Consider the following 56053-nt stretch of genomic DNA (forward strand, 5'->3'; position numbering starts at 1 on the left):
GGCGGGTCCGTTCGAAACCCCGATCAAGTAACTGCATCCAGCCCGAGTGATTCGATGATGAGCACGAACCCCCAAACCGAAACCACTACGCACGGCTCCTCGCGTGACCGCGAGATCGTCGATGCGCGCGTCATCGTCACCTGCCCGGGGCGCAACTTCGTCACGCTGCGGATCGAGACCCGCTCGGGCGTGGTCGGCCTCGGCGATGCGACGCTCAACGGCCGCGAGCTGGCGGTGGCGTCCTACCTTCAGGACCACCTGGTGCCGAACCTGATCGGCCGCGATGCCGGCCGCATCGAGGACATCTGGCAGTTCTTCTATCGCGGCGCCTACTGGCGCCGGGGCCCGGTGACGATGACCGCCATTGCCGCGGTCGACGTCGCGCTGTGGGACATCCTCGGCAAGATGGCCGGCCTGCCGCTGTACCAGCTGCTCGGCGGACGCTCGCGCGAAGGCGCGCTGGTCTACGCCCACGCCAATGGCCGCGACATCAGCGAGGCCAGCGAGGAAGTCGGCAAGTACCGCGAGAAAGGCTTCCTCGCCGTGCGCGCGCAGTGCGGCGTGCCCGGCGTGAAGAAGGCCTACGGCATCTCCAGCGGTGGCAAGCCCTATGAGCCGGCCGAAAGCGAACTGCCTGCCGAGACGGTGTGGTCGACGCCGAAGTACCTGGAAGTGGTGCCAAAGCTCTTCGAGCGCCTGCGCGCCGACCACGGCAACGACGTCGAGCTGCTGCACGACGTCCACCACCGGCTGAGCCCGATCGAAGCCGCGCGCCTGGCCCGCGACGTCGAGCCGTACCGCCTGTTCTGGCTGGAGGACGCCACGCCGGCGGAGAACCAGAAGTCGTTCGAGCTGATCCGCCAGCACTCGGTCACGCCGCTGGCGGTGGGCGAGGTATTCAATTCGATCTGGGACTGCAAGCACCTGATCGAGAACCAGCTGATCGATTACATCCGCACGACCATCGTGCACGGCGGCGGCATCACGCATCTGCGCCGCCTGGCCGACTTCGCCGGACTGCACCAGGTGCGCACCGGCTTCCACGGCGCCACCGACCTTTCGCCGGTGTGCATGGGCGCGGCCCTGCACTTCGATACCTGGGTGCCGAACTTCGGCATCCAGGAGTACATGTTCCATTCCGAAGAGGCCAACGAAGTGTTCCCGCACGACTACGTGTTCCGCGACGGACGCCTGCACGTCGGCGACACCCCGGGCCACGGCGTCACCATCGACGAGAAGCTCGCCGCGCGCTACCCGTACTCGCCCAAGCAGTTGCCGATCGCGCGCCTGGAAGACGGCGCGATGTGGGACTGGTGATGGCCATGTGGCGGCTACTCAGGCGGATCTGCCCATGGCTGCTGGCCGTGTCGGCGGCAACGGCACACGCGGGCGAACCGGTGCTGTTCGACTGGTTCGAATACGAAGGTCACGACGCGACGTTCGAGCAGCCGTTGCCGAAGGGCAGCTACCGCAACCCGGTGCTCGCCGGATTCCATCCGGACCCGGCGGTGGTGCGCGCCGGTGACCGCTACTACCTGGTCAACTCCAGCTTCAGCTACTTCCCGGGCATCCCGGTATTCGAGAGCCGGGACCTGGTGCACTGGACCCAGATCGGCAATGCGATCGAGCGGCCGTCACAGCTGGACTTCGACGGCCTGGGCATGTCGCGCGGCGTGTTCGCACCGACGATCGCCTACCACGACGGCATCTTCTACGTCGTCAACACCGCGGTCGACAACGGCGGCAACTTCCTGGTGACGGCGAAGGATCCGGCTGGCCCGTGGTCGGATCCGGTCTGGCTGCCGACCATCGACGGCATCGACCCGTCCTTGTTCTTCGACCGCGACGGCAAGACCTACCTGCTCAACAACGGCGAACCGGAAGGCAAGCCGCGCTACGACGGTCATCGTGCGATCTGGATGCAGGAGTTCGACCTGGCGCAGCGCAAGCCGGTCGGTCCGCGCAAGGTGCTGATCGACGGCGGTGTCGATCCGTCGAAGAACCCGATCTGGATCGAAGGCCCACACATCTACCAGCGCGAGGGCTGGTACTACCTGGTCTGCGCCGAGGGCGGCACCGGCCCGGATCACTCGCAAGTCGTGCTGCGCAGCCGCACGGTGTGGGGGCCGTACGCGCCTTACCCGGGCAATCCCATCCTGACCCAGCGCGATCTCGACCCGGCGCGCGCGAATCCGATCACCAACGCCGGCCATGCCGACCTGGTCGAAGGGCTCGACGGCAGCTGGTGGGCGATCTTCCTCGCCAGCCGCAACTATGGCGGCGTGCACTACAACACCGGCCGCGAGACCTACCTGCTGCCGGTGACGTGGAAGGATGGATGGCCGGTCATCCTCGATCACGGGCGCGCGATCCCGCAGGTCCTGCCGGGTCCGGCCTTCATGGAACGCGGCAAGTCGCAGGCGCCGATGACCGGCAACTTCACCTGGCGCGACGAGTTCGACAAGCCCGCGCTCGATCGCGCGTGGATGCATGTGCGCGTACCGAAGCAGCCCTGGGCCGACCTGGCCGCCAGGCGTGGCCAGCTGACGATCCATCCGCTGGCCGAAGGGCTGGACACGTTGCGCAATCCGTCGTTCCTGGCACGGCGGCAGCAGCACCTTGCCTTCGAGGCGAGTACCGCGCTGACGGTGCCGGTGGAGCAGGGCACGGACGCCGGCATCGCCGCGTTCCAGAACGAGCGCTACTGGTACTTCCTGGGTGTGCGCCGCGTCGCCGCCGGCCTCGAGCTGTTCCTTCAGCGCAGCAGCGACGGCAAGGCCAGCACCGTCGCTACCAGGACGATCGCTGCCGACGCGAAGACATTGAAACTGAAGATCGCCGGTGACAGCGGTGCCTACTCGTTCGCCTTCGATGCCGACGGCAAGGGCTGGCAGTGGCTGCGGCGAAATGACGACGGCACCATCCTCAGCACCGATGTCGCCGGCGGATTCGTTGGCGCGGTGGTGGGCCCCTATGCGAGTGTGGAGACGGACAAATGAATGAGATTCGCCGCGAAGATTTCTGTTCGTCATTGCCGCGCAGGCGGCAATCCATGGACGTTGTCACTTCACGAGCAGCGTCCCTGGATCCCCGCCTTCGCGGGTATGACGGCTGCAGAAGAGAAGTGGGTGCATCCTTGCACGCGGTCATCGCGGCCGTGCTGTTTGCCGCCAGCGCGCAGGGGTTCTGCGCGCCTGCCATGGCCGACGTGAAGGCGCCGGGCTACCTCGACCTCAACCGCAGCTTCGAGGAGCGCGCCGCCGACCTCGTCTCGCGCATGACCCTCGAAGAGAAGGCCGCGCAGATGCAGAACGGCGCGCCCGCCATCGAGCGCCTCGGCGTGCCGGCCTACGACTGGTGGAACGAAGCGCTGCATGGCGTCGCGCGCGCCGGTGCGGCCACCGTGTTCCCGCAGGCGATCGGCATGGCGGCGACCTTCGATGTCCCGCTGATGAGCCAGACCGCCACCGTGATCAGCGACGAAGCACGCGCCAAGCACCACGAGTTCGCGCGGCAGGGGCAGCACGGCCGCTATCAGGGCCTGACGTTCTGGTCGCCCAACATCAACATCTTCCGCGACCCGCGCTGGGGCCGCGGCCAGGAAACCTACGGCGAGGATCCGTACCTCACCGCGCGCATGGGCGTGACGTTCGTCAAGGGCCTGCAGGGCGATGACCCGAAGTACCGCAAGCTCGACGCCACCGCCAAGCACTTCGCCGTGCACAGCGGTCCCGAAGCCGATCGCCATACCTTCGACGCGCGCCCCAGCGAACGGGACCTGTACGAGACCTACCTGCCCGCGTTCGAGGTGCTGGTGAAGGAAGGCCAGGTCGACGCGGTGATGGGTGCCTACAACCGCGTCTACGGCGAGTCCGCCAGCGCCAGCAAGTTCCTGCTGCAGGACACCCTGCGCCGCGACTGGGGCTTCAAGGGCTACGTCGTCTCCGACTGCTGGGCCATCGTCGACATCTGGAAGCACCACAAGATCGTCGCCACGCCGGAGGAGGCCGCGGCGCTGGCGGTGAAGAACGGCACCAACCTCGACTGCGGCGACACCTACACGCCATCCCTACCGGTTGCGGTGAAGAAGGGACTGATCAGCGAAGCCGAGATCGACCATGCGCTGACGCAGCTGTTCACCGCGCGGATGCGCCTGGGCATGTTCGACCCGCCGGAGAAAGTCCGCTGGGCCGGCATCCCGTACCCGGTCAACCAGGCGCCGGCGCATGACGCGCTGTCGCGCAAGGTCGCGCAGGAATCGATCGTGCTGCTGAAGAACGACGGCGTGCTGCCGTTGTCGCGCGATACCAGGCGCATCGCCGTGGTCGGCCCGACCGCCGACGACACCATGGCGCTGCTGGGCAACTACTACGGCACGCCAGCCGCGCCGGTGACCATCCTGCAGGGCATCCGCGAAGCCGCGCCGAACGCGCAGGTGGTGCATGCGCGCGGCGTCGACCTGGTGGAAGGCCGCGACGATCCGGCGGCCACGCCGCTGATCGAACCGCAGTACCTTCGCCCGGAGAAGGACTCCAGCGAACGCGGCCTGCGCGGCGAGTACTTCCGCAGCCGCGACCTGTCGGGCAAGCCGGCCCTGGTCCGCGTCGATTCGCAGATCGGCTTCCGCTGGGACCGCGGCTCGCCGACCGACAACCTGATGGCGCGCGGTGAGGCGCACGGCGGGCAATCGGTGCCGTCGGACAACTTCAGCATCCGCTGGAGCGGCCAGCTGCTGCCGCCGGTGTCGGGCACCTACCAGCTGGAAGCATCGGCGAACGATGGTTTCCGCCTCTACCTGGATGGCAAGCCGGTGCTGGACCAGTGGAAGGACAGCGACCGCCTGCGCGCCGACAGCGCCACGGTGACGCTGCAAGCCGGTCGCAGCTACGACCTCAAGCTTGAGTACTACGACGGCGAGCGCGATGCCGGCGTGCGCCTGGCCTGGCGCATGCCCGGGGCCAAGCCGCCGTTCGAGGAAGCACTGCAGGTGGCGCGCGAGTCCGACGTGGTGATCTTCGTCGGCGGCCTCACCGGCGACGTCGAAGGCGAGGAGATGACGGTCAGTTACCCGGGTTTCGCCGGTGGCGACCGCACCGACATGCGCCTGCCGGCGACGCAGCGCAAGCTGCTCGAAGCACTGCACGCGACCGGCAAGCCGGTGGTGATGGTGCTGACTGCCGGCTCCGCGCTGGCGGTGGACTGGGCCAAGCAGAACGTGCCGGCGATCGTGATGGCCTGGTACCCGGGCCAGCGCGGCGGCAACGCGGTCGCCGACGTGCTGTTCGGCGATGCCAATCCGGCCGGTCGCCTCCCGGTCACGTTCTACAAGGCCGACGAGAAGTTGCCGGCATTCGACGACTACTCGATGCAGGGACGCACCTACCGCTACTTCGAGGGCGAGCCGCTGTATCCGTTCGGACACGGCCTGTCGTACACGACGTTCGCGTACTTGGACCTGCGCCTGGACCGGACCATGGCCGGTCCGAAGCAGCCGGTGACAGCGACGGTGAAGGTGCGCAACAGCGGCAAGCGCGCCGGTGACGAGGTCGTGCAGCTGTACGTGCGCGCGCTCGACCCGAAGCAGCCGCGTGCACGCAAGGACCTGCGTGGCTTCCAGCGCGTGACGCTGCAGCCGGGCGAGGAGCGCACGCTGACGTTCTCGCTCGATCCGTCGGTCGACCTGCGTTACTACGATGTCGGAAAGAAGGCGTACGCGGTCGATCCGGGCAGCTATGAGGTGCAGGTAGGCGCGTCGAGCGAGGACATCAGGGCAAGGGTCAAGCTGAGCGTAACCAGGTAAATGTCACCGTCGTTCCCGCGAAGGCGGGAACCCATGGACGTCAACTACGCAACAGCAACGTCCCTGGATCCCTGCCTTCGCGGGGATGACGGAAAAGGCAACTCGAAGGAACTCCATGAATCACCGATTGAACCAGTCCGCCCTCGCCACGTTGCCGCCCGGCGTCGTGCGCCCCGCCTACGACCGCGCCGGCACCCGCATCGGCATCGTCCATATTGGTGCAGGCGCGTTCCATCGTGCCCACCAGGCGGTCTATCTCGATGACGTGCTCGCCAGGGAGCCGGACTGGGCGATCTGCGGCGTCAGCCTCAACAGCCCTGACGTGCGCGACGCGCTGCAGTCGCAGGACGGCCTCTACACACTGGCGCTGCTCGGGCAGAACCCGTCCCTGCGCGTGATCGGTTCGATCCGCGAACTGCTGTTCGCGCGCGAGCAACGCGAGCAGGTGCTGCGGCGCCTGGCCGACCCGCTGGTGCGCATCGTCACCCTGACCATCACCGAGAAGGGCTATTGCCTGGCAGGCCCGGACCTCGACCTGACCCATCCGGAGATCGTCCACGACCTCGCCTCGCCGGGCGCGCCCAACGGCGCCATCGGTTACCTCGTGGCGGGACTGGCGGCGCGGCGCAGGCTGCGGCTGCCGCCGTTCACCGTGCTCAGCTGCGACAACCTCCCCGAGAACGGTCGCAAGCTGGGGCGTGCGGTGGTGCAGTACGCGTGGAAGATCGATCCCGAGCTCGCGCGCTGGATCGAGTCGGAGGTGGCCTTCCCGTGCTCGATGGTCGACAGCATCACTCCGGCAACCGACGACGCATTGCGCGATAAGGTTGCCGCGCAGCTGGGCTGCACCGACGCCTGGCCGGTTCAGCGCGAGGCCTACACGCAGTGGGTCGTCGAGGACAGCTTCTGCAACGGCCGGCCGGCGTTGGAGCGGGTCGGCGTGACCCTGAGCAGCGACATCGCCGGCTACGACCGCGCCAAGCTGCGCCTGCTCAACGCACCGCATTCGGCGCTGGCCTACCTGGGCGCGCTGATGGACATCGAGACCGTCGCGCAGGCGATGGCCGCGCCGGTGCTGGCCGGCTTTGTCGAGCGGCTGATGCACGACGGCATCGTGCCGAACGTCAAGGCGCCAGCCGGCTTCAACGCCGGCGCTTACGTCGAGGCGATCCTGGCGCGCTTCCGCAACCCCGCCATCCAGCATCGACTGCTGCAGATCGCCTGGGACGGCTCGCAGAAGCTGCCGGTGCGGCTGCTGGGCACGATCGCCGATGCGCTCGCCGCAGGCCATCCGATCGACCTGCTGTGCCTGCCGGTGGCGGCGTGGATGCAGTTCGTGCGTCGACAGGCGCGCAACGGCGTGGCGCTGGTGGATCCGATGGCGGACGTCCTGGCCGAAGTGGGGCGCCAGGCGACGGGCGATGCGACGGCGGATGTCGACGCTTTCCTCGCGCTGGACGCCGTGTTCGCGCCGCTGTCGGGCGACGCGCGTTTCGTTTCCGCCGTGAGTACAGCCTACGCCAGGCTCGGCGACGGCTCGCCCTCGACGGTGTGGCGGGCACTGGCGGACTGACCAGGCCTCGGCGACCTACATCAACGTCAACCGCCATCCCTGCGCACCGGCATCCAGCCGCGCATCCAGCGCCAGTCGTTGCAGGAATGCCTCGTCGTGCGACACCACCACCATCGCACCGGGATAGCGCAACAGCATCGCCTCCAACGCTTCGACCGACGCCAGGTCGAGATGGTTGGTGGGCTCGTCGAGCAGCAGCAGTTCGGCCGGCTGCACGCGATACACGGCGCACGCCAGCGCAGCCTTGAGGCGCTGCCCGCCGCTGAGGTGATCGTTCGGCATCAGTGCGGCCTCGCCGGGCAAGCCCAGCAAGGCCAGCCGCGTCCGCAGCTCGGCCTGGGTGGCGGTCGGATTCGCATCTGCCAGCGACTGCAGTGGGGAGGCCTGGGCGGCCAGCGTTTCCAGTTGCTGCCCCAGGTAGGCAGCGGGCACGTTGACCTCGCAGCGGCCGCCAGCAGGCGCCAGCGATCCGGCCAGCACTTTCAGCAATGTCGATTTGCCGCTGCCGTTCGCTCCGACCAGACCGATGCGCTGGCAGCCGCCGATATCGAGGTCGAGCGGATGGGCGGCAGCAGTGCCAAACGGCAATAGCAGCTGCTCCAGGCGCACCGCGCGACGTTGCGCCGCTGCCGGCGGCAACGGTGCGAACAACGCCACGGCCGGCTCGGATTCCACACGCTGGGACGCTTCGCGCACGTCTTCCTCGCGCTTCGCGGCGAGGTCCGCGTGGCGGTGCTGCAGCTTGCCGGCGCTGGCCTGGCTCCACTGCTTCAGGTTGCCCAGCAGGATCTTGGCCTGGTTGGCGTCGCGCGCCTGCCGGGCATCGCGCGACTGGCGGCGTTGCTGGCGCTCGCGCTGCTCGCGCATCTCGGCCTCGCCGCGGCGGCGCTCCAGTTTCACTCTTGCCAGGTCGCGCTCGGCTTGCGCCTGATGACGCGCACGCGCCTGCGCGTAGAACGAATAGCCGCCCGCGTAGTCGTGCGCGCCGCCCGGCGTCAGTTCGACAATCCGTTCCATCGATTCGAGCAGTTCGCGGTCGTGGCTGACCACGAGCAATCCGCGCTGCCATCGGCGCAGCTGGTCGAGCAGGGCGCTGCGCTGATCCCGATCGAGATGGTTGCTGGGTTCATCGAGGACGAGGTAGTCGGCTTGGCCCAGCCACGCCCCGAGCAGCGCAACGCGGGTCAGTTCGCCGCCGCTCAGCGTGGCGGCAGGCCAGTGCGCGCGCAACTGGCCGAGACCGCACTCGATGAGTCCGGCCTGGAAGCGCTCGCGCATGTCCCAGCGGTCGACGACCAGATCGAAATCGGCCACGTCCACGCTGCCGTTTTCGATACGCGCCAGTGCGTCCAGAACCGGTCGCACGCCGGCCACCGACGCGACACTGGCGCCCTGCGCAGGGACGATCTGTTGTGGCAGGTAATGCACCGATCCGGCACGCAGGCACTGCCCGCCGGTTGGCGCCAGGTCGCCAGCCACGATGCGCGCGAGGACGCTCTTGCCCACGCCGTTGCGACCGACCAGGCCGGTACGGCGCTGGTCGAGCTGGACGTCGAGATCGGTGAAAAGCGGCCTGCCGTCAGGCAGGACAAATGCGACGCGCTCAAGCGCGAGCAAGGGTGTGGTCATGCGTACTCCAGGAGATGCCAGGGTCCGGGCCACCCGGATGGGGTGGAGGCGGTCAGGCCGTCAAGACGACGGCGGCATCACTGGCGCATGGCGCAACACCTCGGAGCAGTATGGAGAACGGGGGCGATTATAGCGGCCAGAAGCGCGGCCGCTCGCCGCGCCCGGCCGCGCCGGTCAGTCGCGGTTACCGGTCGGGCGTTGGAACCCCAGGCCGGTGACCGCCACGCGCACGCGCGCCACGAAGCTGTGCGAGGTCAGGTACAGCGTGTGGCCGTCGTCGCCGAAAGCGCAGTTCGACACGCGCGAGCCGGTCTCGATCAGGCCCAGTCGCTTGCAGTTGGCATCCATCACCAGCAGGCCGCCCGGCGCGGAGGCGAACAGGTGTCCGTCGCTGGACAGGCATAGCCCGTCCGGCGCGCCGCTGGCACCGGCGGCAACCAGGTCCGACGCGTCGGCAAGCACGCGCCGGTCGAGCACGTCGCCGCGATCGTCCAGCCGGTACGCCATCCACACCGGATGCTTCTCGTCCGAGTTGGCCACGTAGAGCGTGTGTTCGTCGGGCGAGAGTGCGACCCCGTTGGGGAAGCGCAGGCCGCCTTCAATCAGGTGCACCGAGCCGTCGCGGTCCAGACGGTAGACGCCGTTGACCGGCTGCTCCTTCAGCGGTGATTCGTCGATGCCCTTGAGGCCGTACGGCGGATCGGTGAAGTACACCGATCCATTGCGGTGGCGGATGACATCGTTGGGACTGTTGAGGCGCTTGCCCTGGTAGGTCGCGGCAAGCGTGGTCTTCTGCTTCGTCGCCGGGTCCAGACGCGCGATCAGGCGCGAACCGGAATCGGCGAGCAGCACCGTACCGGCCGGTTCGACATCCAGCCCATTCGCCCCGGCCTCGCGCAGCCCGTCCAGTTCCGCGCCGCCGTAACCCGATGGCTTGAGGAACACCGCCAGGCCGTCGCGCGATGACCAGCGGTACATCGTGTTGCCGGGCACGTCGTTGAACAGCAGGTAGTGGCCGTCCTGCATCCACAGCGGCCCTTCGGACCAGGTGAAGCCTTCGGCGATCCGCTCGATGCGCGCGTCAGGCGCGACGATCGCGCGCAGGGCGTCGTCGTACACGGTGATCCGCCCAACGGTCGGGTATGCGTGCGTGGCGGCCGGGTCGACCGCGGGTGCGCACGCGGTTGCCGCCGCCAGCAGTGTGGCGACAAGCGCGCTTTGGAGCACGTGGTGACGCATCAGCGCACCTGCACCGTGGTTTGCGCGTCCTGCAAATGTGCAGACATCGCCCGCACGGTCACCGCGCCGGCCTGGCCCGGCCTGCTGCGCACGATCACCAGTGCAAGGCCGTTGAACGCGTTGCGCTCGTGCGACGGGAACGCTGTCATGTCGGTGGGATCTCCGTTGTCGGTGGCGACGATTTCGGCCGGGCCATCCACGCTGAACGCGATGCGCGAGGCCGCATTGGGCACCGGGCGCCCGTCGCGGTCAAGCACGCGCACGGTCACGAACGACAGATCGCTGCCGTCGGCGCGGATGTCGCCGCGATCCGCCTGCAGTTCAAGCTTTGCCGCCGCGCCCGCAGTGCGAACGCTCGCGTCCGCCCATGGCTTGCCGTTGCGGTAGGCCTGCACGCGCAGCTCGCCGGGCTGGTACACCACGTCGTCCCAGCGCAGCCGGTAGTCGTACGGGCCCTTCTTCCTGCGGCCCTGCGACTTGCCGTTGACGAACAGCTCCGCCTCGTCGCCGGAGGTGAACACATGCACCGGAGTGACCTGGCCCTCGCGCCCCGGCCAGGTCCAGTGCGGCAGCACGTGCACCATCGGCAGGTCCGGCCGCCAGCGCGCCTGGTACAGGTAGTAGCGGTCCTTCGGGAAGCCGGCCAGGTCGACGATGCCGGAGTAGGAGCTGCGCGAGTCGTAGTAGGGCGTGGGCTCGCCCAGGTAGTCGAACCCGGTCCAGACGAACTCGCCGGCGACATACGGATGGCGGTCGAGCGAGGCGAACACCTTGTCGGCGCTGGAGCCGAAATCGACGGCATGCAGTTCGTACGCGCTGACCTGGCGGATCTTCGAATCACCGCCGCGGCCGTCGCGGACTGGCGCGCTGGTCTCCTTCGTCACCGGAAACAGGTACACGCCGCGGCTGCTCAGCGCCGATGCCGTCTCGGTGCTGACGATGGCCTTGTCCGGAAACTTCGCATGGAACGCGGGGTACTGCGGCACGGTGCGGATGCGCTCGGTCCCTTCGAACTCGGGCGTGTCGCGGATGCCTTCGCCCTGGTAGTTCAGGCCGATCACGTCGAGCGCGGCCGGCAGCGGCATGTCCGGCTTGGCCCAGTTCATGGCGTTGGTGGTCGGCCGGGTCGGATCTTCCTCGCGGACGATGTCGTGCAGGCGCCTGGCAATCGCCGCGCCTTCGTCGCCGGTGTACTGCTCGCCGACTTCGTTGCCCACGCTCCAGGCGATGATCGACGGGTGGTTGCGGTCGCGTCGCAACATCGAACGCAGGTCGGGCTCAGACCAGTCCTTGAAGATCAGGTGGAAGTCGAGCGGGGTCTTCCTGCGTTCCCAGGAATCGAAGACCTCGTCGATCACCAGCAACCCCATGCGATCGGTCAGCTCGAGCAACTCCGGTGCCGGCGGGTTGTGGCTCATGCGCACGGCGTTGGCGCCCATGTCGCGCATGATCCCGAGCTGGCGCTGCGCCGCGCGGACGTTGAAGGCGGCGCCCAGCGCACCGAGGTCGTGGTGGTTGTTGACGCCGCGGATGACGATGCGCTCGCCGTTGACGATCAGGCCCTGGTTGGCGTCGAAGCGGACGGAACGGATGCCGAACGGTGTCTCGTGGCGATCGACGATGCGGCCGCCGCGCGAAACCGTGGTGATGGCGACATAGCGGTTCGGGCGCTGTGTCGGCGGTGGGCCCCACAGCCGCGGGTGGGCGAGGGTGGTCGAGCCGGTGACGCTCCCGCTGGAACGCGCCGGCAGCTGCGTGCGCATCGGCGCGATGCGGGCAACCACGTCGCCGGACCGCTGGCCGGAATCGTCGAGCGCAACGATCTCGGTGGCGACCTCGATCTCGGTGGCACGCGCGGAATCGTTGTCGACCACCACGTCCAGCCGGATCGTCGCCGCCTCGCCAGACACCTGCGGCGTGGTCACCCGCGTGCCCCAGTGCGCCACGTGCAGCGGAGCGACTTTCGTCAGCCAGACATTGCGATACAGGCCACCACCGGGATACCAGCGCGCCGAGTCGGGCGGGTTGTCGAGGCGGATCGCCAGCTGGTTGTCGCCACCGGGCCGCAGGTACGGCGTCAGGTTCACGCGCCATGAGTTGTATCCGTACGGCCAGCCACCGACGAGATGGCCGTTGAGCCACACCGTCGCGTACGACATCGCGCCGTCTACATCGAGGAAGACAGAGCGGCCGCGGTCGCTCGCCGGGATGTCGAGCTTGCGCCGGTACCAGCCGATTCCCCAGCTGGGCAGCCGGCCCATGCCGCCATACGGGCCTTCGCGCAGGAACGGCCCGGCGATCGCCCAGTCGTGCGGCAGGGTGACCGGCTGCCAGTCGCGATCGTCGAAGTTCGTCTGCACGAACGCGACGTCGCTGCCCGGATCACCTGCGGGCCGGGCATGGCGACGTGCCGGGTCGCCGATGAAGGCATTGCCACTGGGCAGGATCCACGGCTTGAGCACGCCGTCTGCCTGCGCAGCAAGCTTCTCGGCTTCCTCTGGACGGGCATCGGCGGCCTTGCCGTCCTGGTTGCCCGTCACCTTCGGCCGCACGTCGTAGTCCAGGCGCGTCGTCAGGCCTGCAGGGTCGCCCTGGTGGAACCGCCAGCCGCTGTTGATCGAAACGCGCTCGCGCGGCGACGGGTCGTCAGCGGCCGCATGCGCAGACGCGAACAGCAGCGCGAGCAACGGCGCAGCCGCCACGCGAAGGCAGCACCGCAACGTCACAGCTTGTAGGCCTGCTTGGGCAAGCGATAGGCGAGATCGACGGCAAGCTCGGCTGCCTCGTCCTCGTCCATGCGGTGCTCGCTGACCAGCTTGGCAAGGAAGGCGCAGTCGACGCGACGGGCGACATCGTGGCGCGCCGGGATCGAGAGGAACGCACGCGTGTCGTCGTTGAAGCCGACGGTGTTGTAGAAGCCGCCACTGCTGAGGGTCTGCTCGCGGAAGCGCCACATGCCTTCGGGCGCGTCATGGAACCACCACGCCGGACCGAGGAACAGCGCCGGATAGTGCCCGGCCAGCGGCGCCAGTTCACGCGCATAGGTGCTTTCGTCGAGGGTGAACACGATCACCCGCAGGCGCGGATCGTTGCCGAAGCGGTCGAGCAGCGGCTTGAGCGCGTTGACGTAGTCGGTGCGCATCGGCATGTCCGCGCCCTTGTCGCGGCCGAAGCGTTCGAACAGGCGCGCATTGTGGTTGCGGAAGCAGCCCGGATGAATCTGCATCACCAGGCCGTCGTCCAGGCTCATCGTGGCCATCTCGGTCAGGACCTGGGCGCGGAACAGTTCGGCTTCGGCCGCGCTCGAACCGCCGCGCGCGACTTTCTCGAACAGGCGGCGCGCTTCGTCGGCAGGCAGGTCGGCGGTGGCGGCGGTCGGGTGGCCGTGGTCGGTCGAAGTGGCGCCCATCGCCGCGAACGCGGCGCGACGCTGACGGTGTGCGCGCAGGTAGCCGTCCCAGGTGTAGACGTTCTCGCCGGTGATCTCGCCCAAGCGCTCCAGCGAAGCGGCGAACTCCTCGTGCTCCGGGTCGACCACCGGGTCCGGACGGTAGGCCGTGACCACGCGGCCCGGCCAGCCGCTGTCGCGGATCGCGGCGTGATGCTGCAGCGGGTCGAGCGGGGATTCGGTGGTCGCCAGCAGCTCGATGCGGAAACGGTCGAACAACGCGCGCGGGCGGAACGCCGGCTGCTGCAGCGCGGCGGTGATGTGGTCGTAGTAGCGGTCGGCGCTACCGGCATCCAGGCCCTCGCGCAGGCCGAACACCTCGTGGAAGACATGGTTGAGCCACATCGACGACGGCGTGCCGCGGAACAGGTGGAAATTGGACGCGAACAGGCGCCAGGCCGCGCGCGGATCGACCGGCGAACGTGAACCGTCGCGGCGCGGGATGCCCAGCGCATCCAGCTCGATGCCCTGGCTGTAGAGCATGCGGAACACGTAGTGGTCCGGGATCAGCAGCAGCTCGGTGGCGTTGGCGAACGCCTCGTTGCCGGCAAACCACGACGGATCGGTGTGGCCGTGCGGGCTGATGATCGGCAGCTGCGCGACCTGGCCATAGAGGCGTCGCGCGATCGCGCGTGCGCCGGCCTCGGCGGGGAACAGTCGATCCGGGTGCAGGTCCAGTGCTTTGGTGGTGCTCATGGTGCGGGTCTCTTCGTTGCTTTGGCCGGCGGCGGGGTTCGCAGTGCTCCGGCGATTGGATGGGTCGGATCAGCCGGCCCCGATCACCTGGTGGTGGCAGCGGTGTCCGCCGCCGGCCCGGTCACGCTGCGCACGTAACCACGCAGCCATGCCAGCGCCGGCCGCTCGCTGCCGTCCTTGCGCACCAGGTAGGCCTTCTCTTTCGTGCGCCACATGCCCGGGCGATAGCCCCACAGGGTGATGCCCTTGACCCCCGGATGCTCCCAGAACACCGGGAAGATCCGCTGGTAATCCTTGAGCTGCTGCGCGTCGGTGGCACCGTCGATGTCGAGCTCGGTCACGTAGATCGGCAGGCCGGTTGCGGCGAGCCGGTCGAGGTTGGCACGGTGCACCGACATCGGTGTGTCGGGCTTGGTGGCGAACGCGTGGCCCTGCACGCCGATGCCATCGACCAGGCTGTCTTTGCGCAGCAGCTCGATGATCTCGAGGTAGCGCCGGGTGTTCTCGTCCTTGTTTGTGATGTTGTAGTCGTTGATCAGCAGTTTGGCGCGCGGGAAATTGCGGCGGGCGAGGCGATACGACTCGATGATCCAGTCCCAGCCGCTGGCGCCGCTGCCGCCGAGCGCATTGATGTAGTTGCCGCCGCCTTCGTCGTCTTTGTTCGGCGGGTCGTTGAGCGGCTCGTTGACGACCTCGACGTAGTCCAGCTCCGGGTAGCGCTGGGCCACCGCGGCGAACCATTCCTCGATCTCCTCACGCTGCTCCGCCACCGGCAGCTTCTCCATCCACTCCGGCTGCTGGTTGCCCCAGACCATCACGTGCATCTGGAAGGGGAAGCCGTGGCTCCTGGCGAACTGGTAGGCCGCGTCCAGCCCGGACCAGTCCATCTTGTCGCGCACCGCTTCGACCGAGCCCCACTTGCCCGCGTTCTCCGGCGTGACCTTGTTCCAGTAGCCGGTGAAACCGGGAATCTGGGTCGGGCTGTGGACGCTGCCCAGGAACTTCGTCTGGCCGGCGGCGAGCGGTGCGCCCTGCGCGTTCAGCGCCAGCGGCATGGCGGCGAGCGTGACGAGAGCGGCCAGCATCGGTGCTTTGAACATGGAATCCCCCTTGAAGCCGGTCATGAAGCCGATCATGCGACTGCGCCGTCCAGCTGCGCCGGTTCCAGGCGCGGCGCCAGCAGGTGCACGACCAGCAGTGCGATGAGATAGGCCGAGCCGGCCATCAGGAATACCGGCACGTAGCTGCCGGTGGTCTGCAGCAGGAAGCCGGTGAAGGTGGCGATCATCATCCCGCCGACCGCGCCGGCGAAGCCGCCGATGCCGACCACCGAAGCGACCGCGCGGCGCGGGAACATGTCGGAGGTCAGCGTGAACACGTTCGCCGACCAGCCCTGGTGGCCAGCCGTCGCAAGGCCGATCAGGCCGACCGCAAGCCACAGGTTGTTGGCCTGCGCGGCGAACACGATCGGCACCACCGCCAGGCCGCACAGGCCCATGGCGGTCTTGCGCGCGCGGTTGACGCTCCAGCCCATCCGGATGAAGCGTCCGGCGAGCCAGCCGCCGAAGATGCTGCCGACGTCGGCCATCACGAAGATCACGATCAGCGGCAGGCCCAGGCCGAGCAGGGTCAGGCCGTACTCGGCGTGCAGGAACTTCGGCAGCCAGAACAGGAAGAACCACCAGATCGGGTCGGTGATGAACTTGGCGGCGACGAACGCCCACGCCTGGCGATGACGCAGGATGCGCGACCACGGCACGCGCACCGCCGGTTCCGCCGGATCGCTGCGGATGTAGGCCAGTTCGCCGGCACTGAGCCGGGGCTGATCTTCGGGCGTGCGGTAGATCAGCAGCCAGGCGACCAGCCAGGCCGCGCTGAGCGCACCGGTGACCAGGAACGCCGCCTGCCAGCCCCAGGTCGCGGCCACCACCGGGACCATCATCGGCGCGACGATCGCACCGATGTTGGAGCCGGAATTGAAGATGCCGGTGGCCAGGGCCCGCTCCTTGCGCGGGAACCATTCGGCCACGGTCTTGATCGCGGCCGGGAAGTTTCCGGCCTCGCCGAATCCGAGCACGAAGCGGGCGGCGGCGAAGCCAATCACGCTGGCGGCGAGCGAATGGCTCATTGCCGCCAGGCTCCAGATGCTGATCGCGATGGCGTAGCCGATGCGCGTGCCGAGGCGGTCGATGATCGCGCCGGCGCAGAGCAGACCGATGGCGTAGGCAGCCTGGAAGGCGGTGACGATGTAGCCGTACTCGATCTCGTTCCAGCCGATCTCGGTCTGCAGGAACGGCGCCAGCACGCCGAGCACCTGGCGGTCGATGTAGTTGATGGTGGTTGCCAGCAGCAGCATCGCGCAGATGCGCCAGCGGTACATGCCGACCTTCGTTCCCGGCGCCTCGGTGCCGGCCGTCGTGGTTGCTTGGCTCATGCCGCCCCCGCCCGGACCTGCACCAGTGTCGCCGCAGCGTGACCGGTGCAAGGGAAAATGCTGCGGTGCAGCGCGTCATGCGCGGGTCTGGCGAATCGAGTCATCGCGATTTTCCCTGCGTTTTTCGACACAGGTCAGCTGAGTGTTAGCGCTAGCATTAGCACACGAATCAGTGGCCGGGCTACTGCATTTCGACGAAGGTCACAGACTGAAAATCGCTATAGGTTCCGCATCTTGCGAAAACGGGCATGGGGAACCTGCCTGCCGGCAGGGGTGAAACGGCTCATGTTGCTATGCAGCGTGCGAGGCAAAAATGGTAGCGCTACCATCCGCCCGGATCGCCTCAGACGGATTTGTAGCGTCACCAGTGTTGTAGCCAACAAAAATCCAGCCACTCGCCCGCGCAGCGACAGGGTTCGCGCGCAGACGCAGTCACCAGAAACGGGAGGGGAGTACGGTGCAAATCCATATCGCAAGAACGGCCTTGTCGCGCGCCTTGGGCATTGCCCTGCTCGGCTTGGCCAGCAGTTCGGCGCTGGCACAGGCTCAAGAGCAGGCACAGACGCAGCAGGCAACGACCCAGCAGGAAAGCACGCAGGCGCAGCCGACCCAGGTCGCGCAGGCCGACACCGCGGCAGCACCGGCGCAGACGCCGGCCGGCTCGCAGGATGCGGTCAACCTCGACCGCGTGGTCGCGACCGGTTTCCGCAAGAGCCTTGAGTATTCGACCCAGGCCAAGCGCGACGCCGTCAACGTCACCGACACGGTGTTCGCCGAGGACATGGGCAAGTTCCCCGACCTCAACATCGCCGAATCGCTCAACCGCATTCCTGGCGTGCAGCTGACCCGCGACGTCAACGGCGAAGGCCTCAACGTCGCCATCCGCGGCCTCGGCAGCAGCTTCACCAAGACCACGCTCAACGGTTCCTCGATCGCGACGGCCTCCATCGGCCTCAACGCGCAGAACCAGAACCGCGAAGTCGACCTGAACCTGTTCCCGACCGAGTTCTTCACCCAGTTGTCGGTGAGCAAGACGCCGCTCGCCAGCCAGCTCGAAGGCGGCGTCTCGGGCGTGGTCGACATGCGCAGTGCGCGTCCGTTCGACAACCCCGGCTCGCACCTGACCTACCAGCTGCAGGCCGACTACAACGAGACCAGCGAGAAGTACAGCCCGCGCGGCTCGGTGATCGGCAGCTGGACCAATGACGACAACACCTTTGGTGCACTGGTCGGCCTGTCGTCGGTGCAGGGCAAGATCGGCGTTGAAGGTTTCGAGAGCGTCGGCTGGACCAACCCCGGCCTGACCTACACCCAGTGCGGCCTGACCCCGCCCGCCGGCACTCCTGCGACCAACCAGCCAGCGGCGTGCAACACCGGCGGCGGTGGCAACTGGCGCATCCCCGACACGGTCCCGAACACCGCCGGAGCGGGGCTGACCCCGGGCGCGCTGATCGACCGCAACTTCCTGCTCGCCAACAACCCGGGCCTGTCGATCGACCAGATCAGCGAAGCGCTGATCCCGCGCCTCGGCCGGCCGGTGCACATGTCCGGCGACCGCGACCGCGATGCCTTCGTCGGCTCGCTGGAATGGCGTCCGAGCGAAAGCGCGCAGTTCTACCTCGACACGATGTACACGCAGGCGCACCGCACCAACGAGCGCATCGACATCAACCTGATCGGGCGCAACGGCAACATCATCCCGTTGAACATGCAGGTCGACAGCAACAACGTCGTCACCAGCGCCACCTTCACCAACGCCCAGTTCTTCCTGGAAGCACGCCCGTACATCGAGGACGTGAAGTTCTGGAACGTCAATCCGGGCGGTACGTTCTGGTTCTCCGACGACCTGAAGCTCGACTTCCAGGCCAACATGAGCCGCAGCTGGCTGTTCCGCGAATCGCCGACGGTGCTGGTCAACACGCCGTTCACCACGGTCGAGTACAGCAACAACGGCGGCGACATCCCGACCTGGACCACGCCGCTGGATCTCAACGATCCCAATGCCGGTTGGACCTGGGCCGGTGGCCGCGTCAACATCAACAACGAGAAGCGCGTCGTCGAGACCAAGGGCGGCCGTGCCGACCTGCAGTTCGGCGAGGACAAGAGCAACATCCGCGTCGGCATCGCCTACGACGAGGCCTCGCGCCGCATCCAGGGCTTCGACAACAGCGCCGCCTGGGAAGACGCGGCGTGCCGCGGCCTGAACCCCGATGGCAGCGTGCCCAACCCGCGTCCGGCCTGCGTAGGCGGCCCGCTGGCGGGCGTTCCGCAGCCGGAGCTGGCGTCGTACCTGCGCCCGGGTCCGTTCGGTTTCGTCACCGTCGACTTCGACCGCTTCAAGAACGACACCAACTACTACAGCCTGCGTGACAACGCACCGGAGTCCGGTTCGGCCAACACGGCCGCGACCACGGGCGCGATCGATGAGCAGAACCTGGGTGCCTACATCGAGGCCAACGGCGAGGCCGATGTCTGGAACCGCCCGCTGCGCATCAACGCCGGTGTCCGCTATGTCAGCACCGACCAGACGACCAGCGGCCCCGTCCAGACCGGCACCACGCGCGTATGGCGCACGCTGAAGTCGAACTACGACGACATGCTGCCGTCGATGAACCTGGCCTGGGATGCGGCCGAGAACGTCGTCCTGCGCATGTCCGGTTCGCGCACGCTGACTCGCCCGAATCCGAGCGACATGCTGCCGAACACCAACTTCAGCGATCCGTCGGCGCAGCAGGCCACGCAGGGCAATCCGGACCTGCAGCCGTACCTGTCGACCAACTTCGACATCGGTGGCGAGTGGTACACCGGTGCAGAGGGCTTCGTCGGCCTGACCTACTTCCGCAAGGACATCGAGGGTTTCACCGTCCTGGGCACGCGCACGATTCCGTTCGCCGACCTGGGCATCCCCTACGAGGACCTGAACCCGACCCAGCAGGCCGCACTCAACCAGCGCGGTGGCCCGACGGCCGCCACGGTGCAGGTGCAGCAGCAGGTCAACGCCGACGGCACGCTGAAGATCGCCGGTTACGAAGCGATCTGGGTGCAGCCGCTGGATCGCTGGGTCGAAGGCCTGGGCTTCACCGCCAACTACACCAAGGTCGACCAGAGCTCGGAAGGCTCCGGTGTTCCGGCGGTCGCGGTCGGCGTGGCGCCCAACCTGTGGAATGCCACCGCCTATTGGGAAAATGACGTCGCCCAGATCCGCCTGTCCTACACCTGGACCGACGACATCATCTCTTCCGGCGCCAATCAGAACGGCATCCCGACTGCCCGCCTGCTGACCGACTCGCGCGGCCAGCTCGACCTGTCGGCCAGCTACACCCTGGCCAACATCCGCTCGGAGCCGCAGATCACGCTGAATGTCATCAACATCACCAGCGAACCGTTGCGCACCACGTTCGCCTACGACAACGCCGCCTACGAGTACTACGAGCCGGGTTACACCGTGCTGCTGGGTGTTCGCGGCACGTTCTGAGGATGCAGGTTTAGTTTGACCGGTGGGCAACCACCGCGTGGCCCGCTCCGGTGCACCTGCACCGGGCGGGCCGCGCCATACTGGGGCCTGCATCGGGACGCGATGCAGGACGCTCTCCCACCCTCATCAAGCAGTGGTCAATGAACGGCACATCAGAAATTCTTTCCGTCAGGGAAAAGGTCGGCTACAGCCTCGGCGACCTCGCCGCGAACCTGATCTTCCAGACCCTGGTCGCCTTCCTGGCCTTCTTCTACACCGACGTCTACCGGATTCCGGCCGGCACGGCCGCGACGATCATCTTCATCGGCGGCATGCTCGGCGCGTTCGTGTTCACCCCGTTCATCGGCTTCGCCGCCGACCGCACCATCACGCGCTGGGGCAAGTTCCGCCCGTGGATCCTGTGGACCGCGATCCCGTTCGGCGTGTTCTCGCTGCTGGCTTTCAGCACGCCCGACCTGGGCGAGCAGGGCAAGGTCATCTACGCGCTGGCAACCTACATCCTGCTGGTGATGATCTACGCCGCCAACAACCTGCCGTACTCCGCGCTCAGTGGCGTGCTGACCGGCTCGATGTCCCAGCGCAACAGCCTGTCGTCGTACCGCTTCGTGGCGGTGATGATCGCGCAGTTCGTGATCCAGGTGCTGCTGCTGCCGCTGGTGCTGATCCTGGGCAGCGGCGACAAGGTGCGCGGCTTCCATAACACCATGCTGCTGTTCGCCGTGGTCGGCACGGTCTTCTTCCTGATCACATTCTTCACCACGCGCGAGCGCATCGTCGCCGCGCCGGAGCACAAGTCGAGCGTCAAGCAGGACCTGGCCGACCTGGCCCGCAATCGCCCGTGGATGGTGATGCTGGCGCTGACCATCCTGGTGTTCGTGACCCTGGCACTGAAGGGCGGCTCGTACATCTACTACTTCCAGTACTACCTGGACGCAGGTGCGCTGGGCCGGTTCCTCGAGGACGTCGGCTTCAATCGCCTGATCGGCGGCCTCAACGCCGTGCTCACCCGCGTCGGCCTGACCGAGTTCCAGTGGCCGAAGGACGCGCCGACTTCGGCCTACAGCATGTTCAATGCCGCCGGCATCATCTCGATGATCATCGGCATCGGTTTCTCCAAGCGCCTGGCAGATCGATTCGGCAAGCGCGACGTGTTCGGCGGCGCGCTGTTCGTCTCCACCCTGTTCCTGCTGGCGTTCTTCTTCTACCCGCCCACCGCGGTCGCGCTGGTGTTCGTGTCGCTGGTGCTGCACGGCTTCTTCTACGGCATCACCATCCCGCTGCTGTGGGCCATGATCGCCGACGTCGCCGACTACTCGGAGTGGCGCAACTACCGCCGCGCCACCGCGATCATCTTCTCGGCGATGCTGTGCGGCCTGAAGATCGGCCTGAGCGTCGGCGGCGCGCTGGTCGCCGGGCTGCTCGCCTACTACGGCTACCAGGCCGGCGAACCGGTGCAGTCGCCGCAGACCATCGACGGCATCCGCATGGCGGTCAGCATCTACTGCTCGATCCCGCTGCTGCTGTGCGTGGTGCTGCTGTTCCTGTACCAGATCAACAAGTCGATGGAGTCGCGCATCGAGCAGGAGCTGGGTGCGCGCAGGCTGCAGACCGGCAACGCCACCTGATCTCCACCGCAACGCCCCCACCACGAAGGCAACCGTCATGGCCGACGACACCGCAATCGACGAGCTGAAGGCACTGGCCGCGAAGGCCATCTCGCAGCCGCTGGTCACCCACATCTACACTGCCGACCCGTCGGCGCACGTGTTCGACGGCAAGCTCTACATCTATCCGTCGCACGATATCGATGCCGGCCTGCCGTTCGATGACGACGGCGGGCACTTCGGCATGGAGGACTACCACGTCCTGCGCATGGACTCGCCGACCGGCGAGGCCGTCGACTGCGGCCTGGCCCTGCACGTCAAGGACGTGCCGTGGGCGCAGCGGCAGATGTGGGCGCCGGATGCGGCCAGCAAGGACGGCAAGTACTACCTGTACTTCCCGGCCAAGCGTGCCGACGGCATCTTCCAGATCGGCGTGGCGGTGGGAGCCAGGCCGGAAGGCCCGTTCGTGCCCGAGCCGCAGGCGATCGCGGGCAGTTACTCGATCGATCCGGCGGTGTTCGCCGACGACGACGGCGAGCACTACATGTACTTCGGCGGCATCTGGGGCGGGCAGTTGCAGAAGTACCGCGACAACGCCTACGCCGCGTCGCACGAGGAACCGGCCGATGGCGAGCCGGCGCTGGGCGCACGCATCGCGCGCCTGAGCGGCGACATGAAGCAGTTCGCAGAAGTGCCGCGCGAGGTACTGATCCTCGACGAGGCAGGCCAGCCGCTGCGTGCAGACGATCACGACCGGCGCTTCTTCGAGGCGTCGTGGCTGCACAAGCACCAGGGCCGCTACTACTTCTCCTATTCGACCGGCAATACCCACTACCTGTGCTACGCGGTGGGCGACAGTCCCTACGGTCCCTTCACCTACCAGGGCACGATCCTGACGCCGGTGGTGGGCTGGACGACGCACCACTCGATCTGCGCGTTCCAGGGCCGAACGTACCTGTTCTATCACGACTCCATTCTCTCGGGCGGCGTGACGCACCTGCGTTCGATCAAGGTCACCGAGCTGCACTACGACGACCACGGCAAGATCAGGACCATCCACCCGTATGGGGAGTGATCCTCGCGCCGACGCGATGGCATCGCTGGCATCGGGCCCGCTGACCACGCTCGGCACTGGCGCGCTCGCTGTCGATATCGCGCCGGAGGCGGGCGGGCGCATCGCGCAGATCCGCCTCGACGGCGTCGAGCAACTGGTCGGCCATGGCGACGACAGCGCCGCCATCGCGTGGGGCTGCTATCCGATGGTGCCCTGGGCGGGGCGGGTACGAAACGGTCGCTTCACCAGCGGCGGCCATCGCCATCAGCTGCCGCGGAACCTGGGCGCGCACGCGATCCACGGCGTCGGTTTCACGATGCCGTGGCGCCTGCAATCGACCGGCGCCGACCAGGCCGAACTGTCGCTGGCATTGCCGCAGGACGATCACTGGCCGTTTGGTGGAAGTTCGCGCCAGCGCATCGAGGTCGGCGATCGCCACGTCCGACTGACCTTGTCCGCGACCGCGGGCGATCGCGCGATGCCGGCGACGATCGGCTGGCATCCGTGGTTTCGCAAGCCCGATCGCGTGGCGTTCGAACCGCGCATGATCTATCCGCGCGATGCCGACGGAATCGCCGTCCGGCCGCTGGTCGAGCCGACGCCGGGTCCGTGGGACGACTGCTTCATCAACGATCTGCCAGTGCTGATCGAGCGTGGCGGCCAACGCGTGCGGCTGACGTCCGACTGCATCCACTGGGTGGTCTACGACGGGGCCGCCCACGCCACCTGCGTCGAACCGCAGAGCGGGCCGCCCGATGCCTTCAACCTCGAGCCGATGCTGCTCGCGTCGCACACCTCGGTCGAGTCCTGGTTCCTGTTCGAGTGGCTGTGACCGTCGCGTCGCCTTGGCAAAGCTGAACACCGCGCGCGCGCTCCACCCGGATCTCACGCCCCGGCAACGCAACGATCGGGAACCTGCACCTCCCTGACGACAAGGAGAGGCCATGCATCGCCTGGTCTTCGCAGCGAGTCTTTCGGTTGCTTCTCTTTCGGTTGCTTCGTTGATCGCACCCGGCGTGCATGCGCAGGCGCGAACCGGCGCGACCGCCAACGCCCCGGTGCCCGCGCTGGACCTGCAGCGCTATAGCGGCCAGTGGCACGAGATCGCGCACCTGCCGATGTTCTTCCAGCGCCAGTGCGTCCGCGACATCACCGCGACCTATACGCCCAGGCCCGACGGCACCATCGGCGTGCGCAATGCCTGCCGCACCAGCGACGGCACGCGCGATGTCTCCGAAGGCGTGGCGCGACCGGTCAGCGGCAAGCCGGGGCAGCTGGAGGTGCGTTTCGCGCCGGAATGGCTGGACTGGGTGCCGATGGTGTGGGCGGACTACTGGGTGATCGACCTGGACCCGCAGTACCGCTGGGCGGTGGTCGGCGGCCCGGACCGCGAGAACCTGTGGGTCCTGTCGCGAACGCCGGCGATGGATCGCGCGTTGCTGGAGCAGATCAAGGCCCGTGCCACGGCGAAGGGTTACCGGCTGGACGAACTCAAGGTGATGGCGCCGCTGCTGTGAAGGCGCATCACCGGGGGCAGGGGTGGGCGGCGCTATGATCGGCCACACCTGCGCCGTGGGTTCCACCGGCGCGGGGTTGGTGTTGTCCTTCCCCTACGGAGACCCAGGCCATGAGTGAGCACGTCTACAAGTCCCTCGAGCTGACCGGCTCGTCGAAGACCAGCTGCGACGACGCCATCCGCAAGGCGATCGAGCGTGCCTCGGGCACGGTGCGGAACATCGGCTGGTTCCAGGTGCTGGAAACCCGCGGCCATGTCGAGGACGGCAAGGTCGCGCACTGGCAGGTCACCATCAAGATCGGTTTCACGCTCGAGTAACGACCGGCGCGCGCGGCCGCCCGCCGCGCCGACGAAATCCAGGAGCATCAGGCTTCCCCGCACGCCGGGGCGGGCTTTGCGTGCCTGTCAGGCGGAAAGTTGCCCTGGGTCAAGACTTGAGCCGTTTTCAAGTCAGACTTGCCAAACTATCGCTTTTTCGTCGAATCGCCCGGGTCTAACGTTGCCTTCCACTCAAGGCAACAAGGACTTGGCCATGAACATCTACACCGGTTTGCTGTTCCAGCACGGCTATATCCAGAACCCGGAACTTGCGCTGTCGCTGGCGCAGGGCGACGACGATGCACAGGCTTCGCCGGACGGTCTGGCAACGCCGCGCGACGGCGGCCAGCGCCGGCAGGGACGCGGTGCGTTCCGCCTCGGCGCGCTGGCTGTGCTGCTCAATGAACTGATGGCGCCGCGCTGAGATGATCGCGCGCCTGTGGCACGGCGTCACGCTGCGCGAGGACGCCGAGGAGTACCTGGCGTTCCTGCGCCAGCGCGCCGTGCCCGATTACCGCGGCACGCCGGGCAATGTCTCGGTCAGCCTGATGCACCGTGTCGAGGGCAGGCTCGCGCACTTCCTGATCCTGACCCACTGGGAATCGCTGTCGGCGATCGAAGCATTCGCCGGCAGCGACGTGACGCGGGCGAAGTACTACCCCGAAGACCACCGCTTCCTGCTCGAGTTCGAGCCGGCGGTGGTCCATTACGACGTCGACGGGCCCGGCTAGAGCTGCGACTGCAACGGCAGCAGCTTCATCAGCCAGGCCTGGAAGCGGCGGAAGCCGCTGGCTTCCGGGTCGCGGGTGAAGGTCGTGGTGCCATCGCTCCACTGCAACTTGCCGTCGACGCGCTGCACCCGCCATGCGCGGCTGCCCTGGAGTTGTTCCTCGAAGATGCGTTCCAGTTCCTGGGCCAGCGCCGGATGTGCCACCAGAACGCCCTGCTCGGTGTTGATCGAAGTCGAACGCGGGTCGAGGTTGTAGGAGCCGACGAACACCTGGCGATCGTCGATGATCGCCGCCTTGGTGTGCAGGCTGGACCCTGACGAACCGCGCAGGCTGAAGTTCGAAGCGGCGTCGCTGGTCGGCTTGAGTTCCCACACCTTCACGCCGCCGTCGATCAGATCCTCGCGGTAGCGCGAGTAGCCGCCATGTACGGCGGCGACGTCGGTGGCGGCCAGCGAGTTGGTCAGCACCCGCACGTCGGTGCCGGCGATGGCCGAGGTGACCAGCGATTTCGTGGCGACCGGGCCGGGGACGAAGTACGGCGAGATCAGGTGCAGTTCGCGCGTCGCCGCCCGTGTCGCCGGGGTCAGCGTCGACAGCACCGCCGAGCGATCCATGGCGGTCTCGTTGCCCTTCAGATTGAGCTTGAGCGGGTCGTCGCTGGCAAACGTCCACTCGGCCGTCCAGTGCAGGGTGGTGCCACCGGTGAGCAGGCGCTGCACGTCGGGATCTTCGCGCAGCACTGTTGCATACGGACTGGCGGCCAGTTCGGCCGGCGTGCCCTGCAGGATGCCGCGCAGCCGGGTCAGCGCCTCGGGCGTCACCGCGCCGGGGCTGATCGTGGCGATCGGGTAGTTGCTGGGTGCGTTCCAGTAGCGGTCGAAGCTGCCACTGACCTGGCGCACGACCGGGCCGACCATGGCCAGGTCGAGGTCGACGAAGTTGCTCTCGGCGCTGGCGCCGAAGTACTCGTCGCCCAGGTTGCGTCCGCCGACCACCGCGATGCGGTTGTCGGCGATCCAGCTCTTGTTGTGCATGCGGTGGTTGAGCCGGTTGAAGCTGGTGCCAAGCTCGCCGATCCGGTTGGCCTTGCCGCTGCGGCTGGCGAACGGATTGAAGATGCGGACCTCGATGTTGTCGTGCGCGTCGAGACCGGCGAATCCGGCGTTCTTGGCCCGCGCATCCATGTCGTCGACGAGGATTCGCACGTGCACGCCGCGGTCGGCCGCGGCCAGGGCGCGCTGGGCGAGCATCTTCCCGGTCAGGTCGGCGTGCCAGATGTAGGTCTGGATATCGAGGCTGCGGGTGGCGACCTGGGCGCTGTACATGCGCAGGGCATACGCCTCGGTGCCGTTGCTGAGCAGGCGGAAGCCGGACTGGCCGGGGTGGCGGTTTTCGGCCGGGCCGGTGCGCAGGGCCAGCTCGCCCTGGCTGGCGGGGGGCGGGGCGAAGGCGTCGGGCAGGACCGGCCGTTCCGGCAGGCTGGTGCAGGCTGCCAGCGCCATCAGGCACATCATCAGGACAGCCCGGGTCATGCGCGCCATGGTGGATTCGCCGGTTGGTTTGCAGTCGGATACCACACGGCCTGTGGAGGCACAATGGGCCAACGCCCCGGAAGGGTCACGTTGCCCGGCCCGCGTCGCGGCCCGCACCGTGCTGGGCCTAGAATGCCGGTACAGGCAACAAGCAAGGAACCCCATGTCCCGCAACTCCAAGGTCAAGCGCGCGGTCCGCAGGAAGAACGAACCCAAGCGCCCGATCCGCCGCCTTGGCGCGTCGCTGCAACCGCACGCCCAACTGCTCGACAACAACGGCAATGCGGTCGGCGGAGTCGGCTGGCGCGACGGCCAGTGGCTCCTGGTGCTGGCCGGGCAGGTGGTCGCCAGCAGCGACAGCGCGGCGATGGCGCTGGCGATGCTGCGCCATGTCGTTGCCGTGCAGGCCGACGCCGGCACCGAACTGGAGCTGCATGCCTCGCCGCCGCTGCTGACCGCGGCGGCGCGTGAAGCCGCCGTGCACGAGCAGACCCTGGAGGAGTACCTGGGCGCGCTCGAGAACGAGCGCAGGAGTCGCGACGAGGAGGATGCACCGCCGCGTCCGTCAGCCGGCCTGGAAGCGCCGACGCGCCTGCAGTAATCCACCGCTTTTTTCTGGCCTGCACGCGGGGCGGGGCGCGTTGTTCCGGACACAGGGAACCGGAGCAGAACCCATGCGCACCCAAGGAATGTGGCTCACCGCGGCCCTCGTGGGCATGGCGGCGGCGAGCATGCCAGTGACGGCGACCGCGCAGGACCTGCGTCCGGAGTCGCTGAAGCTCTACGGCGGCATCTACTCCCCCGATTGCGGCAACGCCGCCGCACCGCAGGTGCGCATCGCCGCCGATGGCCTGCAGATCAGCGCCAGCGGCAAGAACGTGCGCACGCCGGCGCGCATGGACTCGTACACCAGCTTTGGCGGCGCACCGACCTCGGCCGTGCCGGAGGGCTACAAGGTCGAATTCATCGGCGACGACTTTTCGCTGTACGTGTTCGAGGACGCCAAGGGCACGTACGTGCCGCTGGAAGGCTATGTCCCCAGCGCCGCGGCGATCGTCGGTGGGGCGATGCAGGCCCGTTTCGGCCGTTGCGGCGGCAGCTGATCGCGGGCGTTCGCCCGTCCTCCATCGCAGAACGCGTACGCTTCCCTTCCACGGCGGGCGGCGCGTGGCTGGTGCTTCGCCCGCGCGATCCCACAGGCGAGGAGGCAGCATGGAACTGGGCATGGTTGGTTTGGGCCGGATGGGCGCGAACATGGCCGAACGGCTGGTGCGCAATGGTCATCGCGTCGTCGGTTTCGACCCTGGCGCACCGGCGCGCGAACAGGCGGCCACACGGGGCGTGGAAGCGGTGGCGTCACAGGCCGAACTGATCGCCGCGTTGCCATCGCCACGCACACTGTGGCTGATGGTGCCGGCAGGCGACGCGGTCGATCGCACCATCGATGAACTGCTGCCGCAACTGGGTGCGGGCGACGTCATCGTCGATGGCGGCAACTCCAACTACAAGGACTCGATGCGGCGCGCGCAGCGCCTGGCGGAGCACGGCATCGCCTGGATCGACTGCGGCACCAGCGGTGGCGTGTGGGGCTTGAGCGAGGGCTACAGCCTGATGATCGGCGGCGACGAAGCGGCAGTGGAGCGGCTGCGGCCGATCTTCAGTGCGCTGGCACCGACGCCCGACAGCGGTTGGGGACGGGTCGGTCCCAGTGGCGCCGGACACTTCGCCAAGATGGTCCACAACGGCATCGAATACGGAATGATGCAGGCCTACGCCGAGGGCTTCGCGATCATGCAGCGCAAGTCCGACTTCGGCCTCGACCTGGCGCAGGTGGCGCAGATCTGGCGCCATGGCAGCGTGGTGCGTTCGTGGCTGCTCGACCTCAGCGCCGATGCGCTCGGCCGCAACCCGCAACTGGACGGTATCGCCCCCTACGTCGCCGACTCCGGCGAGGGCCGCTGGACCGTGGCCGAGGCCATCGATCTGGACGTGTCTGCGCCGGTGATCACGCTGTCGCTGCTGGAGCGGCTGCGCTCGCGCGAAGACGACTCCTTCGCCGACAAGCTGCTGGCGGCGATGCGCAACGAGTTCGGCGGCCACGCCATCCGCAAGACCTGAGCGGGCCGGCCAGCGTCCAGCTCGGCCGGCGGGCAGGGCGGTCGCCATGCCGCAGTGCGGCAACACGCAGCCAGGCAGGCGGGTAGTCTTGCCGCAGGGCATCCCGCCCCTGGGGAGAGGGAAACATGACCACTGTCGTTGCGTCGTCGCGTCCCACCAGTTACTGGATCATCGCCACGCTTGCGCTGGTATGGAACCTCATCGGCGTCTACATGTTCTACATGCAGATGAGCGCAGGGACGGCGCAGATGGCGGCGTTGCCGCCCGAGCAGCAGCAGATCATCGAAGCCACGCCGACCTGGCTCAATGCCGCCTATGGCGTGGCCGTGTTCGGCGGCGCGTTCGGCGCGATCGGGTTGCTGATGAAGAAGCGCTGGGCGGTCGCCCTGTTCCAGCTGTCGCTGGCGGCACTGGTCGTGCAGATTGCCGGCACCTTCGTGGTGACCCCGGCATGGGGCCTGCTGGGCCCGATCGGACTGGCGATGCCGGCCCTGATTCTCGTCATCGCGCTGTTCCTGCTCTCTTACGCGAGCAAGGCCGCGGCCCGGCGCTGGATTGGCTGAACGGATCGGCTGAACGCATCGGCTGAGCAGATCGGCTGAGCAGATCGAAGGACATCGCCGCGCCCTGCGGCGATGTCCGGTTTCCCTAAAGATCGCGACCCGGACGAATCAGCCGGAGTGCATCAGCGCGCGGTGTCCACCTGCCGCGGCGTTCCGGCGATCACGCGCCCGCCGGTACTCGCACCGGCGTTGCACGCGGCCACGGACTCGAGGCCCGGTTGCGGTGGCGGGGCATCGTTGCGCGGCGGCGGAGACGGTGCACTCGCGAGTCGGTGGCCGAAGAACAGGTTGGCCAGGACCAGCAGCGCCACCAGTGCCGTCGCCGGCAGCCACACGCCTTGCGGCTGGAGCAGTACGGCCACGGCCGTCACCGCCCCCATCAGCAGCACCGTGACCCAGAATCTGTATTCGACCGCGGCGTGCAGCGCGGCAATGAGGATGTCCAATCCCGTCCCCTGATTCGTCCAGCGCGAGAGCATAGCCACGGCTGTCCACGCTCGCGACAGGACCCGGCTGCGGGTCGCAACGTCCAGAACCATGGCTGTGGAACAATGCGGACGCCAGTCACCGTCACCGGCAACAGAACCGACCCGATGGCGATACGCACATCGAGCAACCGCGCACGCAACCGTGCCCTGATGACGGGACAGGGGTTGCCGTGAACGCAAGGAGATCCGGATGAAAGCAGTCATCGCCGTCGTGGCCAGCGCACTGATGCTTGCCGGTTGTGCGAGCGCGCCGCCGGCCGCACCCAATCCGCCGCCCGAGTGGCGGCCGTCGCTGAACTACAACGCCCGCAGCGCGCAGATGATCATCATCCACCAGACCGAGATGGAATCGGCCGAGGCGGCGTTGCTGACGCTGCAGACCCGCAATTCCACCGGGCGCGTCAGCGCCCATTACCTGATCGGGAAGGACGGTCGCCTGTACCAGCTGGTGGCCGAATCCGAGCGCGCATGGCACGCCGGTGCATCGAGCTGGGGCGGCGTGTCCGACCTCAACTCCGGCACGATCGGCATCGAACTGGACAACGACGGCGTCGCACCGTTCAGCACGGCACAGATCGACGCGCTGTTGCGCTTGCTGGACAACATCACCGCGCGCCTGGACATCCCGCGCCACCTGGTCATCGGCCACGGCGACATCGCGCCGTCGCGAAAGCGCGATCCGAGCGCGTTGTTCCCGTGGCAGCGGCTGGCCGAAGCCGGTTATGGCCTGTGGCCGCAAGCGCCGCTCGCCGCGGCGCCGGCCGGGTTCGATCCTTGGGTGGCATTGCGCCTCATCGGCTACGACCTGCGCGACCCGGCCGCGGCCGTGCGCGCGTTCCATCGCCACTACCGCGGCAACGAGGACGAGCAGTGGCTGCCCGGTGATGCCGGGATCCTCTACGACCTGCAGCGGCAGTTGATGGAAATGCCAGACCCGGTCCCGGTCCCGGTCCCGGTCCCGGCCCCGGTGCCGGTGCCAGTGCCAGTGCCAGTGCCAGTGCCAGTGCCAGGGTGACGGGCCCCGGTTGCGCTGTGCTTTTCCGGGCTACGCGGGGTGCGGCGCGCGGCGGAACTTGTAGATGATCGCGCCCACCAGCAATGCCACCGCCGCTGCGAGCAGGTTGGCGGCGCTGGCGCTGGCAAGCAGCCCGAGGCTGAGGGCAATCGCCGCGAGCGGGATCAGCGGCCCGAAGGGCAACTGCAACGCACCGTCGTGATGGCCGTGGCGGCGGCGCAGCACCAGCACCGAGCAGGCGGTGCCGATGTAGGTGCACAGGCGCGACACGACCGACAGCAGCGCCAGTTGCACGAACGAACCCGACAGTGCCAGCGCCAGCGAGATCACGCCGATCACCACGACCGCGACCGCTGGCGTGTGCAGGCGCGGATGGATCGCGGCGAGCGAGCGCGGGCCGTAGCCGTCGGTGGCCAGCGCCAGCAGGTAGCGTGGCGCCATCATCACGGTGTTGCTGTTGGTGCCCAGGATCGAAATGCTGGCGCCGACCGTCATCAGCAGTGCCAGCGTCTCGCCGCTGAAGCCCGCGGCGGCCTGTGCCAGCGGCGTCGAGGACTGGGCCAGGCCCGGCAGCGTGCCCAGGGCGACCCATTGCACGCTGACATAGACCAGCGTGACCGTGGCGATCATCGTCAGCAGTGCGAACGGCACGTCACGGCGTGGATTGCGATACTCGCCGGCAGCGGCCGGGAGGTTCTCGAAGCCGGCGTAGGCGAACAGCAGCAACAGTGCCGCTTCGGCGAGGGTCTTGGAGGTGACCGGTGCGTTGGCTGGCGAGGCCAGCGCGGCATCGACGTGGAAGACGCCGATGGCCACGAACAGAAGCAGCGGCAGCAATTTGCCGATGGCGAGGATGACGCCGGTCCGTGCCGCGGCGCGCACACCGATCACGTTGATCACCACCAGCAGGCCGAGCGATCCGGTGACGATCGCGACCCGTGGCAGGCCCGATGCGGCGGCAGGCCAGTAATGGGTGACGGCTTCGGCGAGGCCATTGCTCAGCGCTGCGGCCGTGGCCAGGCGCGTGAGCAGCAGCATCCAGCCGACTTCGAAACCGATGAAGGGTCCGAACGCTTCGCGTGCATACAGGTAGCCACCGCCGGGGCCATCGAAATAGCTCGCCGCCTGGGCATAGCACAGCACCAGCAGGCTGACCGCGAATCCGGCCAGCAGCACCGCCCAGAGGCTGGCCGGGCCCAGCAGCGCCGCGGCGGCGGCCGGCAGCAGGTAGATGCCGCTGCCGATCACGTCGTTGATCGACAGGCCCACGATCTGCCATCGACTGACGGCGCGGATGGTCGAGGTGGGGTGTGTCGTTGCCTGCTGGTCCAAGGGCATTGCCTGTACTAGGGCGATATGCCGAGAGTGCCTGATGCTGCGCTGCGGATGCCACTTCGGGGGCACGAGAAATGCGCTCGTCCCGAGGGCGGTGTTGCGCCTGCGGAGCGGCGGCGTCCGCCGGGCTGGGGGTTGCTCCGCCGCCGGAACCCGGGTGCGCTGCGCTTACCCGGGCTACGAGACTGTTCGAGACAGCAGCGCAAAAAAAGGCCGCCGGCTTTCACCGGCGGCCTCGTTCTCGCACAGCTCGCTGTGATCAGAAGTCGTAGCGGACCTGGATCTGCGCCAGGTCGAGGTCGGTGTCCTCGATCTCGAAGCGGCTGTACTCACCGCGAAGTGCGACATGGTCGGTGAAGCGATACTGCACGCCGACGCCATAAGTCGGATCGGTGCCGCTGTCATCGTCATTGCCGACAACGCCCGGGATCGCCGTGTCGAGATCCCAGCGCTGGAAACCGGCCTTGGCGTAAGCCGAGAAACTGTCGGTGATCGGCACCGTGCCGACCGCGGTCAGGTACACCGAGTTGGCCTCGAGTTCCGCACCGTTGCCGCGCGGCTCCAGCTTGCCGAAATCGGCGTAACCGGCCTCAAGGCCGAAGTAACGGTTGAACTGGTAACCGCCGAACACCGAGAACGCAGTGTCCTCGTCGTCATAATTGCCTTCATCGACAAACGACTGGCCAACGCCGGCACCGGCATAGAAACCCTTGTCGGCAGCCTGCGCGCCGAAAGCGGCGGCGCCTGCGAGGACGGCGATGAGGGCGCGGGAAAGCATCTTGTTCTTGCTCATTGCTGTACTGACTCCTGCAACGGTCACCGCGGCCAATCGGGGGAGGGAGCGGTGGCGTCTGCGATGGGCCCCGGCGGAATGCCTGGGCAGCCATCGCTGCACGGAATAAGTGGGTCTGCGCCTGCGCAGCCCAAGGGCGGAGTCGGGGGATTCACTGTCCCGTGTCTGGAACACGTGCGCTCTGGCGCCTCGCACGGGCGCCGACTTTTCCGACTCTGGCGGAAAGGTCACGGGATGCCGTGAAATCGGGCAAGCCGCCATAGGATCGGCAGTGCCGCGACCGTAACTGTGATCCTCGTCTGGTTGCCGTCGCGGGCGATCCAGGGGGCTATGACGATCGCCAGATGCGTGCCAGCCAATGGCTGCTTCATGGTGCCCGCTCCTCTGGTCGATCCCCCCATCTTCTGGACAATTCAAAGCAGGGAGCCATGTGCATGTTTTCAAGGAATCTGGTGTTGGCAGTCGTACTGGCAGGCAGTTGCCTGGCCGTGCCCGCGGCGAAGGCGGCGGACGACAAGCCGTTCGATACCGTCGCGGTGATGGAAAAGCAGGACCGGATTCGCCGTGATCTGTCGGCCGGTACCGCCGGCTTCGATACGCTGTCGGCCGACAAGCGCCGCGAACTGCTGAGCCGCCAGGATGCCCTGATCGGGATCATCGACGGTCGCCGCTACGAGGACCTGAGCGCCGAAGAGCGCGCCAAGGCGTCTGGCGAGATCGCATGGATCGATTCGGTCTCCAGCCAGGTCGCCGACGAGCGCCAGGTGTGCGAACGCATCAAGAAGGCGGGCAGCAATCGCGTCGAGCGCGTATGCATGACCGCGCAACAGAAGCGCGAGGCACGCGAACGGGCGCAAAGGACCTTTGAAGGCCGACGCTCCGGGCCGGAGAACGATCCGTCCACGGGTCTCTGATCTTCCGGTGACGCGGGCGTTCATGCAGCCACGGGCATAGTGGCCATGCACGCCCCGCCAGAGGGCGGCACACAGGGTCGAGTGTGTGGTGCGAGAGGCGGCTTCGGCCGCCTTTCGCTTTCTTGCCTGGTGGCGACATTGCGACTCGTTCGCGGCGCCGAGCCGGGCCATGCGACAATAGCCGCCGATGAACGACGCTGTTGACCTCGACCTGGCCTGGCTGCGCCGCAGCTGCGCGCAATGCTCGCTGCAGCAGCTGTGCCTTCCGGCCGGCATTGACGCCGATGAACTGAACCGCCTCGACGAAATCGTCCGGCGACGACGCACCCTCGCTCGTGGCGAGCGGCTGTTCCGCATCGGCGATCCGCTGGCCTCGGTCTTCGTCGCCCGCGACGGCGCCTTCAAGACCGTCAGCATCAGCGAGGATGGCGAGGAGCAGGTCGTCGGCTTCCACCTGGCCGGTGAACTGATCGGCCTGGATGCCCTCGGCGACGGCGCGCACCGCTGCGAAGCGGTCGCGCTGGAAAGCGCCAATGTCTGTGATGTCCCGCTCGACCAGCTCAGTGCCGTGGCCGCGCAGTTGCCGACGTTGCAGCACCAGCTGCTGCGCGTTATCGGGCACAGCCTCAATCGCGACCAGGATCATATGGAGATGCTGGTCCGGCGCCAGGCCAACGAGCGCATTGCCCTGTTCCTGCATGGCCTGGGCGAGCGCTTCCGCCAGATCGGGCAGTCACCCCTGGCATTCCGCCTGCCGATGAGCCGCGAGGACGTCGCGCGTTACCTCGGCCTGGCGCTGGAAACCGTCAGTCGCGGTTTCACCCGGCTGCAGGACGATGGCGTGATCGCAGTGCACGGGCGGCGCGTGGAGATCCTCGAAATCGACGCGCTGGAGCGTCTTGCGCACGGCGCCGAGAGCAGCGAGCCGAAGCGGCAGAAGGCGGCGCACTAGCCGTCCAGTGCCGTCAAGCCGGCCCTGTCGGATGAGCAACGCTCACACCGGCAAGCTGCCACACCCCAGCACCGCCAGCAGCGAATGCAATGCCGGCACCCGCATCAGCCACGGCGCCGTCAGCGTCAGCACGCCGGCAGCCAGCACCAGCGTTGCCGCGGCGTTGCGCCAGCGCGTCTGCAGCCAGCGGCCCAGGCGTGCGCCGCTCATGGTCAGTGGCAGCATCACCGGCAAGGTGCCCAGGCCAAACGCGGCCATCGTCAAAGCACCGTTGAGTGCGCTGGCCTGCAGCCACGCCGCGACCAGCAACGTCGTGCTCAATCCGCAGGGCAGCCAGCCCCACAGCAACGCCAGGCCCAGCCGTCGCGCGCGCGTGTCGGCGGGCAACAGCCGTTGTTGCAACGGTCGCAGCAATTGCCAAAGGCGATTGCCGGGGCGTGACAGGAACGCCAGCCGACCATGCCGGTCGAACAACCGCAGCGCGACGATCACCAGCACGATGCCGACCAGCATGCGCGCGGCCAGCGCCAGTCCCTCGATCCGCGCCACCTCGACGATGCCATGGCCAAGGCCGCCGGCAATCGCGCCGGCAATGACATAACCGCCGACACGCCCGAGGTTGGCTTCCAGTGCGATCCGCCCGGGATGGCCGGTTGCCGTCGCCGAGAATCCGGTGGCGATGCCGCCGCACATCGCGGCGCAGTGCACGCCGCCCAGCAAGCCGCTGAGCAGGGCCGCACCGAGGGTCAGCCAGTCAATCGGCATCCGCGCCTTCCTGCGGTGGTGGCGACGGCGCGGCAGGCGGCGCGTCTTCGCGCAGGATGTCGATGGCGGGCGTGTCGAGATCGTCGAACTGCCCGCGCCGCACGGCCCACACGAACGCCCAGATCGCGATGCCCAGCAGGACCAGGCTGATTGGCACGAGCAGCAGCAGGATGGTCATGGCCGCGTCCCGCCAGCCGGACGCCGCCCCAGGCGCAGTGCATTGAGCGTCACCAGCAGCGACGAGAGCGCCATGCCGACCGCGGCGATCCACGGCGTGACGTGGCCGGTGGCGGCCAGCGGCAGCGCAAGCAGGTTGTAGCCCAGCGCCCAGATCAGGTTCTGGCGGACGATCACCTGGGTGCGGCGGGCGAGCGCGATTGCTTCGGGGATGCGCAACAGCGAAGGGCTGGTGACGACGAAGTCGGCCGCGCGCTGTGCCAGCGCCGCGCCTTCGGCCATCGCGATCGAGACGTCGGCACCGGCCAGCACCGGTGCATCGTTGAGGCCGTCGCCGACCATCGCAACGACATCGCCGCGCGATTGCAGTTCGCGAACGTGCGCCAGCTTCTGTTCGGGCGTCTGCCGCGAGCGCACCGTATCGATGCCGATCGCGGCCGCGAAGCGCCGCACCGGCGCATGCGCATCGCCACTGCACAGTTCGACCTGCAGGCCTTGCGCCCGCAAGGCCTCCACCGCGGCATGCGCGTCCTCGCGCCTGGCTTCGCTGACGGTGAAGCGGGCGACCGCGATGCCATCGCGGCCAAGCCAGAGTGCGCCGTCGTCCTCGCCACCGACGGCGAATTCGGCGCGACCCAGGCGCCAGTTGGCGTCTCCGATCCGGGCCTGGATGCCGTGACCGGGAGTGCTGTGCAACTGCTCGGCGCGATAGTCGCTGTCGATGTCGGCGAAGGCGTGCGCCAGCGGATGGCCGCTGTCGCGCTCCAGCGCTGCGGCAATCGCCAGCGCGTCGTCCGGATCGGTGCCGTCGAAGATGCCGACCGTATCCAGCTGCGGACGGCCGTTGCTGAGCGTGCCGGTCTTGTCGAACACGACGCGGTCGACGCGTGCCAGGGCCGACAGCGCGTCGCCGCGCAGTCCGAGCACGCCCATCCGCGCCAGCGCGCCGTGCGCGGCCGTCAGCGCCGTGGGGATCGCCAGCGACAACGCGCACGGGCAACTCACCACGAGCAGCGCCAGGGTCACTTCGAGCGCGCGAGCCGGGTCGTGCTGATGCCACCAGGCGTAGACGGCGAGCGCACACGGCACCAGCACCAGCACGAAACCGCTGGCGACGCGCTCGGCGACGCGGGCCAGTGCCGGACGCTCGCCCTGTGCCTGTTCGACCAGGCGGGTCAGCTGCGACAGGCGCGTGTCGTTGCCGACCCGGGTTACGCGGATGCGTGCGGCCTGTTCGCGGCAGAGGCTGCCGGCCAGCGCGGTCGCGCCGGGCGCGTGCTGCACCGGCGCCGATTCGCCGGTGATCAGCGCCTCATCGAAACCGCAGGCGTGATCGAGCAGCACGCCGTCGGCCGGCACCGATTCACCGGAGGACACACGCACGATGTCGCCGATCGCAAGCTCACCCAGCGCCACCTGTTCGCGCGTGCCGTCGGCGCGCTCGCGCGTGGCCAGCGCCGGCCGCGCCCGCGCCAGTGCGTCGACCTGTGCACTGGCGACGCGTCGCGCGCGCTGTTCGAACATCCGCGCCACCAGCAACAGCAGCACGAACATCACCGCGGCGTCGTACCAGACGTGCGCACCGCCACGGACCGTTTCGACCAGGCTGGCGAAGTAGGCCAGCAGCGTCGAGGACGCGATCAGCGTGTCCATGCCCAGGCGGCGCCCGCGCAGCTCGCGCCACATGCCTTCCAGGAACGGCCAGCCGGAATAGAACACCACCGGCGTCGACACCAGGAAAGTGATCCAGCGGAAGAAATCGCGCGTGGCCAGCGGCATCTGCCCGGCCGTGTCCAGGTACAGCGCCTCGGCGAACATCATGGCCTGGATCGCACCGAGCCCGGCCACGCCCAGACGGATCAGCCAGCGCCGGCGCTCCTGCTTCTGCGCCTGCTCGCGGGCATCGCCGGTGGCCAGCCACGGCCGATAGCCCAGGGCGTTGAGCCGTGACATCAGCGCCGACAGCGCGACCTTTTGCGGGTCCCATGCGACGACGATGCGACCGGTGACCGCGTTGGCACCGGCATCGAGCACGCCCGGAATGCGATGCAGGGCGCGGTCGACCAGCCAGGCGCAGGCGGCGCAGCGCATCGCGTCGGTGAGCACGGTGATCTCGCGGCCGCCGGGGACGTGGCGGCTGTGCTCGGCGAGGACGACTTCGCGGTCCCAGCCAGCGAAGTCTGCGGCGTCTGCATCGACACGGCCGGCGGGCACGGTGCGCAGGCGGTAGTAGTCCTCCAGCGCGGCCTGCTGGATCCAGTTCGCCGCCGCGGCGCAGCCGTTGCAGCAGAACAGGTGCCCGCCGTTGCCCACCTCGCCGTTGCGAGTCGATCCCGCGCCCGCCAGTGCCTCGCCACAATGGTGGCAAACACCCGCGGCCGCACCGCCGTGGATGTCGCCACGGCGATCGTCCGGAGCCAGCGCGGTCTGCGTGACGCTCATGCCGACATCATCCCCCAATCATCGCAACTGCATCGACCATGGGCCGGCGCCGCGTCAATCGTCCGCCAGCGCCGGGGCCAGGTGTGCGGCTTGCTGCCCGGCCGGCAGCCGGCCGCGCAGGCGCCAGCTGCCGTCAGCCGGCGAGAGCTGCAGCAGCCAGTCGTGGTCGGACGCCGGTTCGATGTCGGCACGCCAGCCCAGCTCGCTCGGCTTCAGGATGACGGTACGATCCTGCGCCGCCTCACTTGGATGGGAAAGGACCAGCGTCAGTGGCTCGTCGCGGCGCACGTCGCCTTCGCCGAAACCGCCGCCGACCGGCAGCAGCTCGACCATGTCCTTGCCCACGCGCAGCACTGCCGACAGCTTCAGTGCCTGCGCGCGCGCATCCGGGCCCAGTTCGGTGACCTGGATCTGCGCGGTGCGCTGGACCGGATCGATCACCGCATCGGTGCTGCCACTGCGCACGGCGACCACCACCAGGCCGACGCCTGCGACGATCGACAGGACCGGCAGGCCGATGACCAGCCACATGATCGGCATGCGCAACGGACCGGCGCGCTCCATCACATCGGCCCGAAGAAGGTGGAGGGAACGTCCGCCTGCGCGGCGCCATCGATGCGCTGCACCTTGAAGACGATCTCCTGCTTGCCGCGCACGTCCTTCGGCGAGGACAGCGTCAGCGGCAGGTTGAGCACCTGCTCGGCGGGGGCATCGATGACCTGGGTGCCACCGCTGGTGCCACTGCCGACCAGGGCGATTCCGGCCGGCGCCTGCACGGTCAGGCGGAAGCGCTGCGCCTTGACGTCCTTGTTGACCAGCTTGAGGGTGTAACCATTCTCGATACGGCCGTCGCCGGTCTCGCGGTAGAGCGCGTTGCGGTCACGAAGCACTTCGGCGATCAGCGGGCTGCGGTGGCCCACGCCCCACGCCCAGCCGGCGCACAGCGCGAGCAGCAGCAGGCCGTAGACGAACACACGCGGGCGCAGCACGCGCGTTGGCTTGCCGTCGATCGCGTTCTGCGTGGAATAGCGGATCAGCCCCTTCGGGTAGCCCATCTTGTCCATCACATCGTCGCAGGCATCGATGCAGGCACCGCAGGCGATGCACTCGTACTGCAGGCCGTTGCGGATGTCGATGCCGGTCGGGCAGACCTGCACGCAGATCGTGCAGTCGATGCAGTCGCCCAGTTCCTCCGGCGCGAACTTCGGCAGCGGGGCGACCTTGAGGCCGGAGTCGGTGACCGCAGTCGTGCCGGCTGCAACCACCGAGCTGACGGCGTAGTGCGCGGCCCGCATCGCGTAGTCATAGGCGGTGGCCGGATCGAGCAGGCCACGGCGCTCGGCCGCGCCCGTCATGCCGCGCTTGCGCGGGCCGCGCGGTTCGCCGCGCATCGGGTCGTAGGCGATGATCAGCGTGTTGCGGTCGAACATCGCGCTCTGGAAGCGCGCATACGGGCACATGTACTTGCACACCTGCTCGCGCAGGAAGCCGGCATTGCCCCACGTCGCCAGGGCGTAAAACAGCACCCAGAACAGTTCCCAGTTGCCCCAGCCCGGCGCACTGCCGAACAACGGCGTGCGCGCGGCCAGGTCGGTGATCGGGGTGAAGAAGCCGACGAAGGTGAAGCCCGTCCACAACGCGAACACCAGCCACAGCGCGTGCTTGCTGCCCTTGCGCAGGATCTTGTTGCGGTTCCAGGGGCCTGCGTCGAGCTTCATCCGCGCATTGCGGTCGCCCTCGGTCCACTGCTCCATCCACAGGAAGACCTCGGTCCACACCGTCTGCGGGCAGGCGTAGCCGCACCACAGGCGGCCGGCGAGGGCGGTGAAGAAAAACAGCGCGAAGCCGGCGATGACCAGCAGCATCGCCAGGAACACGAAGTCCTGCGGCCAGAAGTTCAGCCCGAACACGTAGAACTTGCGCGCCGGCAGATCGAACAGCACCGCCTGGCGGCCGTCCCAGCGCAGCCACGGGAACACGTAGAACATGCCCAGCAGCAGCACCACCGCGATCTTGCGCCAGGTCTGGAAGCCGCCATCGACGTCGCGCGGATAGATCTTGCGCTCGCTCACGTACAGCGCGCTGCCGTCATCCAGCAGGTCGAGGGGGATCTTCTTGGTCATGGGGTAGTACTCGGCTCACTCCGGCGGCAATGGCCGGTTGTAGCGACTGGCAGGGCGAAGCAGGATCCACGTGAACGCGCTGGAGGCAGCGGTGGCCAGCCAGAACATGAAGAAGGCGATGCTGTATCCGAGCGTGCGTGTCAGGGGCAGATCGGGGAAGGTCATGTCGCGCAGCGCCAGCGGATCGACGAAGGCGAAGAACACCATCGTCATCACCGCCGCCGAGAAGAAACTCGGCCACAGGATCGCCCCGAGCCGCTGTGCCAGCGGACGGGGCGGATGATCGAAGCGCGGGACGGTGTAGTCGGGCATGGGCCTGTCGGTCAGCGGGTCGCAGTGGTGGCGGGCTTGCCGGAGTGCGACAGCGACCAGACGTAGGCGGCTACCAGGCGCGCGCGCGTCTCGCCGATGATCTGCCGGTGCGCCGGCATGCTGCCGTGGCGGCCGCTGGTGATGGTCTGGCGCATGCTCTGGGTGGTGTTGCCGTACATCCAGTAGTCGTCGGTCAGATCGGGGGCGCCCAGTTCCTGGTTGCCCTTGCCGTCGACGCCGTGGCAGGCCACGCACACGCCGTTGTAGAGACTCTTGCCCTGCGCGGCCATGTAGTTGTTCTGCATGCTGTCCGGATCCGACAGGGTGCGCACGTAGGCGATGACGTAGTCGACCGCGTTGTCGCCGCCCATGCCGGTCAGGACCTTGCCCCATTCGGGCATCACGCCCTCGCGACCATCCAGGACGGTCTGCAGGATCCGGTCGGGCGAGCCGCCCCAGTGCCAGATGTCGTCGCTGAGGTTCGGATAGCCGATCGCGCCGCGCGCCGACGAGCCATGGCAGGTCGCGCAGGTGTTGTTGAAGATCGAGCGTCCCAGCGCCACGGCCCTGGGATCACGCGCGATCACGTCGATCGACTTGCCCGCATACGGAGCGAAGGTCTGCTCGAGCTTGGCGTCGTCGCGGGCCTTGTCGGCGGCCTGCTCACCGACCGACGTCCACTTGCTGACGCCGGCGAACGCACCCAGGCCCGGGTAGTAGATGAGATAGCCGATCGCGAAAACGATGGTGAGGTAGAACAGGTTGATCCACCACCGCGGCATCGGCTTGTTGTATTCGGTGATGTCGCCGTCCCAGTAGTGACTGGTCTCGGTCGGGCCCGGATCGCCGGGCTTGCGCTTGCCCGTCCACCACAGCAGCCACACGCAGCCCACGAGGTTGAGCACGACGATTGCAATCACGTACCACGACCAGCCCGCGCTCATTGCCGTGTCTCCTTGCCTTGCTCATCCAGCGGCAGGCGAGCCGCCGCATCGAATTCCTGCCTGCGCCGGGGGCTCCAGGCCCAGATCCAGCCGGCCACGAACAGCACCAGCAGCACCGCGGTGACGATTCCGGACACCATCTCAGCCTCCCCTCGGTGCGTGCTTGCCCAGGCCCTGCAGGTAGGCGACCACGGCTTCGAGTTCGGTCTTGCCGTTGACCGCCGCCTGGGCGCCGGCAATGTCTTCGTTGGTGTAGGGGTCGCCGATGCGCTTGAGCGCGCGCATGCGACGCTCGACGTCGGCACCGTCGATCCGGTTCTCGGCCAGCCACGGGAAGCCGGGCATGTTCGACTCCGGCACCACGTCGCGCGGATTCAACAGATGCACGCGATGCCAGTCGTCGGAGTAGCGGCCGCCGACACGGGCGAGGTCCGGACCGGTGCGCTTGCTGCCCCACTGGAACGGATGGTCGTAGACCGACTCACCGGCCAGCGAGTAATGGCCGTAACGCTCGGTCTCGAAACGAAGCGTGCGCACCATCTGCGAATGGCAGTTGTAGCAACCCTCGCGGACGTAGACGTCGCGGCCGGCCAGTTGCAGGGCGGGGTAGGGCTTGACGCCGGGCAGCGGCTTGATCGCCTCGGCCTGGTACATCAACGGCACGATCTCGGCCAGGCCGCCGAACGACACGGCCACGGCGATCAGCACTGCCATCAGGCCGACGTTGGTTTCGACTTTCTCGTGTGCGTGACTCATGTCGACCTCAGGCGTGGGCGCGGGCAGTGTCCGGCGGCAACACCGGGGTCGGGACGGGATTACCGGCCTGCTGCCAGGTGCGGATCACGTTCCAGGCCATGAGGAACATGCCGGCCAGCACCACCAGGCCACCGGCAAGGCGACCGAGGTAATAGGGGTATGTCGCGTTGAGTGCCTCCACGAAGCTGTAGGTCAGCGTGCCGTCGGGGTTGGTGGCACGCCACATCAGGCCCTGCATCACGCCGGCGATCCACATCGAGGCGATATAGAGCAGCACGCCGACGGTGTGCAGCCAGAAATGCAGGTCGATGGCTTTGACCGAGAACATTTCCTTCTGCCCCAGCAGGCGCGGCAGCAGCGAATAGAGCGAGCCGATGGAGATCATCGCCACCCAGCCCAGCGCGCCGGCGTGGACGTGGCCGACGGTCCAGTCGGTGTAGTGCGAGAGCGAGTTGACCGTCTTGATCGACATCATCGGTCCCTCGAAGGTGGCGATCATGTAGAACGAGATCGCGACGATCAGGAACTTCAGGATCGGGTCGGTCCGCAGTTTGTCCCAGGCACCCGACAGGGTCATGATGCCGTTGATCGCGCCGCCCCAGCTCGGTGCCAGCAGCACCAGCGAGAACACCATGCCCAGCGACTGCGCCCAGTCCGGCAGCGCGGTGTACTGCAGGTGGTGCGGACCGGCCCACATGTAGATGGCGATCAGCGCCCAGAAGTGCACGATCGACAAGCGGTACGAGTACACCGGGCGCCCGGCCTGCTTGGGCACGAAGTAGTACATCATTCCCAGGAAGGCCGCGGTCAGGAAGAAACCGACCGCGTTGTGCCCGTACCACCACTGCGCCATCGCATCGACCGCGCCGGAGTACATCGAGTACGACTTGCCCAGCCCGACCGGTATCGCCATGTTGTTGACGATGTGGAGCAGGGCGATGGTGATGATGTAGGCGCCGAAGAACCAGTTGGCCACATAGATGTGTCGCACCCGGCGCTTGACGATGGTGCCGAAGAAGACGACACCGTAGGCGACCCAGACCGCGGTGATCAGCAGGTCGATCGGCCATTCCAGTTCGGCGTATTCCTTGCCCTGGGTCAGGCCCATGGGCAGGGTGATGGCGGCCGCCACGATCACCGCCTGCCAGCCCCAGAAGGTGAAGGCGGCAAGCTTGTCGGAGAACAGGCGGACGTGGCAGGTGCGCTGCACGATGTAATAGCTGGTCGCAAACAGCGCCGAACCGCCGAAGGCGAAGATCACCGCGTTGGTGTGTAGTGGCCGCAGGCGGCCATAGCTGAGCCAGGCGGTGTCGAAGTTCAGCGCCGGCCAGTACAGCTGGGCGGCGATGAGCACGCCGACCGCCATGCCGACGATGCCCCAGAGCACCGTCACCGCGGCGAACTGGCGCACGATCTTGTCGTTATAGGTTTCTGCAACCGCTTGCATTTGGGCGTGCCCCTTTCCGTGCGCCGGGTCGGCGGCATTCTATGAACGCGCCTTCCGTGCGCGTTTGACCTGGATCAATTTGCTTCCGGGCGTGCCGGCGATACGGGTTTCCTGCTGCCGGCAGCGCCAACGAGCCTAGTGCGCGGGGCGTGAAGGCCGTTTCATTTGGTGACGGTCATGTGCCGACGCCGTGCGGCTGGATGAGACCCGTCGCAATGCCTGCCGCAACCATCCCGATCAGCGCGATCGACAAGCCGATCCGCCACGTCAGGGCATTGACTGCGCGCTTGCTCTGGCCCCGGTCGACCAGCATGTAATACAGGGCGGCGCCGAGGTTGTAGACGATCAGGCCGAGGAAGGCGACGACGAACAAGGTTTTCATGGGGAGGCCGGACTCTGGCTGGCGTGCGGTTGGCGGGCGCGCAGGCGCGAGAACCAGGCCCGGCGCAGGAGCAGGGCGACGGTCATCACCCCGAGGTAGAGGCCATAGGCCAGCGAGGTCGCCAGGACCTGCTTCCACATCGGTCCGAAACCGGGGTCGGCATGCCACATGCCCCAGTACATGCCGGCCATGGCCGCGGCGGTGGCCAGCACCAGGGCGGAGGAATCGGCCAGCGTCCGCGCCGGCCCGCGTGGCTGGCGCGGGTAGAGCCAGTACAGGACCGAAAGGATCGCAAACCAGGGGGCGAACAGGATCAGGGCGAGGTGCAGCTGCACGTCCGCGGACATGGCGGTCGGGCTCGTGGTGGGGAATGCGCGCAGTCTAGGCTGCGGGTATCAGTCGTAATAGAATCAGAAATGGTCAGAAAAACCGTATCAGATTGCCGCCCGGCCTCCCTCCGGGCCCTGGCCTGATCACCCCATGAAGCGTTACCAGGCCCTCGCCGACGACATCGCCCATTCCATCCAGGCCGGCGTCTTCCGGCCCGGCGAGCGCCTGCCGTCGGTGAGGCAGACCTGCGCCGCGCGCCGGCTGAGCCCGGCGACGGTGTTCCAGGCCTACTACCTGCTGGAGGCGAGGGGCCTGGTCGAATCGCGCGCGCGCTCGGGCTACTACGTCGCGCAGCGACCGCGGCTGTTGCCGCCGGAACCGGAGATCGCCTCGCGCCCCGACGGCGACTCCCGCAGCGTCGATGTCAGCGAGCTGGTCTTCGACGTCCTGCAGTCGGCAATGGATCGCGACGTCGTGCCGTTCGGGTCGGCCTTCCCGAGCCCGCTGCTGTTCCCGCTGCCGAAACTCGGCCGCGCCGTCGCCGCCACCGCGGTGGAACTCGATCCATGGAGCACCGTCGACGACCTCACCCCGGGCCTGGGCGAGCTGCGTCGGCAGATCAGCCAGCGTTACCTGATCGACGGCATGGAAGTGGCAGCCGACGAGATCGTGATCACCAACGGGGCGATGGAAGCACTGACGCTGGCGATCTCCGCGGTGACCCGCCCGGGTGATGCGGTGCTGGTGGAATCGCCGTGCTTCTACGCGGTGCTGCAGACGCTGGAGCGCAACGGCCTGCACGCGATCGAAGTGCCGACGCATCCGCGCGACGGCATCGACCTGGTTGCGCTGGAAGCGGCCATCGCCCGCCATTCGCCGCGCGCATGCTGGCTGATGCCGACGTTCCACAACCCGCTCGGCGCGACCGTGCCGGAAGCCGGCAAGCGCGAGCTGGTCGCCTTGCTGGCCGAACACGCGATCCCGCTGATCGAAGATGACGTCTATGCCGAACTGCATTTCGGACCGAAGCGATTGCTGCCGGCGAAAGCATTCGACCGCGACGGCCTGGTGATGCATTGCTCGTCGTTCTCCAAATGCCTTGCGCCGGGTTATCGCATCGGCTGGGTCGCCGCCGGACGATTCCGCCAGGTGATCGCGCGCAACAAGCTCACCACCACGCTCAACACCAACGTGCCGGCGCAACTGGCGATCGCACGCTACCTGCAGCGCGGCGGCTACGATCGCCACCTGCGCCGCCTGCGCTCGACCCTGGCCGCGCAACAGGAGCAGTACATCGCGGCCGTGGCGCGCTACTTTCCGGCGGGCACGCGGGTGACGCGACCGCTGGGTGGCTACTTCGCCTGGATCGAGCTGCCCGCCGGCAGCGATGCGCTGGCGCTGCAGCGGCAGGCGGTGCACGACGGCATCAGCATTGCGCCGGGGCCGATATTCTCGGCCAGTCGCGGCTTCGGCCATTGCCTGCGACTCAACTTCGGCCACCCGCTCGACGAGCGTGCCGACGCCGCGTTGCAGCGACTGGGCGCCATGGCTGTTCAGGCCACGCCCGCGTAGCCAGCGTGCGGCGATCACCGGCGGCTTCATCTCCCCTATAGGTGCGCTGCCTAGAATCCGCCGGATGAGCCGGTCGAATACCGCCGTTGTCGCCCTGCTGGCCGTGCTGGCACTGTCGATCGCCGCGCCAGCGCAGGCGCGCAAGGTCTACCGTTGCGTCCGCGACGGCACGGTCAGCCTCTCGACCGCGCCGGAGCCCGGTTCACGCTGCAAGGCGCGCGAGATCGACGACAACGCGGCCGCCCTGCCAAACCTGTGGGGCAGCAGCGGCGCAGTCAGCGGTACGCTCTATCAGCGCGAGCAGGACGGCAAGGTCGTGTATGGCACGCGCAAGTTGCCAGGTTCGGTGAAGGTGCTCGCGTTCACCGTGCCTGCGCCGCCCGGAGAGCCGGCGCACGTCGGGCTCGGACAGGTCGGCCCAGCGCAGCTCGACCGCTACCCGAAACAGTTCCGAGCTGCCGCGCGCGCCACCGGCGTCGACGAAGCATGGCTGCGCGCGATCGCGCACGCCGAAAGCGGCTTCGATGCCAATGCCGTTTCGCCCAAGGGCGCGCAGGGTGTGATGCAACTCATGCCGGCGACCGGTCGCGAGTACGGCGTGGTTGATCCGTTCTCGTCAGTGCAATCCATCGATGCCGGTGCGCGCCATCTGCGTGCACTGATGCGCCGCTACCACGACGACCTCACCCTGGTCGCCGCGGCATACAACGCAGGCATAGGCGCAGTCACTCGCTACGGTGGCGTGCCGCCATACGCCGAAACCCAGGCGTATGTCGCCAAGGTGCAGTTGCTGCACGAGCGCTATCGCACGGCATTGGGGCTGGGCAAGCCGGTGCCGGCGCGGACGTCGTCGGCGCTGCCGTGACGTCGCTGACTCAGGCCATTGCCTTGGTCGATTCGTAGGGCAGCGGCGTGGCGCCGGATGCGATCAGTGTCGATTCCAGCGCGTCGAGGAATTCCTTCTTGCCATCGAGCACCACCAGGATCCGCCCGGACTGGATCTCGGCATCGAACTTGCGCCGGATCGGGTCGGGAATGGACGAGCCGACCAGCGCCGATGCCCAGCAGCCCACGGCCGCACCGGCCACGGTCGCCGCCGCGGCGCCGGCCAGCGTCAGCCCGATGGGCGTGAGCACGACCGCGGCCAGGCCGGCGAGCAGGCCTGCCGCACCGCCGTAACCTGCGCCGCGCAGCGCCGCCGGGATCAGGTCGGTGTCGGCTTCCTTGCGCTCGTTGGGGATGTCTTCCAGCTCGATGTCCGAGCGCGCCACCAGCAGGATGTCGTCGTTGTCGACACCGGCGCCGCGCGCGGTATTCATCACCGCCTGCGCGGTGTCCAGATCGGGCGTGCTGAATACATGGCGGATCTTCATCGTCTCGCTCCTGGATTGCGATGGGAGCGCATGCGCCAGGCGTGCGTGGCCGGGCGGGCGCCCATCACTCGCAACGGTGCCTGCCAGCTTTGCCGCGAAAGGGTTAGAGGCGCGTGATGAGCACGCCGGCACGATGGCGGCTGCGACGACGGTGCTAAGGTGCCCTCCATCCAGAACCACGATGAGGTGGACAGAATGACGTCCCGTGCCAACCGCTCCAGGAACAACCGCTGCGCGACAGCACTGCTGGTTGCGACGACGCTGGTGCTGGCTGCCTGCAAGGCGCAGGCGCCGACGCCGCAACCCGAACCGGCAACGCCGCAGGTCACCGCGGACACCTCCGCCCAGCCTGCGCGCTCCACCGATGCGCCGCTGCCTTCGGAAGACGCCTCGCTCGCACCGGCAGTGACGACCCCGGCACTGCCATCGGCGTTCGTCGACAAGGTGTGGAAGGTGAGCAAGTCCGGCGCGGTGGAACCCGGCACTACTTATGTGTTCCTGGCCGACGGCACGCTGGTGATCGATTCGCCCAATGGCACGCCGATGCATGGTCGCTGGTCGTTCGATAAGGGTGCGCTGGTGATGGTCGAGGAAGGCATCAGCTATCCGACCGAGATCATCGCGATCGACGACTCGCAGTTCCACATCCGCAGCCACAATCCGGGCGAACCGGTCGACATCGAACTGGTGCCCGCTCCCGACCAGCCGCTGCCCAAGCCCTGAACCCATGGCCGGGCATGTCCCGGCCATCCAGGAGGAAGCCATGCTTCCCACCGTCGACGTGCAATGCCCCTACTGCGGCGAGACGATCACTCTGGTGATTGACGATTCGGCCGGTTCCCAGAACTACATCGAGGACTGCCAGGTCTGCTGCCGCCCCATCACGGTCGTCGTCGAGTTCGACGACGACGGTGTGCCGCAGGCCGATGTCCGCGGTGAAGACGAGGCCTGAGGCGCAGCGTCATCACGCCGGATCATCCTGGCAGATGCCGGGAACCACGCTGCCGCCCCTTCGCGAACCTCGCGCCGGATTGCCGGGCATGTCGTCCTGCTTGATCGATCGCGTTGGTTGACGCCGATGTTGGTAAAGGTTGTGTTGTGTTCAGCAAAACAACGGCGGCGCGGCGTGCTGGAATTTCCCACTGCGTCACATTCATCCGCCAACACGGTCACCTAAACGGCGCTCGGCTACCGTCATTCGCACGGAGTGTGGTTAAAAAAACGCTGGTTTAACGATTGCCGCCGCAGAAGCGTTCATGCGTGCGCCGGCAAGGTGGGGTCGTGCGGCACGTCAGGGGGCAACGTTGCCCTCCCGCGCATCGAAACTGGCTTCAAGGCCGCCCACTTCAGGAGACACGCATGACCATCCATTCCCGCAAGCCGCTGCTCGCCGCCGTCGCACTGGTGGCCGCGCTGTCCGCTCCGCTCGCGTTCGCCCAGTCCGCTTCGCCGGCGCCGGCCGCCCAGGATGCCGCCGCTGCCCAGGCCGAACCTGCCTCGGCTGCGCCGACCGCTGCGCCGCAGAAGAAGAGCTGGTCCGACGTCGATTCCAACAAGGACGGCGCGCTGAGCAAGAACGAGGCCTCGACCGTCCCGGCCCTGGGCCAGGTCTTCGACCAGGCCGACTCCAACGCCGATGGCGCGCTCACGACCGACGAGTACAAGGCTTACGTGGCCAAGGTGCAGACCGCACCGGGCAAGAGCAAGAGCGGCGGCTGAGCCTGCCGGCAACACCTCTCCCACGACAAGGGCGGCTTCGGCCGCCCTTGTTCTTTATGGGCATCGACCTGGGGCATCGACAGTTCCCTCATAATGCGCACATGAGTGACATCCAGCTGATCGGCTTCGACGCCGATGACACCCTCTGGCGCAGCCAGGACTACTTCGACCAGGCCCAGCTCGACTTCGAACGCATCGTCGGCGCGTACGTCGACCTGCACGACGCACGCGTGCTCGAACGACTGTACGAAGTCGAGAAGGGCAACATCGCCCTGTTCGGCTACGGCGTGAAAGGCATGGTGCTGTCGATGATCGAGGCCGCGGTCGACATCACCCAGTCGCGCATCAGCGCCCAGGACCTGCATCGCGTCGTCACCCTCGGCAAGGACCTGCTGCGTCATCCGGTCGAACTTCTGCCCGGCATCCGCGAAGCGGTCGAAGCGATCGCCACCGAGTTCGACGTCGTGCTGATCACCAAGGGCGACCTGTTCCACCAGGAAGCGAAAGTGCGGCAGTGCGGCTTCGCCGAGTTGTTCCGCCGCATCGAGATCGTCAGCGAGAAGGACACCGCCACCTACGCGCGCCTGCTCGAAGAGTTCGATCTTCCCGCCGAGCGCTTCGTCATGGTCGGCAACTCGCTGCGCTCGGACATCGCCCCGGTGCTCGAACTCGGTGGCTGGGGCATCCATGTCCCGTATCACACCAACTGGGTGCACGAGAACGAAGCCGACGTCGCCGACGATGCCCCGCGCCTGCGCCGCGTCGAGCACGCCGCCCAGCTCCCCGCCATGATCCGCCACCTGGCAGCCCCCTGACGTAGCCCGGGTAAGGCCAAGGGCCGCACCCGGGACCACTCAACGCGTCGCTCGCCAGACGTCCCAACCCCAACGCCAGCTAAGCGTCCACGGCGCCCCCCCGTTTCATTAAAAATCGGTTCACCCGCCTCACCTCATCTTGATGCCGTGCCCGCCGGGGGGTGGGCAACAAGGAGAATCAAGATGGCTACCGTCCTTTCCCGCTGGATGGCTACCGTGGTGTTGGCCGCCGGCCTGGGTACGGTCGCAATGGCGCCGACGCCGGCACGTGCCGGCGATGGCGACGACTGGGCACGGGTGATCGTGGATGTCGCCGACGTGATCTATCACGGCGGTTATCCCTATTCCCGCTACGACCGCGGTTACCGCGATCGCCTGATCGTCGTCCACGACTACGGGCGCCCGAGGTACTACCGCCGCGTCTACCGTTCGGGTCCGCCTTACGGCAATGCCTACGGCTATTACAACAACAACGGCAAGTGCAACAAGCACGGCAAGTGCACGACGCATTACTACGACGGTCGCTACGACCATCGCCGTGATCACGTCTACTACGACCGCGACCGCTACGACAACCGCTACGACGGCAATCGTTACGTCCGCTACGACGACCGTTATCGCGACGACCGTCGCTACCGCCACCACGACGACGATTGATCGTCGCCTGGCTGGCCCCGGCAACGGCACCCCGATGGGTGCCGTTGCCGTTTGTGGCGACGGGCCCCTCACGCCGCCTGCAGAAAACTCGTATAAATGCCCGGCAACCGCTTCCGCCCCGGGGGCGTGTTTTCAGAACCGGTTCACCGCAGCGCGCCCAGCATTCCCGCCAACGCAGTTGAGAACCCACCCCATGAATTCCCAGTGGAAGTCGAGATTTGCCGGGCTGTTCGTCGCCCTGGTTGGCTTGTCCAGCGCTGGCGCCGCTTCGGCCCAGGACTACACATACGGCTGGAATCCGCGCAGCGGCGACGTCTGGGTCGACACCTGGGCCAGCGACATGAACCGCTACGGCAGTCGCTACCGCGACCCGTTCGTCGACGAAATGGTGCGCTACTACGGCGCCCCGCGTGACCTGGTGACCGGCCTGCTGGTCGACCGCCGCTGGGCACCGGGCGACGTCTACCTGGCCTGTTCGATCGCATCGATCATCGGCCGGCCCTGCCGCTACGTTGTCGACATCTGGGAACGCGACCACGGCCAGGGCTGGGGCAATGTCGCCCAGGGCCTGGGCATCAAACCCGGTTCGGCGGAATTCCATCGCCTCAAGAAGGGCTTCGTGCCCAGCTACGACCGCTGGGGCCGCACGATCACCATCGACTCCGATCTGGAACGCGACTTCCCGGGTCGCGGCAAGGGCGCGCAGGGCAAGTCGAGCAAGGGCAAGCCGGCACAGGCGTCGACGGGCAACGGCAAGTCCAAGGGCACCAGCCAGGGGCAGGGCAAGGGTGCGAGCCAGGGCAAGGGCCAGGGTGCCAAGGACAACGGCAAGAGCAAGGGCAACGACAAACACTGATAGGTTGCCGCCGTGGGCAGCACTATCATGGCGGCATGAGCGACCCATCCCCCATCCGCATCGTCGACTACGCACCGCGTTGGCGTGACGACTTCGCCAAGCTCAATATTGAGTGGCTCGAACGCTGGTTCACGGTCGAGCCGATCGACCGTGAAGTGCTCGGCGACCCCGAGACACACATCCTCGCCAATGGCGGCCACGTACTGTTCGCCATCGACGCCGACGATCGCGCCGTTGGCACGGTCGCCCTCAAGTGCGAATCCGAAGGCGTATACGAGCTGACCAAGATGGCCGTCGCGCCGGAACAGCGCGGTGCCGGTGTCGGTCGACTGCTGATGCACGGTGCGATCGATGCCTTCAAGGCGCGTAACGGCCACGAGCTGTTCCTGGAATCGAGCAGGAAACTCGGCCCGGCATTGGCGCTGTACGAAAGCGTCGGCTTCCGCCATTACCCCGCGCCGCGCCCGGGCTCGCACTACGCGCGGGCGGATGTGTACATGGTGTGGGAGCCCGCGGCGTCCTGAGCCGGGGCTCAGCCGGCGGGCCTTACAATGCCCCGCAAATGACCCGCGCCCCCGCCATCCCGCCGCTGCAGCTGCGCCTCTCCGTCGCCCCGATGATGGACTGGACCGACAGCCACTGCCGTGTCTTCCACCGTCTGCTGGCCCCGCATGCCCGGCTCTACACCGAGATGGTGCACGCCAATGCGGTGATCCACGGCGACCGCCCGCGGCTGCTGGCGATGGACCCGATCGAACACCCGGTCGCGCTGCAGCTGGGTGGCAGCGAGCCGGAGCTGCTGGCGCAGGCTGCACGCATCGGCGCCGAGTGGGGGTTCGACGAGGTCAACCTCAACTGCGGCTGCCCGTCCGACCGCGTCCAGGCCGGCCGCTTCGGCGCCTGCCTGATGCGTGAGCCGCAGCTGGTCGCCGACAGCGTCGCGGCGATGGTCGCAAGCTGCGACGTGCCGGTGACGGTGAAGTGCCGTCTCGGCGTCGACGACGACCACGACTGGGACCACTTCCTGTCCTTCATCGACACCGTGGCCGATGCCGGTTGCCGCATGTTCGTCATCCACGCGCGCAATGCCTGGCTGAAAGGTCTGTCGCCGAAAGAGAACCGCGAAGTGCCGCCGCTGCGCTACGACTGGGCCTATCAGCTCAAGCGCGAGCGGCCGCAGTTGCAGATCGTGGTCAATGGCGGCATCGCCAGCCAGGCCGAGGCCACCGCGCACCTGGAGCACACCGACGGTGCGATGCTCGGTCGCGCCGCCTACCACGACCCGTACCTGCTGCATCAGCTCGACGTGGCCTGGTTCGGTGGCGAGGTGCGCAGCCGTGCCGAGCTCTTGCGCTCGATGCGGCCCTACATCGAGGACCAGCTGGCGCGCGGCGTATACCTCAAGCACATCACGCGCCACCTGCTCGGCTTGTTTGCCGGCGAGCGCGGTGGCCGCGCGTTCCGTCAGGTGCTGAGCGAGGGCGCGCACAAGCCGGGAGCGGACTGGTCGCTGATCGAGCAGGCACTGGCGCTGACCGAGTCGTTCGCCGCCGAGCAGGCGGGCGCCGCATGATCACCCGCGACGTCGCCGGATTCCTCGCGACCGCCCGCGCCACGCACGCCGACTTCGGTCCCGCGACCGCACGCGCTGCCTTCCTGGTCGCGCCCGATGGCTTCCGCCTCGCCGAGCAGTCTGCCGTGGACAATCGCTACATGGCGCAGGCCGCCGGCTTCGATGCTGCACGCGCCAGTGCCGAGCACCGCGAGCTGCATCGCGCGCTGTCGCAGGTATTGCCGACGGTCTGCTTCGCCGGTGATCCGGAAACGCCCGACGCGCTGTTCCCCAACAACGTCTTCGCCACCGCCGCCGGCCGCTACGTCGTCGGACGCATGCGTCACCCGGTGCGCCAGCGCGAAGCCTCCCGTGCCGACATTCGTGCCTTCTTCGGTGGCGTGCTCGACTACGCCGAGATCGACCTGTCGACCCAGCCGCACCCGTGCGAGCTGACCGGTGCGCTGGTGATCGACCGCGCCCGCGGCCTCGGCTTCTGCGGCCTGTCTGAGCGCTGTGACGAGACCGGTGCCCGGCTCATGTACGAAGCCCTCGGCCTGCGTGCCACCTTGATGTTCGACCTGGCCCCCGGCGAGTACCACACCAATGTGGTGCTCGCGATCCTGGCCGGGCGCGCGGCACTGGTATGTGCCGGGGGCTTCGCCGACCAAGCGGTGGTCGAGGCCATAGTCGACTTCTATGCGCCGCACGCGCTGCAGCTGTCCCCGGCCGAGCATGCCGCCTTCGCCGGCAATGCCATCGCCCTGTCCGACGACGCGGTGTGGATGAGCGCGCAGGCGGCCGCGGCCCTCAGCGGCCCCCATCGGGAGGCCCTGGCTGCGGCGGGCTTCGGTCTGCGCAGTATCGGCCTGGATGCGATCGAAGCCGGCGGTGGATCGCTGCGCTGCTGCGTCGGCGAAATCTACTGAGAGCCACTGGCAACGGCGCTGGGCCTGAATCCCGGCCACGGCGTGATGGAAAAGTTCAGACCGGATTCACCGCATCGTTCCGAGAATGCACTCTCGTCGCACGATCGTGCGATATTGCCCAGTTGAGCTTGCCTCAAGAGCTCGCCCCCGCAAGAGCCGCCTGCACCGAGCATGATGACGTTGATACGCCGACCCTTCGCCCTGCTGTTGCTTGCCACCCTGGTGGTCGCGGGCGGCGATGCATTGGCGCAGGATAGGGGTCAGGGTCAGGGCGGTGGACGTGGCCAGGACCGGGGCGGTCAAGGCCAGGACCGTGGCGGCCAGGACAGGGGCCACGACCGCAGTTCCGATCGCCAGGAGTTGTCCGATTCGGTGCGCCGGGTCGAACGCCGGACCGGCGGCCAGGTGCTGAGCGCGGAGCGGGTGCCGTACGATGGTCGCGATGTGAATCGCGTCAAAGTGGTCGATTCCAGCGGTCGGGTAAGGATCTACATGGACGACCCGCAGACGCGTGACCGCGGCCGCGACCGTGACGAACCTACACGCCGCGACGACGACTGAACCGCCACGCTCTGGCCAGCCCGCCCCGGCGACGGGGAGCGGCCGAGACAGAACGACAGACATTGGAGTCCACATGCGAATTCTGCTGGTCGAAGACGAAGCTCCTCTGCGCGAGACCCTGGCAGCCCGGCTGAAGCGGGAAGGCTTCGCGGTCGATGCCGCGCAGGACGGCGAGGAAGGCCTCTACATGGGCCGCGAAGTCCCGTTCGACCTGGGCATCATCGATCTCGGCCTGCCCAAGATGTCGGGCATGGAGCTGATCAAGGCGCTGCGCGACGAGGGCAAGAAATTCCCGGTGCTGATCCTGACGGCGCGTTCGAGCTGGCAGGACAAGGTCGAGGGCCTCAAGCAGGGCGCCGACGACTACCTGGTCAAGCCCTTCCACATCGAGGAACTGCTGGCCCGCCTCAACGCCCTGGTGCGTCGCGCCGCCGGCTGGAGCAAGCCGACCCTGGAGTGCGGCCCGGTCGTGCTCGACCTTGCCGCGCAGACGGTAAGCGTCGCCGGCAGCAACGTCGACCTGACGAGCTACGAGTACAAGGTGCTGGAGTACCTGATGATGCACGCCGGCGAGCTGGTCTCGAAGGCCGACCTGACCGAGCACATCTACCAGCAGGACTTCGACCGCGACTCCAACGTGCTGGAGGTCTTCATCGGCCGCCTGCGCAAGAAGCTCGACCCGGACGGCGCGCTCAAGCCGATCGAGACCGTGCGCGGCCGCGGCTACCGCTTCGCCATCGCGCGCAGCGGGGACTGACTGCTCGCCCGCAACGCAGCCGCTGGCAGGGATCTGATGACAGGGGCGCGCCGCGCGACGGCGAGTGATCGCCATCGCGCGGTAGCGTTAGTACGCTTGCGCTACATGTCGACTCCCCAGCCCGCGCCGTCCGCACCCATGAGTCGGGGACCGCGCCCATGAGCTGGGGCCAGCCGCGTTCATTGCAGGCCCGGCAGCTGCTGGGCGCCAGCCTGGGCCTGATCGCCTTCCTGGCGCTGGCCGGCTACGCGCTCGACCGCGCCTTCCTGGAAACCGCCGAAAGCAACATGCGCCAGCGCCTGCGCAGCCTGGCGCTGGCCTATGTCGCCGGCGGTGAGTTCGCCCGCAATGGCGAGT

Annotated in this window: 58 protein-coding genes (2 of these 58 running past the window's edge); 34 read left to right on the forward strand and 24 right to left on the reverse strand. The window is 67.7% G+C overall.

The genetic code is table 11. From position 1 onward, the window contains the following. From MNR01_RS13500 to MNR01_RS13520, 5 genes are all read left to right on the forward strand, one after another. Positions 1-31, forward strand: partial view of a sialate O-acetylesterase gene (locus tag MNR01_RS13500; protein ID WP_241918287.1) — the end only. It extends 2006 nt beyond the left edge of the window; only the last 31 of its 2037 coding nucleotides appear in the window; its start codon lies beyond the left edge, outside the window; it ends in the stop codon at positions 29-31. 26 nt (positions 32-57) lie between these two features. Beyond that, the gene (gene manD / locus MNR01_RS13505) at positions 58-1317 is read left to right on the forward strand and encodes a D-mannonate dehydratase ManD (protein ID WP_241918288.1); all 1260 of its coding nucleotides are present in this window, start codon (positions 58-60) and stop codon (positions 1315-1317) included. A 5-nt stretch (positions 1318-1322) separates the two neighbouring features. Then, the gene (locus MNR01_RS13510) at positions 1323-2999 is read left to right on the forward strand and encodes a glycoside hydrolase family 43 protein (RefSeq protein WP_241918289.1); all 1677 of its coding nucleotides are present in this window, start codon (positions 1323-1325) and stop codon (positions 2997-2999) included. A gap of 200 nt (positions 3000-3199) precedes the next feature. Beyond that, positions 3200-5800 (forward strand): glycoside hydrolase family 3 protein, encoded by a 2601-nt coding sequence (locus tag MNR01_RS13515; RefSeq protein ID WP_241920629.1) that lies wholly within the window; start codon positions 3200-3202, stop codon positions 5798-5800. A 115-nt stretch (positions 5801-5915) separates the two neighbouring features. After that, positions 5916-7373, forward strand: coding sequence for a mannitol dehydrogenase family protein (locus MNR01_RS13520; protein ID WP_241918290.1), 1458 nt, complete (start codon positions 5916-5918; stop codon positions 7371-7373). 15 nt (positions 7374-7388) lie between these two features. Here the strand turns inward: MNR01_RS13520 and MNR01_RS13525 are convergent, their stop codons facing one another. From MNR01_RS13525 to MNR01_RS13550, 6 genes are all read right to left on the reverse strand, one after another. Then, positions 7389-9002, reverse strand: a complete 1614-nt coding sequence (locus MNR01_RS13525) for an ABC-F family ATP-binding cassette domain-containing protein (RefSeq protein WP_241918291.1) — start codon at positions 9000-9002, stop codon at positions 7389-7391. A 174-nt stretch (positions 9003-9176) separates the two neighbouring features. Then, positions 9177-10241 (reverse strand): SMP-30/gluconolactonase/LRE family protein, encoded by a 1065-nt coding sequence (locus MNR01_RS13530; protein WP_241918292.1) that lies wholly within the window; start codon positions 10239-10241, stop codon positions 9177-9179. Continuing rightward, positions 10241-12943 (reverse strand): beta-galactosidase GalB, encoded by a 2703-nt coding sequence (gene galB, locus MNR01_RS13535; RefSeq protein WP_241918293.1) that lies wholly within the window; start codon positions 12941-12943, stop codon positions 10241-10243. Before galB ends, MNR01_RS13530 begins: the two co-directional genes overlap by 1 nt. Before the next feature lie 20 nt (positions 12944-12963). Next, positions 12964-14385, reverse strand: coding sequence for a glucuronate isomerase (gene uxaC / locus MNR01_RS13540; protein WP_241918294.1), 1422 nt, complete (start codon positions 14383-14385; stop codon positions 12964-12966). Positions 14386-14468: 83 nt separating this feature from the next. Next, positions 14469-15440, reverse strand: a complete 972-nt coding sequence (locus MNR01_RS13545) for an endo-1,4-beta-xylanase (protein WP_241920630.1) — start codon at positions 15438-15440, stop codon at positions 14469-14471. 77 nt (positions 15441-15517) lie between these two features. Next, on the reverse strand, positions 15518-16819 hold the full coding sequence (locus MNR01_RS13550) for an MFS transporter (RefSeq protein ID WP_241918295.1): 1302 nt from the start codon (positions 16817-16819) through the stop codon (positions 15518-15520). A 457-nt stretch (positions 16820-17276) separates the two neighbouring features. Between MNR01_RS13550 and MNR01_RS13555 the strand changes: the two genes are divergently transcribed. The 8 genes from MNR01_RS13555 to MNR01_RS13590 all read left to right on the forward strand — a co-directional run bounded on the left by MNR01_RS13555 (position 17277) and on the right by MNR01_RS13590 (position 25517). Then, positions 17277-20294, forward strand: coding sequence for a TonB-dependent receptor (locus MNR01_RS13555; protein WP_241918296.1), 3018 nt, complete (start codon positions 17277-17279; stop codon positions 20292-20294). Between the two features lie 140 nt (positions 20295-20434). Next, the gene (locus tag MNR01_RS13560) at positions 20435-21919 is read left to right on the forward strand and encodes an MFS transporter (protein ID WP_241918297.1); all 1485 of its coding nucleotides are present in this window, start codon (positions 20435-20437) and stop codon (positions 21917-21919) included. Between the two features lie 37 nt (positions 21920-21956). Continuing rightward, complete coding sequence (locus MNR01_RS13565; protein WP_241918298.1) at positions 21957-22973, forward strand: glycoside hydrolase family 43 protein; 1017 nt, start codon at positions 21957-21959, stop codon at positions 22971-22973. After that, the gene (locus MNR01_RS13570) at positions 22963-23784 is read left to right on the forward strand and encodes an aldose epimerase (RefSeq protein ID WP_241918299.1); all 822 of its coding nucleotides are present in this window, start codon (positions 22963-22965) and stop codon (positions 23782-23784) included. The genes MNR01_RS13565 and MNR01_RS13570 overlap by 11 nt, the downstream gene beginning before the upstream one ends. 112 nt (positions 23785-23896) lie before the next feature. Beyond that, positions 23897-24469 (forward strand): lipocalin family protein, encoded by a 573-nt coding sequence (locus MNR01_RS13575; RefSeq protein ID WP_241918300.1) that lies wholly within the window; start codon positions 23897-23899, stop codon positions 24467-24469. A 110-nt stretch (positions 24470-24579) separates the two neighbouring features. Continuing rightward, entirely contained in the window at positions 24580-24786 is a 207-nt protein-coding gene (locus MNR01_RS13580; protein ID WP_241918301.1) for a dodecin, read from the forward strand. 214 nt (positions 24787-25000) lie between these two features. Continuing rightward, positions 25001-25210 carry a hypothetical protein gene (locus MNR01_RS13585; RefSeq protein ID WP_241918302.1) on the forward strand — a complete coding sequence of 70 codons (210 nt, stop codon included), beginning with the start codon at positions 25001-25003 and terminating at the stop codon, positions 25208-25210. 1 nt (position 25211) lies between these two features. Then, a complete protein-coding gene (locus MNR01_RS13590) occupies positions 25212-25517 on the forward strand; it encodes an antibiotic biosynthesis monooxygenase (protein ID WP_241918303.1) in 306 nt (101 codons plus the stop codon). Here MNR01_RS13590 and MNR01_RS13595 read toward each other — a convergent pair. Continuing rightward, complete coding sequence (locus tag MNR01_RS13595; protein WP_241918304.1) at positions 25514-27049, reverse strand: phospholipase D family protein; 1536 nt, start codon at positions 27047-27049, stop codon at positions 25514-25516. The two genes, MNR01_RS13590 and MNR01_RS13595, sit on opposite strands and share 4 nt — an antisense overlap. 163 nt (positions 27050-27212) lie before the next feature. On the opposite strand from MNR01_RS13595, the gene MNR01_RS13600 reads away from it, so the two are divergent. The 4 genes from MNR01_RS13600 (at position 27213) to MNR01_RS13615 (ending at position 29730) form a co-directional block, all read left to right on the forward strand. Then, positions 27213-27650 (forward strand): hypothetical protein, encoded by a 438-nt coding sequence (locus MNR01_RS13600; protein WP_241918305.1) that lies wholly within the window; start codon positions 27213-27215, stop codon positions 27648-27650. A gap of 73 nt (positions 27651-27723) precedes the next feature. Beyond that, a complete protein-coding gene (locus MNR01_RS13605; RefSeq protein WP_241918306.1) occupies positions 27724-28152 on the forward strand; it encodes a hypothetical protein in 429 nt (142 codons plus the stop codon). Positions 28153-28261: 109 nt separating this feature from the next. Continuing rightward, entirely contained in the window at positions 28262-29167 is a 906-nt protein-coding gene (gene gnd, locus MNR01_RS13610; RefSeq protein ID WP_241918307.1) for a phosphogluconate dehydrogenase (NAD(+)-dependent, decarboxylating), read from the forward strand. A gap of 125 nt (positions 29168-29292) precedes the next feature. Continuing rightward, on the forward strand, positions 29293-29730 hold the full coding sequence (locus tag MNR01_RS13615) for a hypothetical protein (protein WP_241918308.1): 438 nt from the start codon (positions 29293-29295) through the stop codon (positions 29728-29730). A 122-nt stretch (positions 29731-29852) separates the two neighbouring features. Here the strand turns inward: MNR01_RS13615 and MNR01_RS13620 are convergent, their stop codons facing one another. Then, on the reverse strand, positions 29853-30176 hold the full coding sequence (locus tag MNR01_RS13620; protein WP_241918309.1) for a hypothetical protein: 324 nt from the start codon (positions 30174-30176) through the stop codon (positions 29853-29855). A 232-nt stretch (positions 30177-30408) separates the two neighbouring features. On the opposite strand from MNR01_RS13620, the gene MNR01_RS13625 reads away from it, so the two are divergent. Then, positions 30409-31233, forward strand: a complete 825-nt coding sequence (locus MNR01_RS13625; protein WP_241918310.1) for an N-acetylmuramoyl-L-alanine amidase — start codon at positions 30409-30411, stop codon at positions 31231-31233. Positions 31234-31263: 30 nt separating this feature from the next. On the opposite strand, the gene MNR01_RS13630 is transcribed toward MNR01_RS13625, so the two are convergent. The 3 genes from MNR01_RS13630 to MNR01_RS13640 form a co-directional block, all read right to left on the reverse strand. Next, positions 31264-32565, reverse strand: coding sequence for an APC family permease (locus tag MNR01_RS13630; protein ID WP_241918311.1), 1302 nt, complete (start codon positions 32563-32565; stop codon positions 31264-31266). 262 nt (positions 32566-32827) lie between these two features. After that, positions 32828-33361: an outer membrane beta-barrel protein gene (locus MNR01_RS13635; RefSeq protein ID WP_241918312.1), complete on the reverse strand. Its 534-nt coding sequence runs from the start codon at positions 33359-33361 to the stop codon at positions 32828-32830. 227 nt (positions 33362-33588) lie between these two features. Then, a complete protein-coding gene (locus MNR01_RS13640; protein ID WP_241918313.1) occupies positions 33589-33732 on the reverse strand; it encodes a hypothetical protein in 144 nt (47 codons plus the stop codon). Positions 33733-33816: 84 nt separating this feature from the next. Here MNR01_RS13640 and MNR01_RS13645 point away from each other — a divergent pair, with 84 nt between their 5' ends. Together MNR01_RS13645 and fnr are read left to right on the forward strand one after the other, a co-directional pair. After that, the gene (locus MNR01_RS13645) at positions 33817-34275 is read left to right on the forward strand and encodes a hypothetical protein (protein ID WP_241918314.1); all 459 of its coding nucleotides are present in this window, start codon (positions 33817-33819) and stop codon (positions 34273-34275) included. 187 nt (positions 34276-34462) lie between these two features. Beyond that, complete coding sequence (gene fnr / locus MNR01_RS13650; RefSeq protein WP_241918315.1) at positions 34463-35227, forward strand: fumarate/nitrate reduction transcriptional regulator Fnr; 765 nt, start codon at positions 34463-34465, stop codon at positions 35225-35227. 42 nt (positions 35228-35269) lie between these two features. On the opposite strand, the gene MNR01_RS13655 is transcribed toward fnr, so the two are convergent. The 12 genes from MNR01_RS13655 to MNR01_RS13710 all read right to left on the reverse strand — a co-directional run bounded on the left by MNR01_RS13655 (position 35270) and on the right by MNR01_RS13710 (position 44922). After that, on the reverse strand, positions 35270-35992 hold the full coding sequence (locus MNR01_RS13655; protein ID WP_241918316.1) for a sulfite exporter TauE/SafE family protein: 723 nt from the start codon (positions 35990-35992) through the stop codon (positions 35270-35272). Then, entirely contained in the window at positions 35982-36170 is a 189-nt protein-coding gene (ccoS, locus tag MNR01_RS13660; protein WP_241918317.1) for a cbb3-type cytochrome oxidase assembly protein CcoS, read from the reverse strand. Before ccoS ends, MNR01_RS13655 begins: the two co-directional genes overlap by 11 nt. Then, a complete protein-coding gene (locus tag MNR01_RS13665) occupies positions 36167-38611 on the reverse strand; it encodes a heavy metal translocating P-type ATPase (RefSeq protein WP_241918318.1) in 2445 nt (814 codons plus the stop codon). Before MNR01_RS13665 ends, ccoS begins: the two co-directional genes overlap by 4 nt. Before the next feature lie 54 nt (positions 38612-38665). Then, positions 38666-39175 (reverse strand): FixH family protein, encoded by a 510-nt coding sequence (locus tag MNR01_RS13670; protein WP_241918319.1) that lies wholly within the window; start codon positions 39173-39175, stop codon positions 38666-38668. After that, positions 39175-40734: a 4Fe-4S dicluster domain-containing protein gene (locus MNR01_RS13675; RefSeq protein ID WP_241918320.1), complete on the reverse strand. Its 1560-nt coding sequence runs from the start codon at positions 40732-40734 to the stop codon at positions 39175-39177. Before MNR01_RS13675 ends, MNR01_RS13670 begins: the two co-directional genes overlap by 1 nt. Before the next feature lie 15 nt (positions 40735-40749). Then, complete coding sequence (locus MNR01_RS13680; protein ID WP_241918321.1) at positions 40750-41046, reverse strand: hypothetical protein; 297 nt, start codon at positions 41044-41046, stop codon at positions 40750-40752. Between the two features lie 11 nt (positions 41047-41057). Next, on the reverse strand, positions 41058-41990 hold the full coding sequence (gene ccoP / locus MNR01_RS13685) for a cytochrome-c oxidase, cbb3-type subunit III (protein ID WP_241918322.1): 933 nt from the start codon (positions 41988-41990) through the stop codon (positions 41058-41060). Beyond that, positions 41987-42130: a cbb3-type cytochrome c oxidase subunit 3 gene (locus MNR01_RS13690; RefSeq protein ID WP_158733963.1), complete on the reverse strand. Its 144-nt coding sequence runs from the start codon at positions 42128-42130 to the stop codon at positions 41987-41989. Before MNR01_RS13690 ends, ccoP begins: the two co-directional genes overlap by 4 nt. A 1-nt stretch (position 42131) precedes the next feature. Continuing rightward, positions 42132-42746, reverse strand: coding sequence for a cytochrome-c oxidase, cbb3-type subunit II (ccoO, locus tag MNR01_RS13695; protein ID WP_241918323.1), 615 nt, complete (start codon positions 42744-42746; stop codon positions 42132-42134). Between the two features lie 7 nt (positions 42747-42753). Further along, entirely contained in the window at positions 42754-44193 is a 1440-nt protein-coding gene (ccoN, locus tag MNR01_RS13700) for a cytochrome-c oxidase, cbb3-type subunit I (protein WP_241918324.1), read from the reverse strand. 175 nt (positions 44194-44368) lie between these two features. Then, complete coding sequence (locus MNR01_RS13705; RefSeq protein ID WP_241918325.1) at positions 44369-44575, reverse strand: twin transmembrane helix small protein; 207 nt, start codon at positions 44573-44575, stop codon at positions 44369-44371. Continuing rightward, on the reverse strand, positions 44572-44922 hold the full coding sequence (locus MNR01_RS13710; RefSeq protein WP_241918326.1) for a hypothetical protein: 351 nt from the start codon (positions 44920-44922) through the stop codon (positions 44572-44574). Before MNR01_RS13710 ends, MNR01_RS13705 begins: the two co-directional genes overlap by 4 nt. A 133-nt stretch (positions 44923-45055) precedes the next feature. Between MNR01_RS13710 and MNR01_RS13715 the strand changes: the two genes are divergently transcribed. Both MNR01_RS13715 and MNR01_RS13720 read left to right on the forward strand, forming a co-directional pair. Further along, on the forward strand, positions 45056-46477 hold the full coding sequence (locus tag MNR01_RS13715) for a PLP-dependent aminotransferase family protein (protein ID WP_241918327.1): 1422 nt from the start codon (positions 45056-45058) through the stop codon (positions 46475-46477). Positions 46478-46541: 64 nt separating this feature from the next. Beyond that, positions 46542-47342, forward strand: a complete 801-nt coding sequence (locus MNR01_RS13720) for a lytic transglycosylase domain-containing protein (RefSeq protein ID WP_241918328.1) — start codon at positions 46542-46544, stop codon at positions 47340-47342. A gap of 10 nt (positions 47343-47352) precedes the next feature. Here the strand turns inward: MNR01_RS13720 and MNR01_RS13725 are convergent, their stop codons facing one another. Beyond that, positions 47353-47850: a hypothetical protein gene (locus MNR01_RS13725; RefSeq protein ID WP_241918329.1), complete on the reverse strand. Its 498-nt coding sequence runs from the start codon at positions 47848-47850 to the stop codon at positions 47353-47355. A gap of 195 nt (positions 47851-48045) precedes the next feature. On the opposite strand from MNR01_RS13725, the gene MNR01_RS13730 reads away from it, so the two are divergent. The 12 genes from MNR01_RS13730 to MNR01_RS13785 all read left to right on the forward strand — a co-directional run. Beyond that, positions 48046-48573, forward strand: coding sequence for a hypothetical protein (locus MNR01_RS13730; RefSeq protein ID WP_241918330.1), 528 nt, complete (start codon positions 48046-48048; stop codon positions 48571-48573). Positions 48574-48613: 40 nt separating this feature from the next. After that, on the forward strand, positions 48614-48802 hold the full coding sequence (locus MNR01_RS13735) for a CPXCG motif-containing cysteine-rich protein (protein WP_241918331.1): 189 nt from the start codon (positions 48614-48616) through the stop codon (positions 48800-48802). 407 nt (positions 48803-49209) lie between these two features. Next, positions 49210-49569 carry an EF-hand domain-containing protein gene (locus tag MNR01_RS13740; RefSeq protein WP_241918332.1) on the forward strand — a complete coding sequence of 120 codons (360 nt, stop codon included), beginning with the start codon at positions 49210-49212 and terminating at the stop codon, positions 49567-49569. 101 nt (positions 49570-49670) lie between these two features. Further along, positions 49671-50384: an HAD family hydrolase gene (locus tag MNR01_RS13745; RefSeq protein WP_241918333.1), complete on the forward strand. Its 714-nt coding sequence runs from the start codon at positions 49671-49673 to the stop codon at positions 50382-50384. A gap of 183 nt (positions 50385-50567) precedes the next feature. Further along, the gene (locus MNR01_RS13750) at positions 50568-51041 is read left to right on the forward strand and encodes a hypothetical protein (protein WP_241918334.1); all 474 of its coding nucleotides are present in this window, start codon (positions 50568-50570) and stop codon (positions 51039-51041) included. Between the two features lie 193 nt (positions 51042-51234). Further along, complete coding sequence (locus MNR01_RS13755) at positions 51235-51897, forward strand: hypothetical protein (protein ID WP_241918335.1); 663 nt, start codon at positions 51235-51237, stop codon at positions 51895-51897. A gap of 35 nt (positions 51898-51932) precedes the next feature. Continuing rightward, positions 51933-52421 carry a GNAT family N-acetyltransferase gene (locus tag MNR01_RS13760; protein WP_241918336.1) on the forward strand — a complete coding sequence of 163 codons (489 nt, stop codon included), beginning with the start codon at positions 51933-51935 and terminating at the stop codon, positions 52419-52421. A gap of 38 nt (positions 52422-52459) precedes the next feature. Further along, positions 52460-53470 (forward strand): tRNA dihydrouridine(20/20a) synthase DusA, encoded by a 1011-nt coding sequence (gene dusA / locus MNR01_RS13765; protein WP_241918337.1) that lies wholly within the window; start codon positions 52460-52462, stop codon positions 53468-53470. Continuing rightward, entirely contained in the window at positions 53467-54378 is a 912-nt protein-coding gene (locus MNR01_RS13770) for an arginine deiminase-related protein (protein ID WP_241918338.1), read from the forward strand. Before dusA ends, MNR01_RS13770 begins: the two co-directional genes overlap by 4 nt. 174 nt (positions 54379-54552) lie before the next feature. Beyond that, positions 54553-54939 (forward strand): hypothetical protein, encoded by a 387-nt coding sequence (locus MNR01_RS17530; protein ID WP_345779014.1) that lies wholly within the window; start codon positions 54553-54555, stop codon positions 54937-54939. A 73-nt stretch (positions 54940-55012) separates the two neighbouring features. Further along, on the forward strand, positions 55013-55696 hold the full coding sequence (locus MNR01_RS13780; protein WP_158733946.1) for a response regulator transcription factor: 684 nt from the start codon (positions 55013-55015) through the stop codon (positions 55694-55696). Between the two features lie 158 nt (positions 55697-55854). Beyond that, positions 55855-56053: the 5' end (the start) of an ATP-binding protein gene (locus MNR01_RS13785; protein ID WP_241918339.1), read on the forward strand. 1199 nt of this gene lie beyond the right edge of the window; only the first 199 of its 1398 coding nucleotides appear in the window; it begins with the start codon at positions 55855-55857; the stop codon falls past the right edge of the window.

Source organism: Lysobacter sp. S4-A87, from assembly GCF_022637455.1.
GTDB lineage: Bacteria > Pseudomonadota > Gammaproteobacteria > Xanthomonadales > Xanthomonadaceae > Lysobacter_J.

Coding starts and splice junctions, on each gene's coding strand:
- MNR01_RS13590 (WP_241918303.1), top strand. CDS start 25,212: ATGATCGCGCGCCTGTGGCACGGCGTCACGCTGCGCGAGGACGCCGAG.
- MNR01_RS13515 (WP_241920629.1), top strand. CDS start 3,200: ATGGCCGACGTGAAGGCGCCGGGCTACCTCGACCTCAACCGCAGCTTC.
- MNR01_RS13565 (WP_241918298.1), top strand. CDS start 21,957: ATGGCCGACGACACCGCAATCGACGAGCTGAAGGCACTGGCCGCGAAG.
- MNR01_RS13520 (WP_241918290.1), top strand. CDS start 5,916: ATGAATCACCGATTGAACCAGTCCGCCCTCGCCACGTTGCCGCCCGGC.
- MNR01_RS13605 (WP_241918306.1), top strand. CDS start 27,724: ATGCGCACCCAAGGAATGTGGCTCACCGCGGCCCTCGTGGGCATGGCG.
- MNR01_RS13615 (WP_241918308.1), top strand. CDS start 29,293: ATGACCACTGTCGTTGCGTCGTCGCGTCCCACCAGTTACTGGATCATC.
- ccoP (WP_241918322.1), bottom strand. CDS start 41,990: ATGAGCGCGGGCTGGTCGTGGTACGTGATTGCAATCGTCGTGCTCAAC.
- MNR01_RS13755 (WP_241918335.1), top strand. CDS start 51,235: ATGAATTCCCAGTGGAAGTCGAGATTTGCCGGGCTGTTCGTCGCCCTG.
- dusA (WP_241918337.1), top strand. CDS start 52,460: ATGACCCGCGCCCCCGCCATCCCGCCGCTGCAGCTGCGCCTCTCCGTC.
- uxaC (WP_241918294.1), bottom strand. CDS start 14,385: ATGAGCACCACCAAAGCACTGGACCTGCACCCGGATCGACTGTTCCCC.
- MNR01_RS13570 (WP_241918299.1), top strand. CDS start 22,963: ATGGGGAGTGATCCTCGCGCCGACGCGATGGCATCGCTGGCATCGGGC.
- ccoO (WP_241918323.1), bottom strand. CDS start 42,746: ATGAGTCACGCACACGAGAAAGTCGAAACCAACGTCGGCCTGATGGCA.
- MNR01_RS13740 (WP_241918332.1), top strand. CDS start 49,210: ATGACCATCCATTCCCGCAAGCCGCTGCTCGCCGCCGTCGCACTGGTG.
- MNR01_RS13745 (WP_241918333.1), top strand. CDS start 49,671: ATGAGTGACATCCAGCTGATCGGCTTCGACGCCGATGACACCCTCTGG.
- MNR01_RS13640 (WP_241918313.1), bottom strand. CDS start 33,732: ATGAAGCAGCCATTGGCTGGCACGCATCTGGCGATCGTCATAGCCCCC.
- MNR01_RS13725 (WP_241918329.1), bottom strand. CDS start 47,850: ATGAAGATCCGCCATGTATTCAGCACGCCCGATCTGGACACCGCGCAG.
- MNR01_RS13625 (WP_241918310.1), top strand. CDS start 30,409: ATGAAAGCAGTCATCGCCGTCGTGGCCAGCGCACTGATGCTTGCCGGT.
- MNR01_RS13550 (WP_241918295.1), bottom strand. CDS start 16,819: ATGAGCCAAGCAACCACGACGGCCGGCACCGAGGCGCCGGGAACGAAG.
- MNR01_RS13705 (WP_241918325.1), bottom strand. CDS start 44,575: ATGAAAACCTTGTTCGTCGTCGCCTTCCTCGGCCTGATCGTCTACAAC.
- MNR01_RS13525 (WP_241918291.1), bottom strand. CDS start 9,002: ATGACCACACCCTTGCTCGCGCTTGAGCGCGTCGCATTTGTCCTGCCT.
- MNR01_RS13675 (WP_241918320.1), bottom strand. CDS start 40,734: ATGACCAAGAAGATCCCCCTCGACCTGCTGGATGACGGCAGCGCGCTG.
- MNR01_RS13600 (WP_241918305.1), top strand. CDS start 27,213: ATGTCCCGCAACTCCAAGGTCAAGCGCGCGGTCCGCAGGAAGAACGAA.
- gnd (WP_241918307.1), top strand. CDS start 28,262: ATGGAACTGGGCATGGTTGGTTTGGGCCGGATGGGCGCGAACATGGCC.
- ccoN (WP_241918324.1), bottom strand. CDS start 44,193: ATGCAAGCGGTTGCAGAAACCTATAACGACAAGATCGTGCGCCAGTTC.
- MNR01_RS13560 (WP_241918297.1), top strand. CDS start 20,435: ATGAACGGCACATCAGAAATTCTTTCCGTCAGGGAAAAGGTCGGCTAC.
- MNR01_RS13585 (WP_241918302.1), top strand. CDS start 25,001: ATGAACATCTACACCGGTTTGCTGTTCCAGCACGGCTATATCCAGAAC.
- MNR01_RS13670 (WP_241918319.1), bottom strand. CDS start 39,175: ATGGAGCGCGCCGGTCCGTTGCGCATGCCGATCATGTGGCTGGTCATC.
- MNR01_RS13730 (WP_241918330.1), top strand. CDS start 48,046: ATGACGTCCCGTGCCAACCGCTCCAGGAACAACCGCTGCGCGACAGCA.
- MNR01_RS13770 (WP_241918338.1), top strand. CDS start 53,467: ATGATCACCCGCGACGTCGCCGGATTCCTCGCGACCGCCCGCGCCACG.
- MNR01_RS13760 (WP_241918336.1), top strand. CDS start 51,933: ATGAGCGACCCATCCCCCATCCGCATCGTCGACTACGCACCGCGTTGG.
- ccoS (WP_241918317.1), bottom strand. CDS start 36,170: ATGACCATCCTGCTGCTGCTCGTGCCAATCAGCCTGGTCCTGCTGGGC.
- MNR01_RS13735 (WP_241918331.1), top strand. CDS start 48,614: ATGCTTCCCACCGTCGACGTGCAATGCCCCTACTGCGGCGAGACGATC.
- MNR01_RS13680 (WP_241918321.1), bottom strand. CDS start 41,046: ATGCCCGACTACACCGTCCCGCGCTTCGATCATCCGCCCCGTCCGCTG.
- MNR01_RS13665 (WP_241918318.1), bottom strand. CDS start 38,611: ATGAGCGTCACGCAGACCGCGCTGGCTCCGGACGATCGCCGTGGCGAC.
- MNR01_RS13575 (WP_241918300.1), top strand. CDS start 23,897: ATGCATCGCCTGGTCTTCGCAGCGAGTCTTTCGGTTGCTTCTCTTTCG.
- MNR01_RS13530 (WP_241918292.1), bottom strand. CDS start 10,241: ATGCGTCACCACGTGCTCCAAAGCGCGCTTGTCGCCACACTGCTGGCG.
- MNR01_RS13720 (WP_241918328.1), top strand. CDS start 46,542: ATGAGCCGGTCGAATACCGCCGTTGTCGCCCTGCTGGCCGTGCTGGCA.
- MNR01_RS13595 (WP_241918304.1), bottom strand. CDS start 27,049: ATGACCCGGGCTGTCCTGATGATGTGCCTGATGGCGCTGGCAGCCTGC.
- MNR01_RS13545 (WP_241920630.1), bottom strand. CDS start 15,440: ATGCCGCTGGCGCTGAACGCGCAGGGCGCACCGCTCGCCGCCGGCCAG.
- MNR01_RS13780 (WP_158733946.1), top strand. CDS start 55,013: ATGCGAATTCTGCTGGTCGAAGACGAAGCTCCTCTGCGCGAGACCCTG.
- MNR01_RS13580 (WP_241918301.1), top strand. CDS start 24,580: ATGAGTGAGCACGTCTACAAGTCCCTCGAGCTGACCGGCTCGTCGAAG.
- MNR01_RS17530 (WP_345779014.1), top strand. CDS start 54,553: ATGACGTTGATACGCCGACCCTTCGCCCTGCTGTTGCTTGCCACCCTG.
- MNR01_RS13715 (WP_241918327.1), top strand. CDS start 45,056: ATGAAGCGTTACCAGGCCCTCGCCGACGACATCGCCCATTCCATCCAG.
- fnr (WP_241918315.1), top strand. CDS start 34,463: ATGAACGACGCTGTTGACCTCGACCTGGCCTGGCTGCGCCGCAGCTGC.
- manD (WP_241918288.1), top strand. CDS start 58: ATGAGCACGAACCCCCAAACCGAAACCACTACGCACGGCTCCTCGCGT.
- MNR01_RS13655 (WP_241918316.1), bottom strand. CDS start 35,992: ATGCCGATTGACTGGCTGACCCTCGGTGCGGCCCTGCTCAGCGGCTTG.
- MNR01_RS13750 (WP_241918334.1), top strand. CDS start 50,568: ATGGCTACCGTCCTTTCCCGCTGGATGGCTACCGTGGTGTTGGCCGCC.
- MNR01_RS13510 (WP_241918289.1), top strand. CDS start 1,323: ATGTGGCGGCTACTCAGGCGGATCTGCCCATGGCTGCTGGCCGTGTCG.
- MNR01_RS13710 (WP_241918326.1), bottom strand. CDS start 44,922: ATGTCCGCGGACGTGCAGCTGCACCTCGCCCTGATCCTGTTCGCCCCC.
- MNR01_RS13690 (WP_158733963.1), bottom strand. CDS start 42,130: ATGGTGTCCGGAATCGTCACCGCGGTGCTGCTGGTGCTGTTCGTGGCC.
- MNR01_RS13635 (WP_241918312.1), bottom strand. CDS start 33,361: ATGAGCAAGAACAAGATGCTTTCCCGCGCCCTCATCGCCGTCCTCGCA.